56 protein-coding genes, 1 tRNA gene and 1 riboswitch (2 of these 58 cut by a window edge) are annotated in these 56951 nt (G+C 65.9%); of the genes, 53 read left to right on the top strand and 4 right to left on the bottom strand.

Annotated features, from left to right (window positions below; all coding sequences use genetic code 11):
* The 9 genes from pilQ to ugpQ all read left to right on the top strand — a co-directional run.
* A protein-coding gene (gene pilQ / locus HWX22_RS18895) for a type IV pilus secretin PilQ (protein WP_175916205.1) crosses the window boundary here: on the top strand, positions 1-612 show its end. 1041 nt of this gene lie to the left of the window's left edge; 612 of the gene's 1653 nt are visible here — the last part of the coding sequence; the start codon falls outside the window, past its left edge; it ends in the stop codon at positions 610-612.
* 40 nt (positions 613-652) lie between these two features.
* Positions 653-1207 (top strand): shikimate kinase, encoded by a 555-nt coding sequence (locus HWX22_RS18900; protein ID WP_082750778.1) that lies wholly within the window; start codon positions 653-655, stop codon positions 1205-1207.
* Complete coding sequence (gene aroB, locus HWX22_RS18905) at positions 1204-2283, top strand: 3-dehydroquinate synthase (RefSeq protein ID WP_059820877.1); 1080 nt, start codon at positions 1204-1206, stop codon at positions 2281-2283. The genes HWX22_RS18900 and aroB overlap by 4 nt, the downstream gene beginning before the upstream one ends.
* A 41-nt stretch (positions 2284-2324) precedes the next feature.
* On the top strand, positions 2325-3533 hold the full coding sequence (locus tag HWX22_RS18910; RefSeq protein WP_175908460.1) for a deoxyguanosinetriphosphate triphosphohydrolase: 1209 nt from the start codon (positions 2325-2327) through the stop codon (positions 3531-3533).
* 90 nt (positions 3534-3623) lie between these two features.
* Positions 3624-4958 (top strand): sn-glycerol-3-phosphate ABC transporter substrate-binding protein UgpB, encoded by a 1335-nt coding sequence (gene ugpB, locus HWX22_RS18915; protein ID WP_059820879.1) that lies wholly within the window; start codon positions 3624-3626, stop codon positions 4956-4958.
* Between the two features lie 99 nt (positions 4959-5057).
* Complete coding sequence (ugpA, locus tag HWX22_RS18920) at positions 5058-5942, top strand: sn-glycerol-3-phosphate ABC transporter permease UgpA (RefSeq protein ID WP_057924841.1); 885 nt, start codon at positions 5058-5060, stop codon at positions 5940-5942.
* Positions 5939-6784: a sn-glycerol-3-phosphate ABC transporter permease UgpE gene (gene ugpE / locus HWX22_RS18925; protein ID WP_175916206.1), complete on the top strand. Its 846-nt coding sequence runs from the start codon at positions 5939-5941 to the stop codon at positions 6782-6784. The genes ugpA and ugpE overlap by 4 nt, the downstream gene beginning before the upstream one ends.
* A 32-nt stretch (positions 6785-6816) precedes the next feature.
* Positions 6817-7902, top strand: a complete 1086-nt coding sequence (locus HWX22_RS18930; RefSeq protein ID WP_059702559.1) for a sn-glycerol-3-phosphate import ATP-binding protein UgpC — start codon at positions 6817-6819, stop codon at positions 7900-7902.
* Between the two features lie 28 nt (positions 7903-7930).
* Positions 7931-8695, top strand: coding sequence for a glycerophosphodiester phosphodiesterase (ugpQ, locus tag HWX22_RS18935; protein WP_175916207.1), 765 nt, complete (start codon positions 7931-7933; stop codon positions 8693-8695).
* Positions 8696-8859: 164 nt separating this feature from the next.
* On the opposite strand, the gene HWX22_RS18940 is transcribed toward ugpQ, so the two are convergent.
* Entirely contained in the window at positions 8860-9591 is a 732-nt protein-coding gene (locus HWX22_RS18940) for an OmpW family outer membrane protein (RefSeq protein ID WP_175916208.1), read from the bottom strand.
* Between the two features lie 193 nt (positions 9592-9784).
* On the opposite strand from HWX22_RS18940, the gene HWX22_RS18945 reads away from it, so the two are divergent.
* The 5 genes from HWX22_RS18945 to thpR all read left to right on the top strand — a co-directional run bounded on the left by HWX22_RS18945 (position 9785) and on the right by thpR (position 19384).
* The gene (locus tag HWX22_RS18945; RefSeq protein WP_175916209.1) at positions 9785-10498 is read left to right on the top strand and encodes a transposase; all 714 of its coding nucleotides are present in this window, start codon (positions 9785-9787) and stop codon (positions 10496-10498) included.
* A gap of 288 nt (positions 10499-10786) precedes the next feature.
* The gene (locus HWX22_RS18950) at positions 10787-15490 is read left to right on the top strand and encodes a glutamate synthase-related protein (protein WP_059820882.1); all 4704 of its coding nucleotides are present in this window, start codon (positions 10787-10789) and stop codon (positions 15488-15490) included.
* An 85-nt stretch (positions 15491-15575) separates the two neighbouring features.
* On the top strand, positions 15576-17042 hold the full coding sequence (locus HWX22_RS18955) for a glutamate synthase subunit beta (RefSeq protein WP_059820883.1): 1467 nt from the start codon (positions 15576-15578) through the stop codon (positions 17040-17042).
* Between the two features lie 306 nt (positions 17043-17348).
* Positions 17349-18839: an alanine/glycine:cation symporter family protein gene (locus tag HWX22_RS18960; protein ID WP_175908456.1), complete on the top strand. Its 1491-nt coding sequence runs from the start codon at positions 17349-17351 to the stop codon at positions 18837-18839.
* A complete protein-coding gene (gene thpR, locus HWX22_RS18965; protein ID WP_175916210.1) occupies positions 18836-19384 on the top strand; it encodes an RNA 2',3'-cyclic phosphodiesterase in 549 nt (182 codons plus the stop codon). Before HWX22_RS18960 ends, thpR begins: the two co-directional genes overlap by 4 nt.
* A 67-nt stretch (positions 19385-19451) precedes the next feature.
* Here the strand turns inward: thpR and HWX22_RS18970 are convergent, their stop codons facing one another.
* Complete coding sequence (locus HWX22_RS18970; RefSeq protein WP_175916211.1) at positions 19452-21221, bottom strand: ABC transporter ATP-binding protein/permease; 1770 nt, start codon at positions 21219-21221, stop codon at positions 19452-19454.
* 269 nt (positions 21222-21490) lie between these two features.
* Positions 21491-21614: riboswitch (TPP riboswitch) on the top strand.
* A 234-nt stretch (positions 21615-21848) separates the two neighbouring features.
* Here HWX22_RS18970 and HWX22_RS18975 point away from each other — a divergent pair.
* From HWX22_RS18975 to tatC, 29 genes are all read left to right on the top strand, one after another.
* On the top strand, positions 21849-22985 hold the full coding sequence (locus tag HWX22_RS18975; RefSeq protein WP_175916212.1) for an FAD-dependent oxidoreductase: 1137 nt from the start codon (positions 21849-21851) through the stop codon (positions 22983-22985).
* Between the two features lie 32 nt (positions 22986-23017).
* The gene (gene thiS, locus HWX22_RS18980) at positions 23018-23215 is read left to right on the top strand and encodes a sulfur carrier protein ThiS (protein ID WP_014898319.1); all 198 of its coding nucleotides are present in this window, start codon (positions 23018-23020) and stop codon (positions 23213-23215) included.
* 39 nt (positions 23216-23254) lie between these two features.
* Complete coding sequence (locus HWX22_RS18985; protein WP_039322226.1) at positions 23255-24070, top strand: thiazole synthase; 816 nt, start codon at positions 23255-23257, stop codon at positions 24068-24070.
* Positions 24067-25191: a thiamine phosphate synthase gene (gene thiE, locus HWX22_RS18990; protein ID WP_175916213.1), complete on the top strand. Its 1125-nt coding sequence runs from the start codon at positions 24067-24069 to the stop codon at positions 25189-25191. The genes HWX22_RS18985 and thiE overlap by 4 nt, the downstream gene beginning before the upstream one ends.
* Positions 25192-25275: 84 nt before the next feature.
* Complete coding sequence (locus HWX22_RS18995; RefSeq protein ID WP_059535623.1) at positions 25276-26097, top strand: ABC transporter ATP-binding protein; 822 nt, start codon at positions 25276-25278, stop codon at positions 26095-26097.
* Positions 26094-26861, top strand: a complete 768-nt coding sequence (gene mlaE / locus HWX22_RS19000; RefSeq protein ID WP_059535625.1) for a lipid asymmetry maintenance ABC transporter permease subunit MlaE — start codon at positions 26094-26096, stop codon at positions 26859-26861. Before HWX22_RS18995 ends, mlaE begins: the two co-directional genes overlap by 4 nt.
* A gap of 24 nt (positions 26862-26885) precedes the next feature.
* Complete coding sequence (gene mlaD / locus HWX22_RS19005) at positions 26886-27446, top strand: outer membrane lipid asymmetry maintenance protein MlaD (RefSeq protein WP_059820887.1); 561 nt, start codon at positions 26886-26888, stop codon at positions 27444-27446.
* 32 nt (positions 27447-27478) lie between these two features.
* Complete coding sequence (locus HWX22_RS19010; protein ID WP_175916223.1) at positions 27479-28444, top strand: VacJ family lipoprotein; 966 nt, start codon at positions 27479-27481, stop codon at positions 28442-28444.
* Between the two features lie 110 nt (positions 28445-28554).
* Positions 28555-29184, top strand: a complete 630-nt coding sequence (locus HWX22_RS19015; protein ID WP_059535680.1) for an ABC transporter substrate-binding protein — start codon at positions 28555-28557, stop codon at positions 29182-29184.
* Positions 29181-29456: an STAS domain-containing protein gene (locus HWX22_RS19020; protein ID WP_175916214.1), complete on the top strand. Its 276-nt coding sequence runs from the start codon at positions 29181-29183 to the stop codon at positions 29454-29456. The genes HWX22_RS19015 and HWX22_RS19020 overlap by 4 nt, the downstream gene beginning before the upstream one ends.
* A 192-nt stretch (positions 29457-29648) precedes the next feature.
* A complete protein-coding gene (locus tag HWX22_RS19025; protein ID WP_175916215.1) occupies positions 29649-30575 on the top strand; it encodes an ABC transporter ATP-binding protein in 927 nt (308 codons plus the stop codon).
* On the top strand, positions 30572-31327 hold the full coding sequence (locus HWX22_RS19030; RefSeq protein ID WP_175908449.1) for an ABC transporter permease: 756 nt from the start codon (positions 30572-30574) through the stop codon (positions 31325-31327). The genes HWX22_RS19025 and HWX22_RS19030 overlap by 4 nt, the downstream gene beginning before the upstream one ends.
* 50 nt (positions 31328-31377) lie before the next feature.
* Positions 31378-31617, top strand: coding sequence for a BolA family protein (locus HWX22_RS19035; protein ID WP_006477131.1), 240 nt, complete (start codon positions 31378-31380; stop codon positions 31615-31617).
* A gap of 13 nt (positions 31618-31630) precedes the next feature.
* Positions 31631-32980 carry a UDP-N-acetylglucosamine 1-carboxyvinyltransferase gene (murA, locus tag HWX22_RS19040; protein WP_059535635.1) on the top strand — a complete coding sequence of 450 codons (1350 nt, stop codon included), beginning with the start codon at positions 31631-31633 and terminating at the stop codon, positions 32978-32980.
* Positions 32977-33630, top strand: coding sequence for an ATP phosphoribosyltransferase (gene hisG, locus HWX22_RS19045; RefSeq protein WP_006751807.1), 654 nt, complete (start codon positions 32977-32979; stop codon positions 33628-33630). The genes murA and hisG overlap by 4 nt, the downstream gene beginning before the upstream one ends.
* A 24-nt stretch (positions 33631-33654) precedes the next feature.
* On the top strand, positions 33655-34971 hold the full coding sequence (gene hisD / locus HWX22_RS19050) for a histidinol dehydrogenase (RefSeq protein WP_175908448.1): 1317 nt from the start codon (positions 33655-33657) through the stop codon (positions 34969-34971).
* Positions 34972-35090: 119 nt separating this feature from the next.
* Positions 35091-36164: a histidinol-phosphate transaminase gene (gene hisC / locus HWX22_RS19055; RefSeq protein ID WP_175908447.1), complete on the top strand. Its 1074-nt coding sequence runs from the start codon at positions 35091-35093 to the stop codon at positions 36162-36164.
* 65 nt (positions 36165-36229) lie between these two features.
* Positions 36230-36817, top strand: coding sequence for an imidazoleglycerol-phosphate dehydratase HisB (hisB, locus tag HWX22_RS19060; protein ID WP_006751804.1), 588 nt, complete (start codon positions 36230-36232; stop codon positions 36815-36817).
* A gap of 62 nt (positions 36818-36879) precedes the next feature.
* Complete coding sequence (locus HWX22_RS19065; protein WP_059535640.1) at positions 36880-37500, top strand: MarC family protein; 621 nt, start codon at positions 36880-36882, stop codon at positions 37498-37500.
* Positions 37497-38138 carry an imidazole glycerol phosphate synthase subunit HisH gene (gene hisH / locus HWX22_RS19070; RefSeq protein ID WP_059535642.1) on the top strand — a complete coding sequence of 214 codons (642 nt, stop codon included), beginning with the start codon at positions 37497-37499 and terminating at the stop codon, positions 38136-38138. The genes HWX22_RS19065 and hisH overlap by 4 nt, the downstream gene beginning before the upstream one ends.
* Before the next feature lie 266 nt (positions 38139-38404).
* A complete protein-coding gene (gene hisA / locus HWX22_RS19075) occupies positions 38405-39160 on the top strand; it encodes a 1-(5-phosphoribosyl)-5-[(5-phosphoribosylamino)methylideneamino]imidazole-4-carboxamide isomerase (RefSeq protein WP_059535644.1) in 756 nt (251 codons plus the stop codon).
* A gap of 106 nt (positions 39161-39266) precedes the next feature.
* Positions 39267-40040: an imidazole glycerol phosphate synthase subunit HisF gene (hisF, locus tag HWX22_RS19080; RefSeq protein ID WP_175908446.1), complete on the top strand. Its 774-nt coding sequence runs from the start codon at positions 39267-39269 to the stop codon at positions 40038-40040.
* Entirely contained in the window at positions 40040-40456 is a 417-nt protein-coding gene (hisI, locus tag HWX22_RS19085; RefSeq protein WP_044845954.1) for a phosphoribosyl-AMP cyclohydrolase, read from the top strand. Before hisF ends, hisI begins: the two co-directional genes overlap by 1 nt.
* Positions 40453-40818, top strand: coding sequence for a phosphoribosyl-ATP diphosphatase (locus HWX22_RS19090; protein WP_044845953.1), 366 nt, complete (start codon positions 40453-40455; stop codon positions 40816-40818). Before hisI ends, HWX22_RS19090 begins: the two co-directional genes overlap by 4 nt.
* 71 nt (positions 40819-40889) lie before the next feature.
* Complete coding sequence (locus HWX22_RS19095; protein WP_059449807.1) at positions 40890-41282, top strand: hypothetical protein; 393 nt, start codon at positions 40890-40892, stop codon at positions 41280-41282.
* Between the two features lie 29 nt (positions 41283-41311).
* Positions 41312-41677 carry a histidine triad nucleotide-binding protein gene (locus HWX22_RS19100; protein ID WP_059820892.1) on the top strand — a complete coding sequence of 122 codons (366 nt, stop codon included), beginning with the start codon at positions 41312-41314 and terminating at the stop codon, positions 41675-41677.
* Between the two features lie 93 nt (positions 41678-41770).
* A complete protein-coding gene (gene tatA / locus HWX22_RS19105) occupies positions 41771-42001 on the top strand; it encodes a Sec-independent protein translocase subunit TatA (protein WP_034183658.1) in 231 nt (76 codons plus the stop codon).
* Positions 42002-42027: 26 nt separating this feature from the next.
* The gene (tatB, locus tag HWX22_RS19110) at positions 42028-42558 is read left to right on the top strand and encodes a Sec-independent protein translocase protein TatB (RefSeq protein ID WP_059535650.1); all 531 of its coding nucleotides are present in this window, start codon (positions 42028-42030) and stop codon (positions 42556-42558) included.
* Positions 42559-42599: 41 nt separating this feature from the next.
* Complete coding sequence (gene tatC / locus HWX22_RS19115; protein ID WP_044845948.1) at positions 42600-43382, top strand: twin-arginine translocase subunit TatC; 783 nt, start codon at positions 42600-42602, stop codon at positions 43380-43382.
* Between the two features lie 226 nt (positions 43383-43608).
* Here tatC and HWX22_RS19120 read toward each other — a convergent pair whose 3' ends face one another.
* Positions 43609-44814 (bottom strand): Do family serine endopeptidase, encoded by a 1206-nt coding sequence (locus HWX22_RS19120; RefSeq protein ID WP_059820893.1) that lies wholly within the window; start codon positions 44812-44814, stop codon positions 43609-43611.
* Positions 44815-44835: 21 nt separating this feature from the next.
* Here HWX22_RS19120 and HWX22_RS19125 point away from each other — a divergent pair, with 21 nt between their 5' ends.
* The 8 genes from HWX22_RS19125 (at position 44836) to HWX22_RS19160 (ending at position 50754) form a co-directional block, all read left to right on the top strand.
* A complete protein-coding gene (locus HWX22_RS19125; protein ID WP_059535656.1) occupies positions 44836-45582 on the top strand; it encodes a Nif3-like dinuclear metal center hexameric protein in 747 nt (248 codons plus the stop codon).
* 218 nt (positions 45583-45800) lie between these two features.
* Complete coding sequence (petA, locus tag HWX22_RS19130) at positions 45801-46421, top strand: ubiquinol-cytochrome c reductase iron-sulfur subunit (RefSeq protein ID WP_059820894.1); 621 nt, start codon at positions 45801-45803, stop codon at positions 46419-46421.
* A complete protein-coding gene (locus HWX22_RS19135; RefSeq protein WP_059820895.1) occupies positions 46421-47803 on the top strand; it encodes a cytochrome bc complex cytochrome b subunit in 1383 nt (460 codons plus the stop codon). The genes petA and HWX22_RS19135 overlap by 1 nt, the downstream gene beginning before the upstream one ends.
* 21 nt (positions 47804-47824) lie before the next feature.
* Positions 47825-48583, top strand: a complete 759-nt coding sequence (locus HWX22_RS19140; RefSeq protein ID WP_175908445.1) for a cytochrome c1 — start codon at positions 47825-47827, stop codon at positions 48581-48583.
* A 94-nt stretch (positions 48584-48677) separates the two neighbouring features.
* A complete protein-coding gene (locus HWX22_RS19145; protein ID WP_006400565.1) occupies positions 48678-49289 on the top strand; it encodes a glutathione S-transferase N-terminal domain-containing protein in 612 nt (203 codons plus the stop codon).
* A gap of 70 nt (positions 49290-49359) precedes the next feature.
* On the top strand, positions 49360-49881 hold the full coding sequence (locus HWX22_RS19150) for a ClpXP protease specificity-enhancing factor (protein ID WP_059449799.1): 522 nt from the start codon (positions 49360-49362) through the stop codon (positions 49879-49881).
* A gap of 19 nt (positions 49882-49900) precedes the next feature.
* Positions 49901-49976, top strand: a tRNA-Thr gene (locus HWX22_RS19155).
* A 574-nt stretch (positions 49977-50550) separates the two neighbouring features.
* On the top strand, positions 50551-50754 hold the full coding sequence (locus tag HWX22_RS19160; RefSeq protein WP_059535665.1) for a hypothetical protein: 204 nt from the start codon (positions 50551-50553) through the stop codon (positions 50752-50754).
* An 81-nt stretch (positions 50755-50835) separates the two neighbouring features.
* Here the strand turns inward: HWX22_RS19160 and HWX22_RS19165 are convergent, their stop codons facing one another.
* Entirely contained in the window at positions 50836-51636 is an 801-nt protein-coding gene (locus HWX22_RS19165; RefSeq protein ID WP_059599833.1) for a cystine ABC transporter substrate-binding protein, read from the bottom strand.
* 337 nt (positions 51637-51973) lie between these two features.
* On the opposite strand from HWX22_RS19165, the gene HWX22_RS19170 reads away from it, so the two are divergent.
* Both HWX22_RS19170 and HWX22_RS19175 read left to right on the top strand, forming a co-directional pair.
* Positions 51974-55153, top strand: a complete 3180-nt coding sequence (locus HWX22_RS19170) for a type VI secretion system Vgr family protein (RefSeq protein WP_175916216.1) — start codon at positions 51974-51976, stop codon at positions 55151-55153.
* 34 nt (positions 55154-55187) lie between these two features.
* A protein-coding gene (locus tag HWX22_RS19175) for an RHS repeat-associated core domain-containing protein (RefSeq protein ID WP_244135244.1) crosses the window boundary here: on the top strand, positions 55188-56951 show its 5' end (the start). It continues 2835 nt past the right edge of the window; only the first 1764 of its 4599 coding nucleotides appear in the window; its start codon is at positions 55188-55190; its stop codon lies off the right edge, out of view.

A 56951-nucleotide genomic window follows, 5' to 3' on the forward strand; every position in this document is an offset into this window, starting at 1 on the left:
TTGTTCGCCGCGCCGCTCAGCCGCGTGCTCGACGTCGAATTGAGCGCGCTCGAGGCGCAGGGCCGGGGCCAGATCGTTTCGAGCCCGCGCGTGGTGACGGCCGACCGCGTGAAGGCGATCGTCGAGCAGGGCTCGGAGCTGCCGTATCAGGCGAAAGTCGGCAACGGCGTGAGCGGCGTGCAGTTCCGCCGCGCGACGCTGAAGCTCGAGGTCGAGCCGCAGATCACGCCCGACGGGCGCGTCGTGCTCGATCTGGACGTGACGAAGGACAGCATCGGCGAGCCGACGGCGGCCGGCCCGGCGATTCATACGAAGCACGTCCAGACGCGCGTCGAGGTCGAGGACGGCGGAACGGTCGCCATCGGCGGGATTTACGAGCAGTTGAACCGGGACGATGTGACGCGGGTGCCGCTCTTGGGCAAAATACCGGTTCTGGGCGCGCTTTTCCGGCACCGCGCGCGGCGCGACCAGCGCAACGAACTGGTCGTCTTCATCACGCCGACGGTCGTCGGCGCGCGTTGCGAAACGGCCGGCGCGGGCGACACGGATGCGGGAGAAACGGGGCCGGAAGCCGGTGGCGCAGGCTCGACAAGGCAGCCGCTTTGCCAGTAAGCTGCGCCACACACCAGCAAGATTCAAGCAGAGGAAGCCGTTGCAAGCGCGGGACCCACACGCAAACGTATTTTTCGTCGGCCTTATGGGAGCGGGTAAGACCACCGTGGGCCGTGCGGTCGCGCGCCGGCTCGACAGGACGTTCTTCGACTCCGACCACGAAATCGAGGCCCGCACGGGTGCGCGCATTCCGGTGATCTTCGAGATGGAGGGCGAGGCCGGGTTTCGCGATCGCGAATCGCAGGTGATCGCCGATCTAACGCAGCGCGAGAACATCGTGCTCGCGACCGGCGGCGGCGCGGTGCTGCGCCCCGAAAATCGCGATTGCCTGAAAGGCAACGGCATCGTCATCTATCTGCGCGCCAATCCGCACGATCTGTGGCTGCGCACGCGCAAGGACAAGAACCGCCCGCTGTTGCAGACCGACGATCCGAAGGCGCGTCTCGAAGCGCTCTACGAAGTCCGCGACCCGCTGTACCGCGAATGCGCGGACTTCATCATCGAGACCGGCCGTCCGTCGGTCAACGGCCTCGTCAACATGGTGCTGATGCAACTCGAACTGGCAGGCGTCGTCGCCAAGCCGCTACAAGCATGATTACCGTCAACGTCGATCTGGGCGACCGCGCCTACCCGATTCATATTGGTGCCGGCCTGATCGGCCGCACCGAGCTGTTCGCTCCTCACATCACCGGTTCGTCGGTCACGATCGTCACGAACACGACGGTCGATCCGCTCTACGGCGATGCGCTGCGCGCGGCGCTCGCGCCGCTCGGCAAGCGCGTCTCGACGGTCGTGCTGCCGGACGGCGAGGCCTACAAGAACTGGGAAACGCTGAACCTGATCTTCGACGGCCTGCTGACCGAGCGCGCCGACCGCAAGACGACGCTCGTCGCACTCGGCGGCGGCGTGATCGGTGACATGACCGGCTTCGCCGCCGCGTGCTATATGCGCGGCGTGCCGTTCATCCAGGTGCCGACGACGCTGCTGTCGCAGGTCGATTCGTCGGTCGGCGGCAAGACGGGCATCAACCACCCGCTCGGCAAGAACATGATCGGCGCGTTCTACCAGCCGCAGGCCGTGATCGCCGATATCGGCGCGCTGACCACGCTGCCCGATCGCGAGCTGGCGGCCGGTGTGGCCGAGGTCATCAAGACGGGCGCGATCGCCGATGCGGCATTCTTCGACTGGATCGAGGCGAACGTCGATGCGCTGAACCGCCGCGAGCCCGCCGCGCTCGCGCATGCGGTGAAGCGCTCGTGCGAGATCAAGGCGAGCGTGGTCGCGGCCGACGAACGCGAAGGCGGGCTGCGCGCGATCCTGAATTTCGGCCATACGTTCGGCCATGCGATCGAGGCCGGGCTCGGCTACGGCGAGTGGCTGCACGGTGAAGCGGTCGGCTGCGGGATGGTGATGGCGGGCGACCTGTCGGTGCGGCTCGGCCTCCTCGACGAAGCGTCGCGGCAGCGGCTCGATGCGGTGATCGCCGCCGCGCACCTGCCGGTCCGCGGGCCGGCGCTCGGCAATGCGCGCTACATGGATCTGATGCGCGTCGACAAGAAGGCCGAAGCCGGTGCGATCAAGTTCATCCTGCTGAAGCGATTCGGCGATACGCTGATCACCCAGGCACCCGACGAAGCCGTGTTCGCCACGCTGGCGCAGACGACCCGGTAACGGCGCCCCGGATGCCCCGGCGCCCCTGACATGGAGGAGACGTGAGCGAGACATCCAGCAGCAAACCGTCCAAAGCCGGCCGCGCATCCGTCGCGGCGCCGGCCGAGCCGCCGACGCTGGCGGCGCTGGAAGCCCATCTCGCTCCGTATGCCGCCCACGCGTCGCAGTCGCGCGGCCGCCGCCATCACGAAACCCCGCCGGCGGCGCGCACCGAATTCCAGCGCGACCGCGACCGCATCGTTCATTCCACCGCGTTCCGCCGGCTCGAATACAAGACGCAGGTCTTCGTCAATCACGAAGGTGACCTGTTCCGTACCCGCCTCACGCACAGCCTCGAAGTCGCGCAGATCGCGCGTTCGGTCGCGCGCAACCTGCGGCTCAACGAGGATCTCGTCGAAGCGATCTCGCTCGCGCACGATCTCGGCCATACGCCGTTCGGCCATGCCGGGCAGGATGCGCTGAACGCGTGCATGCGCGAGCACGGCGGCTTCGAGCACAACCTGCAGAGCCTGGCCGTGGTCGATGAACTCGAGGAGCATTACGGCGCGTTCAACGGCCTGAACCTGTGCTTCGAGACGCGCGAAGGCATCCTCAAGCACTGCTCGCGCGAGAACGCGCGCAAGCTCGGTGCGCTCGGCGAGCGCTTTCTGCAAGGCCGCCAGCCGTCGCTGGAAGCGCAGCTCGCGAACATCGCGGACGAAATCGCGTACAACAACCACGACGTCGACGACGGCCTGCGCTCCGGCCTGATCACGATCGAGCAGCTCGCCGAAGTCGAGCTGTGGCAACGCCACTACGACGCCGCGCTCGCCGAATTCCCGCATCTGGAAGGCCGCCGCCTCGTCCACGAGACGGTGCGCCGCATCATCAACACGCTGATCGTCGACCTGATCGACGAGACCACGCGCAATCTCGCGCGCGTCGCGCCCGCGTCGCTCGACGACGTGCGCGCCGCGCCGCAGCTCGTCGCGCACAGCGAGGCGATCGCCGCGCAGGCGGCCGCCCTCAAGCGTTTCCTGTTCAAGAACCTGTATCGCCACTACAAGGTGATGCGCATGGCGAACAAGGCGCAGCGCGTCGTCACCGGGCTGTTCGACGCGTTCATCGACGATCCGCGCCTGCTGCCGCCGCCTTACCAGTCGGACGACGACGCGCACCAGCCGCGCCTCGTCGCGCACTACATCGCCGGCATGACCGACCGCTTCGCACTGAAGGAATATCAGCGCCTGTTCGTCATCAACGACAACTGACTGTCACAAACGATCACTAGACTTCGCCGGTTCAATGGCGACGGGAATGTTGCACACGCTGTTGGTAACGTTTTCATAGGAGAGAGGTCGATGAAGAAGAAGCCCGCGGGGACCATGATTCGCTCGATCGCGCTGGGCGGCGCGTTGATGTTCGGTGTGCAGCATGCGGCGTTCGCCGTGACGGAGATTCAGTTCTGGCATGCGATGGAGTCGGCGCTGGGCGAGCGCGTGAATGAACTCGCCACGCAGTTCAACGCATCGCAGAGCGACTACAAGATCGTGCCGGTCTTCAAGGGCACTTACGACCAGGCACTCGCGGCGGGCATCGCCGCCTATCGCAGCGGCAACGCGCCGGCGATCCTCCAGGTCTACGAAGTCGGCACCGCGACGATGATGCAGGCGAAGAAGGCTGTCGTGCCGGTGTACGACGTGTTCAAGCAGGCCGGCGTGCCGCTCGACGAAAAGGCGTTCGTGCCGACCATCGCGAGCTACTACAGCGATGCGAAGACGGGCCATCTCGTGTCGATGCCGTTCAACAGCTCGACGCCGGTGCTGTACTACAACAAGGATGCGTTCAAGAAGGCCGGGCTCGATCCGAACCAGCCGCCGAAGACGTGGGCCGACGTGCAGGCCGCCGCGGAGAAGCTGCGCAAGTCCGGGATGACGTGCGGCTTCACGACCGGCTGGCAAGGCTGGATCCAGCTCGAGAACTACAGCGCGTGGCATGCGCTGCCGTTCGCGAGCCGCAACAATGGCTTCGACGGCACCGATGCGGCGCTCGAATTCAACAAGCCGCAGCAGATCGCGCACATCGCGTTCCTGCAGCAGATGCAGAAAGACGGCACGTTCACGTACGCGGGCCGCAAGGACGAAGCGTCCGCGAAGTTCTACAGCGGCGACTGCGGGATCCTGACGACGTCGTCGGGCGCGCTCGCGAACGTGCAGAAGTTCGCGAAGTTCAGCTACGGCACCGGCATGATGCCGTACGACGCGAACGTGAAGGGCGCGCCGCAGAACGCGATCATCGGCGGCGCGAGCCTGTGGGTGCTGGGCGGCAAGGATCCGGCGACCTACAAGGGCGTCGCGAAATTCCTCGCGTTCCTGGCCTCGCCGCCGATCGCCGCGAAGTGGCACCAGGAAACGGGCTACCTGCCGGTCACGACGGCCGCGTACGACCTCACGCGCCAGCAGGGCTTCTATGCGAAGAACCCGAGCGCGGAAACCGCGATCAAGCAGATGATGAACAAGCCGCCGCTGCCTTACACGAAGGGGCTGCGTCTCGGCAACATGCCGCAGATTCGCACGGTCGTCGACGAGGAGCTGGAGCAGGTCTGGGCGCAGAAGAAGTCGCCGAAGGACGCGCTCGATTCGGCGGCCTCGCGCGGCGACGAGCTGCTGCGCCGCTTCGAGAAGTCGGGCGGCTGATCCCGCGTCGCGTTCGTGCCGCCGGCCTCCGCGTCGCATATGCGAGCGGGCGGCCGGCGGCGCGGTTCCTTTCCCGTTTCGCCTGACCGGATGCCCGCGATGCAATCCCGTTCCCGTTTCGGCGCGAGCCTGCTGCCGTACCTGCTCATCGCGCCGCAGCTCGCGATCACCGCCGTATTCTTCCTGTGGCCGGCCGGCGTCGCGCTGTGGCAGTCGACGCAGATGCAGGATGCATTCGGCACGTCGAGTGAATTCGTCGGCTTCGCGAACTTCACGCACCTGTTCGCCGATCCGCTGTACCTCGACTCGTTCCGCACGACGCTGGTGTTCAGCTCGCTCGTCACGGTGAGCGGGCTCGTCGTGTCGCTGCTGCTCGCCGCGTGCGCCGACCGCGTGATCCGCGGCGCGCGCGTGTACCGCACGCTGCTGATCTGGCCGTACGCGGTCGCGCCGACGATCGCGGCCGTGCTGTGGGCGTTCCTGTTCAACCCGAGCATCGGGCTCGTCACCTATGCGCTCGCGAAGGGCGGCATCGTGTGGAATCACGCGCTGAACGGCGGCCAGGCGATGTTCCTCGTCGTGCTCGCGTCGGTGTGGAAGCAGGTGAGCTACAACTTCCTGTTCTTCTACGCGGGGCTGCAGGCGATCCCGCGCTCGCTGATCGAGGCGGCGGCGATCGACGGTGCCGGGCCGGTGCGGCGCTTCTTCAACATCGTGCTGCCGCTGCTGTCGCCGACGAGCTTCTTCCTGCTGGTCGTGAACCTCGTCTACGCGTTCTTCGACACGTTCCCGGTGATCGACGCGGCCACCGCCGGCGGCCCCGCGCAAAGCACGAAAACGCTGATCTACAAGATCTTCACGGAGGGCTTCCAGGGCCTCGACATCGGCAGTTCGGGCGCGCAGTCGGTCGTGCTGATGATCATCGTCGTCGGCCTGACGGTGATCCAGTTCCGCTTCGTCGAACGCAGGGTGCAATACGCATGATCGAAAATCGCAAGGGCTTCGACCTGTTCTGCCACGCGGTGTTGATCGCGGGCGTCGTGCTGATCGTGTTTCCGGTGTACGTCGCGTTCTGCGCGGCGACGATGAACGCGCAGGAAGTGTTCACGATCCCGCTGTCGCTGGTGCCGAGCACGCACCTGCTGGAGAACATCGCTTACATCTGGGGGCACGGCAGCGGCGGCACGACGGCGCCGTTCGGCCGGCTGCTCGTCAACAGCTTCGTGATGGCGCTCGGGATCGCGGTCGGCAAGATCGCGGTGTCGATCCTGTCCGCGTACGCGATCGTTTATTTCCGCTTTCCGTTCCGCAACACCGCGTTCTGGCTGATCTTCATCACGCTGATGCTGCCGGTCGAGGTGCGGATCTTCCCGACCGTGCAGGTCGTGTCGACGCTGCACCTGACGAACACATACGCGGGGCTTTCGCTGCCGCTGATCGCGTCGGCGACCGCGACGTTCCTGTTCCGCCAGTTCTTCATGACGCTGCCCGACGAGCTGATGGACGCCGCGCGCATCGACGGCGCGGGGCCGCTGCGCTTTTTCTGGGACGTGGTGCTGCCGCTGTCGAAGACGAGCATCGCGGCGCTGTTCGTGATCACGTTCATCTACGGCTGGAACCAGTATCTGTGGCCGATCCTGATCACGACGGAGGCGTCGCTGTCGACGGCGGTGGTGGGCATCAAGACGATGATCGCGAGCGGCGACGCCGCGACCGAGTGGCAATACGTAATGGCGGCGACGCTGCTGGCGATGATTCCGCCGCTCGTCGTCGTGCTGGCGATGCAGCGCTGGTTCGTGCGCGGCCTCGTCGATTCCGAGAAATGAACCACGGACGGTAACCGGGAGAAGGACCAGGTATGGCTGCGCTGAGCTTGAAGGGCGTCAGGAAATCCTACGACGGCAAGCAGCATGTGCTGCATGGCATCGACGTGGAGATCGCCGACGGCGAATTCATCGTGCTGGTCGGCCCGTCGGGCTGCGGCAAGTCGACGCTGCTGCGGATGATCGCGGGGCTCGAGACGGTGACGGACGGCGAGATCGCGATCGGCGAGCGCGTGGTCAACGCGCTGGAGCCGAAGGATCGCGACATCGCGATGGTGTTCCAGAATTACGCGCTGTATCCGCACATGACGGTCGCGCAGAACATGGGCTACGGGTTGAAGATCCGCGGCATCGAGCGCGCGACGATCGACGCGCGGGTGGCCGCGGCCGCGAAGATCCTCGAACTCGAGCCGCTGCTCGCGCGGCGGCCGCGCGAGCTGTCGGGCGGCCAGCGGCAGCGCGTCGCGATGGGGCGCGCGATCGTGCGCGAGCCGTCCGTGTTCCTGTTCGACGAGCCGCTGTCGAACCTCGACGCGAAGCTGCGCGTGCAGATGCGGCTGGAGATCCAGCGGCTCCATGCGCGGCTCGCGACGACGAGCGTGTACGTGACGCACGACCAGATCGAGGCGATGACGCTTGCACAGCGCGTGATCGTGATGAACCGCGGCTATGCGGAGCAGATCGGCGCGCCGGTCGACGTGTACGAGAAGCCGGCGACGGTGTTCGTCGCGGGCTTCATCGGCTCGCCGGCGATGAACCTGATGCACGGCCGGCTGTCCGAGGATGGCGCGACGTTCACGGTCGCGGGCGGCGGCCCGGCGCTGCCGGTTGCCGGCGCGCCCGGCATCGGCACCGCGATCGCCCCGGGGCGCGACTGGGTGCTCGGCGTGCGGCCGGAGCACATGACGCCGCAGCCGGGTGTCGCGCAGGCGACGCTGCCGGTCGACTCGTGCGAGCTGCTCGGCGCGGACAACCTCGCGCACGGCCGCTGGGGCAACCACGACGTCGCGGTGCGCCTGCCGCACGCGGATCGTCCCGCGCGCGGCACGGCGCTGGCCGCCGCGTTGCCCGCGCATCGGCTGCACTTCTTCGATCCCGAGACCGGCAAGCGTGCCGGCTGACCCTGACGCACCCGCTGAGAGGCGCACGATGACTTTCCGTTCCGACTGGCCTTATCCGCGCGTCGTCGCCCATCGCGGCGGCGGCACGCTCGCGCCGGAGAACACGCTTGCCGCGTTCGACGAAGGCGCGCGGCGCGGTCACCGGATGGTCGAGTTCGACGCGAAGCTGTCCGCCGACGACGTGAGCTTCCTGCTGCACGACGACACGGTCGACCGCACGTCGAACGGCAGCGGGCCGGCAGCGGGCATGCGCTACGCGGCGCTGGCCGCGCTCGATGCCGGCACCTGGTTCGACGCGCGTTTCGCGGGCGAGCGGATGCCGACGCTCGAGGCGGCGGCGGCGCGCTGCATCGCGCACGGGCTGGCGGCGAACGTCGAGATCAAGCCGTGCCCGGGCCGCGAGCGCGACACGGGGCAGCGGGTGGCGGCCGATGCGGCCGCTTACTGGCACGGCGCGGCCGTGCCGCCGCTGCTGTCGTCGTTCTCGTTCGACGCGCTGCAACAGGCGCGCGAAAGCGCACCGGCGCTGCCGCGCGGGATGCTGTACGAAGCGGTGCCGGACGACTGGCACGCGCAGGTCGTCGGCGCGCTCGGCTGCGTATCGTTGCATGCGAGCCACAAGACGCTCGACGAACCGCTCGTGCGCGCGATCAAGGCGGCTGGGCTGCGCATCCTGGTCTACACGGTCAACGACCTCGCCCGGGCGCGCGAACTCGTGCGCTGGGGCGTCGATGCGGTCTGCACGGACCGGATCGACCTGATCGGCCCCGATGCACTGGACGACATCACGTAGCGACCGGTCCCGCGCGATGGTGGATGCGGGAAAACCCTGAGACAAAAAAACGACGCCCCGGCGGGATTTCCGCCGGGGCGTTTTGCGTCGAGGAGACGTTACGTCACGAAAAATCCGCTACAAATTGCAGCAGGATTAACCATTCCCCAAATATTCGACTACGCTTAGAAGCGGTAGCCGACGTTCAGGTACGTGACGATCGGGTTGAGCGAGATCTTCGCTTTCGACGTTTCGGTCAGGGTGCCGACCGGTGTCCGGCGGGCGGTCGTGAAGGTCGCGGTCACGCTGACCGGGATGTACGAGATCGACAGGCCCCCGAACCAGTGCTTCGTGAAGTTGTACGTGAAGCCGGCGTTGAGCACGGGCGCCCACTGGTTGCTGGTCGTGGCGCCGGTCGGGCCGCCGAGCACGCCGTTCTCGAAGCTGCTGTTCGTGATCTTTGCGCCGGTGAACCAGACATACGTCGCGCCGACGCCGACATACGGACGGAACTTCGCGTTGGCGTCGTTGAAGTGATAGCGAAGCAAGACGGCGGGGCTCCACTGGTACGCACGGCCGAGTACGCCGAACTTTTCGAACTGACCCTTGCCGGTAATGTCGAACTTCGGCGGTATCCCCATGACGAGCTCGGTGGAGATGTGGTCGGTGACGAAGTAGCCAGCGGCGAGCCCAAGCGTATCGGCGTCGTTGATGCCGGCGCCGGTGTTGGGAATCGATTGGTTGATGGGCGTGCCGCCGACGCGGTACAGGAACAGCGGATCGCTGCTGTCCTGCGGCGACAGGTGGAACCAGCCGGTGCTGACGTAGAAATCACCTGCGGATTGTGCTTGTGCCGCACCGCTCGCAAACGTGAATGCGAGCGCTGCAGCCCCCGTAATGGCCAGTTTTCGTTTCATTGTGTCTCCTCCGATCTAAGGCGTGCTCATTATGACGACTGCGTTTAAAACCAAACAAGCTCGTAAGTTAGAGTTTTCACCCTAGGATTAGTACGACCGTACGCTTCCGCGCCCCGCCGGGATTGGCATTCTACGCAGGTGCGCAATTTCGGACCTTCGGGTATTTCCTAACGCGTTCAAACGGACATTCAGCATGGCACGGTTAGCACGACTCTACGTTCCCGACCAGCCGCAGCACGTGATACTGCGCGGCCTGGATCAGCAACCCGCGTTCGTCGACGACCAGGACTACGAACTCTTCATCGATTGCGTGAAGGCCGCGGCACGCGATCATCATCTTTCGGTGCATGCCTACGTGCTGCTTCCGCGTCAGGTGCAGCTCCTCGTGACGCCGAGCGACGAGGCAAGCCTGCCGAAGGCGATGCAGGCGGTCGGTCGCCGCTACGTCGCGCATTTCAACCGACGTTATTCGCGTCGCGGCACTTTGTGGGAAGGCCGCTATCGCGCGACCGTGATCGAAGGCGAGCGCTATTTCCTGCTCGCGAGCCGCGTGGTCGAGATGAGCCCGGTGCGCTCGCAGCTGGTCGCGACGGCCGACGCTTATCGCTGGTCGAGCTATCGGCACCATGTCGGGCTCACCGTCGACAGCCTGATCACCGACCATCCGCTCTACTGGGCACTCGGCAACACGCCATTCGATCGTCAGCGCGCGTACAAGGAGCTCTGCGAGCAGCCGCTCGACGAGCGGCAGGCCGACCAGCTCCAGCAAGCGACGCTGAAGGGCTGGGTGCTCGGCGGCGAGAACTACCGCGAGTGGGCGGCGCGCACCGCGAACCGCCGCGTGTCGCCGCTGCCGCGCGGACGCCCCAGAAAGGTGCGTGAAAATACCCCGCCGATCCAGCAGTAACGCGGGAAAGGCGGATCACGAGGCGGCGCTGCGGGCGCCGCTTCTTTTTGCACCAAAATGATACGGCCCCAATAAAACAGCACCAGATCAGAGCATGTGTTTAATTGGGGTTCGATCATGCGGTTTTTGTTGCTATTCCTTTGATTCGTCGCGTATATTCCGAATTCCGGTGGCCCGGGTGAAGCTCGCCCAACCACTGTCGGCCGTGCCGTCTCCCGTCGGGAGCGGGATCGACGGCAACAAAAAATGGTTCAACGGCCCTCGCGGCCCCTTTACGACGGTGTCCCCATGAACGACCACCAGCAGCCGCTCGCCGCGGTGCCCGCCGCACAAGGTCTGTACGACCCGCAAAACGAACACGACGCCTGCGGCGTCGGCTTCGTCGCTCACATCAAGGGCAAGAAGAGCCACGAGATCATTCAGCAGGGTCTGAAGATCCTGGAGAACCTCGATCACCGCGGCGCGGTCGGTGCCGATCCGCTGATGGGCGACGGCGCCGGCATCCTGATCCAGATTCCGGACGCGTTCTATCGCGAGGAAATGTCGAAGCAGGGCGTGACGCTGCCGCCGGCCGGCGAATATGGGGTCGGGATGATCTTCCTGCCGAAGGAAAACGCGTCGCGTCTCGCGTGCGAGCAGGAGCTCGAGCGGACGGTGCGGGCAGAAGGTCAGGTCGTGCTCGGCTGGCGCGACGTGCCGGTCGACCATGCGATGCCGATCTCGCCGACCGTGAAGGCGAGCGAGCCGCTGATCCGCCAGATCTTCATCGGCCGCGGCAAGGACATCATGGTGACGGACGCGCTCGAGCGGAAGCTGTACGTGATCCGCAAGACCGCAAGCCACCGCATCCAGGCGCTGAAGCTCAAGCACGGCAAGGAATACTTCGTGCCGTCGATGTCGGCGCGCACGATCGTCTACAAGGGGCTGCTGCTGGCGGGCCAGGTCGGCGTGTACTACCGCGACCTGCAGGACGAGCGCGTCGTGTCGGCGCTCGCGCTCGTGCACCAGCGCTTCTCGACCAACACGTTCCCGGCATGGGAACTGGCTCACCCGTACCGGATGATCGCGCACAACGGCGAGATCAACACCGTGAAGGGCAACGTGAACTGGCTGAACGCGCGTACCGGCGCGATCGCGTCGCACGTGCTCGCCGACGACCTGCCGAAGCTGTGGCCGCTGATCTACCCGGGCCAGTCGGACACCGCGTCGTTCGACAACTGTCTCGAACTGCTGGTGATGGCCGGCTACCCGCTCGTGCACGCGGTGATGATGATGATCCCGGAAGCCTGGGAACAGCACACGCTGATGGACGAGAACCGCCGCGCGTTCTACGAATACCACGCCGCGATGATGGAGCCGTGGGACGGCCCCGCCGCGATCGCGTTCACGGACGGCCGCCAGATCGGCGCGACGCTCGACCGTAACGGCCTGCGCCCGGCGCGCTACATCGTGACCGACGACGACCTCGTCATCATGGCGTCGGAAGCCGGCACGCTGCCGATCCCCGAATCGAAGATCGTCAAGAAGTGGCGCCTGCAGCCGGGCAAGATGTTCCTGATCGACATGGAACACGGCCGCATCATCGACGACAAGGAACTCAAGGACAACCTCGCGAACGCGAAGCCGTACAAGAGCTGGATCGACGCCGTGCGCATCAAGCTCGACGAGATCGAGCCGAAGGCCGAGGACGTCGCGGCCGGCCGCACGCAGGGCGCGGCGCTGCTCGATCGCCAGCAGGCGTTCGGCTACACGCAGGAAGACCTCAAGTTCCTGATGGCGCCGATGGCGCAGCAGGGCGAGGAGGCCGTCGGCTCGATGGGCAACGACTCGCCGCTCGCGGTGATGTCGAACAAGAACAAGACGCTCTATCACTACTTCAAGCAGCTGTTCGCGCAGGTCACGAACCCGCCGATCGACCCGATCCGCGAGAACATGGTCATGTCGCTCGTGTCGTTCATCGGCCCGAAGCCGAACCTGCTCGACACGAACAACATCAACCCGCCGATGCGTCTCGAAGTGTCGCAGCCGGTGCTCGACTTCAAGGACATCGCGAAGATCCGCGCGATCGACCAGTACACGGGCGGCAAGTTCAGCGCATACGAACTGAACATCTGCTATCCGGTCGCATGGGGCAAGGAAGGCATCGAGGCACGCCTCGCGTCGCTGTGCGCGGAAGCCGTCGACGCGGTCAAGTCGGGCTACAACATGCTGATCGTGTCGGACCGCAAGACGGACGCCGAGCACGTCGCGATTCCGGCGCTGCTCGCCACGTCGGCGATCCACACGCACCTCGTCCAGCAAGGGCTGCGTACGAGCACGGGCCTCGTCGTCGAGACGGGCTCGGCGCGTGAGACGCACCACTTCGCGCTGCTCGCGGGCTATGGCGCGGAAGCCGTGCACCCGTACCTCGCGATGGAAACGCTCGCGAAGATGGCGGAAGGCCTGCCGGGCGACCTGTCGCCGGAGAAGGCGGTCTACAACTTCACGAAGGCGGTCGGCAAGGGCCTGCAGAAGGTGATGTCGAAGATGGGCATCTCGACGTACATGTCGTACACGGGCGCGCAGATCTTCGAAGCACTCGGCCTGTCGAGCGACCTCGTCGAGAAGTACTTCAAGGGCACGGCCTCGAAGGTCGGCGGCATCGGCCTGTTCGAAGTCGCGGAAGAAGCGATCCGCCTGCACCGCGATGCGTTCGGCGACAACCCGGTCCTGCGCGACATGCTCGACGCGGGTGGCGAGTACGCCTATCGTGTGCGCGGCGAAGACCACATGTGGACGCCGGACTCGATCGCGAAGCTCCAGCACGCGACGCGCAGCAACTCGTACCAGACGTACAAGGAATACGCGCACCTGATCAACGACCAGACCAAGCGTCACATGACGTTCCGCGGCCTGTTCGAGTTCAAGGTCGAGCCGACCAAGGCCATCCCGATCGACGACGTCGAGCCGGCGAAGGACATCGTCAAGCGCTTTGCGACGGGCGCGATGTCGCTCGGTTCGATCAGCACCGAAGCGCACGCGACGCTCGCGATCGCGATGAACCGGATCGGCGGCAAGTCGAACACCGGCGAAGGCGGCGAGGACGAGAAGCGCTACCGCAACGAACTGCGCGGCATTCCGATCAAGTCGGGCGAGACGCTGAAGTCGGTGATCGGCGACGAGATCGTGAGCGACATTCCGCTGAAGGACGGCGATTCGCTGCGCTCGAAGATCAAGCAGGTCGCGTCGGGCCGCTTCGGCGTCACCGCCGAGTACCTGGCATCGGCCGACCAGATCCAGATCAAGATGGCGCAGGGCGCGAAGCCGGGCGAAGGCGGCCAGTTGCCGGGCCACAAGGTGTCGGAATACATCGGCAAGCTGCGTTACTCGGTGCCGGGCGTCGGCCTGATCTCGCCGCCGCCGCATCACGACATCTACTCGATCGAGGATCTGGCGCAGCTGATCCACGACCTGAAGAACGTGAACCCGAGCTCGAGCATCTCGGTGAAGCTGGTGTCGGAAGTCGGCGTCGGCACGGTCGCGGCTGGTGTCGCGAAGGCGAAGGCCGATCACGTCGTGATCGCCGGCCATGACGGCGGCACGGGCGCATCGCCGCTGTCGTCGGTCAAGCATGCGGGCACGCCGTGGGAACTCGGCCTCGCCGAAACGCAGCAGACGCTGGTGCTGAACCGCCTGCGCGGCCGCATCCGCGTTCAGGCCGACGGCCAGATGAAGACGGGTCGCGACGTCGTGATCGGTGCGCTGCTCGGCGCGGACGAATTCGGCTTCGCGACGGCACCGCTCGTCGTCGAGGGCTGCATCATGATGCGCAAGTGCCACCTGAACACGTGCCCGGTCGGCGTCGCGACGCAGGATCCGGTGCTGCGTGCGAAGTTCAAGGGCCAGCCCGAGCACGTCGTGAACTACTTCTTCTTCGTCGCCGAGGAAGTGCGCGAGATCATGGCGCAGCTCGGCATCGCGAAGTTCGACGACCTGATCGGCCGCGCCGACCTGCTCGACACCCGCAAGGGCATCGAGCACTGGAAGGCGAAGGGCCTCGACTTCTCGCGCGTGTTCTACCAGCCGGAAGAATGCGAGGACGTCGCGCCGCGTCACGTCGATGTGCAGGATCACGGCCTCGAGCGTGCGCTCGACCACGTGCTGATCGAGAAGGCGAAGGCCGCGATCGAGAATGGCGAGCACGTGTCGTTCATCCAGCCGGTGCGCAACGTGAACCGCACGGTCGGCGCGATGCTGTCGGGCGTGATCGCGAAGAAGCACGGCCACGACGGCCTGGCCGACGACGCGGTGCACATCCAGCTGAAGGGCACGGCCGGCCAGAGCTTCGGCGCGTTCCTCGCGAAGGGCGTGACGCTCGACCTCGTCGGCGACGGCAACGACTACGTCGGCAAGGGCCTGTCGGGCGGCCGGATCATCATCCGTCCGACCAACGACTTCCGCGGCAAGTCCGAGGAAAACATCATCTGCGGCAACACGGTGATGTACGGCGCGATCGAAGGCGAATCGTTCTTCCGCGGCGTCGCGGGCGAGCGCTTCTGCGTGCGTAACTCGGGCGCGACGGCGGTCGTCGAAGGCACGGGCGACCACGGTTGCGAATACATGACGGGCGGCACGGTCGTCGTGCTCGGCGAAACCGGGCGCAACTTCGCGGCCGGCATGTCGGGCGGTCTCGCGTACATCTACGATCCGGAAGGCACGTTCGCGGCGAAGTGCAACAAGTCGATGGTCGCGCTTGAGCCGGTGCTGCAGCAGGCCGAGCAGGAGCGCACGGTCGACCGCGCGCTCTGGCATGAGGGCACGACGGACGAAGCGTTGCTCAAGGGGCTCGTCGAGCGTCATTTCCAGTTCACGGGTTCGCCGCGCGCGAAGTCGCTGCTGGAAAACTGGGACGCGGCGCGCCGCCAGTTCGTGAAGGTGTTCCCGCACGAATACAAGCGCGCGCTGGGCGAGATCGGTGCGAAGAAGGCGGCGAAGGAAGTGCTGGCCGCCTGAGCGACGAACGACATAGCGAATGCCGCGCGCGCATGATTGCCGCGCGCGGCTCCCCCACCCGATACACCGAACAGAAGAGCACCTTATGGGCAAGGCAACCGGTTTTCTGGAGTTCGAACGCCGCCACGAGGCGTACGAAGCACCGCTCACGCGCGTGAAGCACTACAAGGAATTCGTCGCGGCGCTGACCGACGCGGACGCGAAGGTCCAGGGCGCGCGCTGCATGGACTGCGGCATCCCGTTCTGCAACAACGGCTGCCCGGTCAACAACATCATCCCGGACTTCAACGATCTCGTTTACCGCCAGGACTGGCAGCAGGCGATCGAAGTCCTGCATTCGACCAACAACTTCCCCGAGTTCACGGGGCGCATTTGCCCGGCACCGTGCGAGGCAGCCTGCACGCTCGGGATCAACGAGGATCCGGTCGGCATCAAGTCGATCGAGCACGCGATCATCGACAAGGCTTGGGCGGAAGGCTGGGTGAAGCCGCTGCCGGCCGAGCACAAGACGGGCAAGAAGGTCGCGGTCGTCGGTTCCGGCCCCGCGGGTCTCGCGGCCGCGCAGCAGCTCGCGCGCGCCGGCCACGACGTGACGGTGTTCGAGAAGAACGACCGCATCGGCGGCCTGCTGCGTTACGGGATCCCCGACTTCAAGCTCGAGAAGTGGCTGATCGATCGCCGCATGCGCCAGATGGAAGCGGAAGGCGTGACGTTCCGCACCAGCGTGTTCATCGGCAAGGACGCGTTGCCGGACTCGATCGGCAACATGGCGAAGGAAACCATTTCGCCGGAGAAGCTGAAGGAAGAATTCGACGCGGTCGTGATCGCGGGCGGTTCGGAAACGCCGCGCGATTTGCCGGTGCCGGGCCGCGAGCTCGCCGGCGTGCATTTCGCGATGGACTTCCTGCCGCAGCAGAACCGCGTGAACGCGGGCGACAAGCTCGTCGACCAGCTGCTCGCGAAGGGCAAGCACGTGATCGTGATCGGCGGCGGCGATACGGGTTCGGACTGCGTCGGCACGTCGAACCGTCACGGCGCGAAGCAGGTCACGCAGTTCGAACTGCTGCCGCAGCCGCCGGAAGAGGAAAACAAGCCGCTCGTGTGGCCGTACTGGCCGATCAAGCTGCGCACGTCGTCGTCGCACGAGGAAGGCTGCGAGCGTGACTGGGCGGTCGCGACGAAGCGTCTCGAAGGCAAGAACGGCAAGGTCGAGAAGCTGATCGCGGTGCGCGTCGAGTGGAAGGACGGCAAGATGCAGGAAGTGCCGGGCTCCGAGTTCGAGATGAAGGCCGACCTGGTGCTGCTCGCGATGGGCTTCACGCAGCCGGCAGCCACCGTGCTCGAGGCGTTCGGCGTCGCGAAGGACGCACGCGGCAACGCGCGCGCGGCGACCGAAGGCGATCGCTCGTACTACACGTCGGTCGACAAGGTGTTCGCGGCAGGCGACATGCGCCGCGGCCAGTCGCTCGTCGTCTGGGCGATCCGCGAAGGCCGCCAGTGCGCGCGTTCGGTCGATGCGTACCTGATGGGGCATTCGGAACTGCCGCGCTAAGCTGAAGCGCGCGAGCGGGTTTCGAGGAAAACCGGGCGTCCGAAAGGGCGCCCGGTTTTTTTATTGTGCGGCGTTCCGCCGATATTCAATTGTCCGCAGGCAGGCATCCGTCGTCCGCTGTCGCCGACCGCGCGCCCCGCATCTTTCCGAAGCGTCGCCTAACCTGATCACATCAGGTATCGATGTTCCGCGATCCGGAAACCTTTCGTTTTGTAATAATCATTGGAAATTGTCATATCATGTCGCCCGACCGGCCGCGTTCGCGCGGCCGCCGCATTTGACTGACCCCATTTACAAGGACTCTGAATGGAAGCATTCGTGCATGGGCTGATCGACGCCGTCAACGGCGTGCTGTGGAATTACGTGCTGATCGCGCTGCTGCTCGGCGCCGGCGCGTGGTTCACGTTGCGGTTCCGGATGATCCAGCTGAAGGCGCTGCTCCTCAGCATCAAGCTGGTCGGCAGCAAGGGCGAGCCGGGCAGCATCTCGTCGTTCCAGGCGTTCGCGACCGGCCTCGCGAGCCGCGTGGGCACCGGCAACATCGCCGGTGTCGCGGTCGCGCTGACGGTCGGCGGGCCGGGCGCGATCTTCTGGATGTGGATGACGGCGCTCGTCGGGATGTCGTCGGCGTTCGTCGAGGCGACGCTCGCGCAGATCTTCAAGGTGTCGCATCCGGACGGCAGCTATCGCGGCGGCCCCGCGTACTACATCCAGACGGGCCTGCGCTCGCGCGGCTTCGGCGTGCTGTTCTCGCTGTCGCTGATCCTCGCGTTCGGCTTCGTGTTCAACGCGGTGCAAGCCAACGCGATCGCCGATGCGTTCCATACGTCGTTCGGCTGGAGCCGCGAGACGGTCGGCCTCGGCCTCGTGCTGCTCACCGCGCCGCTCATCTTCGGCGGGATTCGCCGCATCGCGTCGGTCGCGCAGGTGATCGTGCCGGTGATGGCGATCGGCTACCTCGCGCTGGCCGTCTACGCGGTCGCGACGCACGTCGCGCTGGTGCCGGGCGTGATCGCGCTGATCGTAAAGAGCGCGTTCGGGCTCGAGCAGGCGGCGGGCGGCCTGACCGGCTACGCGGTCAGCCAGGCGGTCGCGATGGGCGTGAAGCGCGGCTTGTTCTCGAACGAGGCCGGCATGGGCAGCGCGCCGAACGCGGCCGCGACCGCGAGCGTGCGGCATCCGGTCGTGCAGGGGCTGATCCAGATGCTCGGCGTGTTCGTCGACACGATCGTGATCTGCAGCGCGACCGCGTTCGTGATCCTGCTGTCGGGCCAGTACGAACTCGGCACCGGCATGGAGGGCGCGGCGCTCACGCAGCGCGCGATCGCGAGCCACGTCGGCGACTGGGGCGGCATCTACATGGCCGTTGCGATCTTCTTCTTCGCGTACTCGTCGGTGATCGGCAATTACGCCTACGCGGAAGGCAACGTCGACTTCATCACGAAGCGGCGCGGCGTGCTGCCGCTGTTCCGCATCGCGGTGCTCGGCATGGTGATGTTCGGCAGCGTCGGGCAACTGCCGCTCGTATGGGCGATGGCCGATACGAGCATGGGGCTGATGGCGATCATCAACCTGGTCGCGATCCTCGCGCTCGGCAAGTATGCGCATGCCGCGTGGCGCGACTATCGCCGCCAGCGCGCGGAGGGCATTGCCGATCCGGTGTTCACGCGCAACACGATTCCCGAGCTCGCGCGCGTGCTGCCGGCCGACGTGTGGGGCGAGCACGGCCCGCTGCCGCAGCGTCCGGTGTCGGCCGATGCGGTGGCCGAGGCGCGCGTGGCGGTGCGCGAGTCATGAACGGCGACCGGCTCCGTGCGTTCGTCGCGCTGATGCCCGATGCGGCATCGCGCGACGCGCTGCACGCGCTGCCGGTCACCCGAGGCGCGCGGCGCACGCTGCCCGCGCAACTGCACGTGACGCTCGCGTTCATCGGCGCGATCGAACGCGCGCGTTGCGACGCGCTGGCCGCACGCCTGCCGGCGCTCGCGGCCGCGCATGCGCTGCCGTTGCAGCCGGTCGAGCGGATTGCGTGGTGGCCGAGCCTGCCGCGCGCGAGGCTGATCGTCGCGGAACTCGCGCCCGATCCCGCCTGTGCGGCGCTGAATGCCGACTTGTCCGCGCTGCTGCTCGAACTGGGCGTGCCGGCCGACCGCCGGCCGTTCAGGCCGCACGTCACGCTCGCGCGGCTGCCGCGCGACGCGAACGGGCAGCCCGCGCACGGCGGTGCGACCGGGCGGCCGGTCGCGCTGCGTTTCGTCGCGCTGACGTTATTTGAAAGCCGGCTGTCGCACGAGGGCGTGTCGCATGTGCCGATCGTGTCGGTGCCCGTCGGGCGGGCGTAGCGGGAAGGCGGGCGGGACGAGGAAGAGAACAAGGCCGGCGCGGTATGCGCCGGCCTTTTTGTTTCGGTTACGCGGCGACTTTGTCGCTGTCGTTCACGCGTTCGACGTTGATCGTGCCGACGTGGAACGCGGCCAGCGATTCGCGATGCGCGATGCTGACGATCGCGGCTTGCGGCAGCCGTTCGGCGAGCAGGTGATAGAGCCGCGCTTCGTTGTCGGCGTCGAGCGCGCTCGTCGCTTCGTCGAGGAACAGGAAGTCGGGCTTGTGCAGCAGCACGCGCGCGCCGGCCAAACGCTGCTGTTCGCCCGGCGACAGCACGCGCGTCCAGTGGCCGGTCTCGTCGAGGCGGCCGACGTAGTCTTCCAGGCGGCACGCGCGCAGCGCGTCGCGGCACGCGTCGTCGGTGAATGCGTCGGGCGCGGCCGGATAGGTGAGCGCGGCCTTCAGCGTGCCGATCGGCAAGTAGCTGGTTTGCGGCACGAACATCATCCGCGCGCCGACCGGCGCGTCGATCGCCCCGTCGCCGAACGGCCACAGGCCCGCGAGCGCGCGCATGAACGTGCTCTTGCCGGAACCCGACTTGCCGACCACGAGCCAGCGCGAGCCGGGCTCGATCGTCACGTTGCCGATGTTCGCGAGCGCGTTGCCGTTCGGCAGCGCGAGCTTCAGCGACGACGTCGACAGCTTCGCGGCATCGACGTAGTGCAGGTTGATGCCGCCGTGCTCGGTCGCGGGCGACAGGCTTTCCTTCAGGTGCGACGTGCCCATCACACGCTTGAATTCACGCAGACGGTTGACGGTCGCGCGCCATTCGACGAGGGTCGAGTAACTGTTGATGAACCACGAGAACGAATCGCTGACGGTGCCGAACGCGGACGCAATCTGCATCAGCACGCCGAACGAGAACGCGCCCGCGAAATAGCGCGGCGCCGCGACGACGAGCGGAAAGATGATCGCGATCTGACTATAGAAGGCCGTGACGAACGTGAGGCGCTTCGTGTACTTCATCACGCGCCACCAGTTGTCGCGAATGCGCATGAACAGCGTCTGCGCGGTGCCGATCTCGGTTTTCTCGCCGTCGTAGAACGCGATCTGCTCGGCGTTCTCGCGCACGCGGATCAAGCCGAAGCGGAAGTCGGCCTCGACGCGCTGTTGCTGGTAGTTGATCGACACGAGCGGGTGGCCGACCTTCTGGATGATCAGCGAGCCGACCACCGCATACAGTGCGGCCGCCCAAACCATGTACCCGGGAATCGCGACAGGCGTCGCGCCGAGCGTGATCGTCAGCGCGCCCGCGAGCGACCACAGGATCGTGATGAACGACACGAGCGTGACGACCGTCGACAGCAGGTCGAGCGACAACGTGAGCGTGGCCGTCGCGAACGACTGGAGATCGTCGGTGATCCGCTGGTCGGGGTTGTCGGCGAGGCGGTCGCGCTCGATCCGATAGAACGCGCGATCGCCGAGCCATTGGCCGAGGAAGCGATCGGTGAGCCACTGGCGCCAGCGGAACCCGAGCATCTGGCGCAGATAGCGGCCGTAGACGGCGAGGATGATGAATGCGAACGCGAATGCCGAGAACTGCATCAGCAGACCGGGGAAGTCTTGAACGTTCTTCGACTGCAGCGCGTTGTAGAACCCCACGTTCCACTTGTTCAGCTTGACGTTGATCCAGACCACGCAGAGATTGATCGCGATGATCGTGACCAGCAGCCCCCACGCGATTTTCCATTCGGACGACACCCAGTAGGGCTTGATGAGGCTCCACGCGGATACCGGGCGCTCGTCCTGCGGCGCGTCGGAGGCGGAGCGGACGGGATCGATCGATTGGGTCATGTGCTTCCTGATGAGTAGCCGGCGCGCGTGCCGGGCGGAGCCGGACGCGCGCCGCGATACGGTATGCCGGGACGGAGTGCCGACTGACGGCGGGCGTCCGGATGGTGACCCGCGCGTCTTAAGCGGCACTTAAGGCCGGCGGTGACGCGGCAACCGGCCGCTCGCGCGGCCAGCCTGCGGGCATTGTGCCAGAGCGGCGCGACGCGACGGCGAATTTGCCGCAAGGGGGACAGTTTGCGGCGCTTTCCGCTTTTATGGTCTAATGGCCGACGACGAAACAGGGGTGCTTCGAGCGCGGCCGACGGACAGTTCCGGGCGACGCGGCGAGGCTGAGAAAGACCCTTCGCACCCGATCCGGGTAATACCGGCGAGGGAAGTTTCTGATCCCGCCGGGCCGCGCTGGCTGCCATCCCACATGGTCAGCGCCCGAGTCCCGCCCGGCCGGCCTTTGCTGCCGGTTTCGTCCTTTTGGGTACGCGCGTTGCGCGTTACGGAAGGAATGATGACCGCTCAATCTTCAGTCTTTTGCGCTGTTCCCGATCCGCTGTCGCGTGCGTCCGCACGGGACGGTGCGCGCGCGTCGACGCTCGTCGCACGCGCCCGCGCGGTTCGCGAGGAGGACGCGCGATGAACCTCCACGCTTCCCGACCCGATTTCGCGGTACTCGGCGGCGGCCTCGTCGGCCGTCTGATCGCATGGCGGCTTGCGGGCGACGGGCATCGCGTCGCGCTGTACGAGCGCGGCGGCCCGGACGGCGAGCAGTCGGCCGCGTGGGTCGCGGCCGCGATGCTCGCGCCGCTCGCCGAGGCGGCGAGCGCCGAGCTGCTGATCACCGAGCTCGGCGCGGCATCGCTCGCGCGCTGGCCGCAATGGCTCCCGGAACTGCCCGAACCTGTGTTCTTCCAGCAGCACGGCACGCTCGTCGTCTGGCATCACGCGGATCGCGCCGAGGCGCCGCTGTTCGAGCGGCGCGTGCGCGCAAACGCGCCGGCCGAGCTGTTCGACGGTGGCTTCGTCGCGCTGGCCGGCGCGCAGGTCGACGCGGCCGAGCCCGCGCTCGCGGGGCGCTTCGCGCGCGGCCTGATGCTGCCGCGCGAGGGGCAGCTCGACAACCGGCAGGCGCTGCGCGCACTCGCGGCGGGCCTCGCGCAACGCGGCGTCGAGCTGCACTGGCACGCGACGATCGACGACGCGAACCGGCCCGACGCGCATTTCACGATCGATTGCCGCGGGCTCGGCGCGAAATCCGCGCTGCCCGCGCTGCGCGGCATCCGCGGCGAAGTCGCGCGCGTGCGCGCGCCGGGCATCGGGCTCACGCGGCCCGTGCGGCTGCTGCATCCACGCTATCCCCTTTACATCGCGCCGAAACAGGACGACCTGTACGTGATCGGCGCGACCGAGGTGGAGGGCGAGGACATGTCGCCCGTCAGCGTGCGCTCGGCGCTCGAACTGCTGAGCGCGGCGTTTTCCGTGCACCCGGCGTTCGGCGAGGCGCGCATCCTCGAACTGAACGCGCAATGCCGCCCGACGTTGCCCGATCACCGCCCGGCGGTGATCTGGGACGGCGCGACGACGCTGGCCGTCAACGGCCTGTACCGGCACGGCTTCATGATCGCGCCGGAAGTCGCGCACGCGGCGGTTGCCTTCGCGCAAGCCGCACTCGGCGGCGCATTCGCCGATGCCGACGCGTTCGCCTCGTGGCGCGACGCCGCGCGCTGGCCGACGCTCCTTCATCACCGCGACGACGCGCGCCAGCCGGCCTGACGCGCGCCGCCGACCGAATTCGATCAAGCCTCATGGATATCCAGATCAACCAACAGACGCTGACGCTGCCCGACGGCGCGACGGTTGCCGACGCGCTCGCCGCGTACGGCGCGCGTCCGCCGTACGCGGTCGCGCTGAACGGCAATTTCGTCGCGCGCACGCAGCATGCGGCGCGCGCGCTCGCGACGGGCGACAAGCTCGACGTCGTGCACCCCGTCGCGGGCGGCTGAGCGCCGCCGGTTCGCCCTCCGCTCTTCCAGGAAAACGACATGACGTCCCTCACTTCCGCCGACGCGCTGACGCTGTACGGTGAAACCTTCGCAAGCCGCGTGCTGCTCGGCACGTCGCGCTACCCGTCGCTGCAGTCGCTGTCCGATTCGATTGCCGCGTCGCGCCCCGGGATGGTGACGGTCGCGCTGCGCCGCCAGATGACCGGCGGCACCGCCGAGGCCGGCTTCTTCGATCTGCTCAAGCGTCACGCGGTGCCGCTGTTGCCGAACACGGCCGGCTGCCAGACCGTCGCCGAAGCGGTGACGACCGCGCACATGGCGCGCGAGGTCTTCGATACCGACTGGATCAAGCTCGAGCTGATCGGCGACGACTACACGCTGCAGCCCGACCCGGTCGGGCTGATCGAGGCGGCCGCGCAACTGGTCAAGGACGGCTTCAAGGTGCTGCCGTACTGCACCGAGGATCTCGTGATCGGCCGGCGTCTGCTCGACGTCGGTTGCGAGGCGCTGATGCCGTGGGGCGCGCCGATCGGCACGGGCAAGGGCGTCGTGAATCCGTACGGGCTGCGCGTGCTGCGCGAGCGGCTGCCGGACGTGCCGCTGATCGTCGACGCCGGGCTCGGCGTGCCGTCGCACGCGTGCCAGGTGATGGAGTGGGGCTTCGACGGCGTGCTGCTGAACACGGCCGTGTCGCAGGCCACGCATCCGGAAATCATGGCGCGTGCGTTCGCGCAAGGCGTCGAGGCCGGCCGTGCGGCCTATCTCGCCGGGCCGATGGATGCGCGCGAGACTGCGCACGCGAGCACGCCGGTCGTCGGGATGCCGTTCTGGCACCAGGACGGGGGCGGCGCATGAGCGTGCGCTTCGCCGATGCATTCTGGCCGCCGGCCGACGAGCTGGCCGAAGCGGCCGAGCGGATTCGCGCCCGCCTGGGCGACTGGCCGACCGGCACGACGCCGTGGCGGCTGTGCGTCGCGGCGCCCGACGTGCCGGCCGACGGCGACGTGCTGATCGTGTCGGCCGGCGATCGAGCCGCGCAGGCGCGCGCGTCGGCTGCGTCGCGCCCCGCGTCGCCGGACGCGGTCGCGATCGAGTTCGACGAACACGGCGCGGCGCTGCACGCCGCGGGCGTGCGCCACGCGCTGGAAGCCGCGCATCCGCTCGCCGACGACTGGATCGCGGCGCTCGCGGCGTTCCTCGATTGCGGCTTCGCGCCGATCGACGCGCTGGTGCTCGCGCTCGCGTGGCGCGACGGCGACGAAGCGCGCGGGGCCGATGCGTGGCCGGTCGATGCCGCGCGGTTCCCGCGCGTCGCCGGCCTGGCCTCGGCACCCGAGCCCGCATTCCCGCCGTGCCCCGCGCAACTTGGCCTTTATCCGGTCGTCCCCGACGCCGAATGGGTCGAACGCGTGCTCGAGTGCGGCGTGCGAACCGTGCAGCTGCGCGTGAAAGGCGCGGATCCGGATGCGTTGCGCCGGGAAGTCGCACGGGCGGTCGCGGCGGGGCGCCGTTATCCCGATGCGCGCGTGTTCATCAACGATCACTGGCAGATCGCGATAGAAGAGGGTGCGTACGGCGTACATCTGGGTCAGGAGGACCTGGAAACGGCTGATTTGGCCGCGATCGCGCGCGCCGGCCTGCGGCTCGGGCTGTCGAGTCACGGTTATTACGAGATGTTGCGCGCGTTGCACGAGCGCCCGAGCTATCTGGCGCTCGGCCCCGTGTACGCGACCGCGACCAAGGCGGTCGCGGCGCCGCCGCAAGGCCTTGCGCGGATTGCCCGCTATGCGCGCTTCGCGGGCGCGCGGGCGCCGCTCGTCGCGATCGGCGGCGTGGGGCTCGACGCGTTGCCGGACGTGCTGGCGACGGGCGTCGGCAGCGTCGCGGTGGTCAGCGCGGTCACGGGCGCAGACGATTATCGGGCGGCAATTGTTGCGTTGCAGCAATGTTTTGCCCGACAATTTGACAATCATTGACCGCAGGGCCCGGAACGGCGTCACGACATCATTCCAATGCAGGCCCTATAATTCGGCGTTCTGCGTAAAAGGACTGTCAGCTCCGTGAGCCCCACTCCTACCGAGACACTGCTGGAACTTCGCGACGTCGACTTTGGCTACGGCGACCGCCTCGTCCTGTCGAACCTGAACATGCGCTTCGGGCGCGGCCAGGTCGTCGCCGTCATGGGCGGGTCGGGTTGCGGCAAGACGACCGTGCTGCGCCTGATCGGCGGCCTGGTGCGCGCACGCCGCGGCCAGGTGCTGTTCGACGGCGCCGACGTCGGCGCGCAGACGCGCGACGGCCTGTACGCGCTGCGCCGCAAGATGGGCATGCTGTTCCAGTTCGGCGCGCTGTTCACCGACATGTCGGTGTTCGAGAACGTCGCGTTCGCGCTGCGCGAACACACCGACCTGCCCGAAGACCTGATCCGCGACCTGGTGCTGATGAAGCTCAACGCGGTCGGCCTGCGCGGCGCGCGCGACCTGATGCCGTCCGAGGTGTCGGGCGGGATGGCGCGCCGCATCGCGCTCGCGCGCGCGATCGCGCTCGACCCGCAGCTCATCATGTACGACGAACCGTTCGCGGGCCTCGATCCGATCTCGCTCGGCATCACGGCGAACCTGATCCGCACGCTGAACGAGGCGCTCGGCGCAACGTCGATCCTCGTCACGCACGACGTGCCGGAATCGTTCGCGATCGCCGACTACGTGTATTTTCTGGCCAATGGCGGCGTGCTCGCGCAGGGCACGCCCGACGAGCTGCGCGCGTCGACCGACCCGAGCGTGCGCCAGTTCATCGACGGCGCGCCGGACGGCCCGTTCAAATTTCATTACACGAGCCCGCCGCTGGCTGCGGATTTCGGGCTCGGCGGAGGGCGCGCATGATCAGCGCGATCGGACGTTACGTCATCGGCGGCCTCGAGCGCGCGGGCTACGGCACGCGGCTGTTCGTGCGCCTCGTGCTGGAATTCTTTCCGCTGCTGCGCCGGCCGCGGCTGGTCACGAAGCAGATCCACTTCCTCGGCAACTATTCGTTCGTGATCATTGCCGTGTCGGGCCTGTTCGTCGGCTTCGTGCTCGGCCTGCAGGGCTATTACACGCTGAATCGCTACGGGTCCGAGCAGGCGCTCGGCCTGCTGGTCGCGCTGTCGCTGGTGCGCGAGCTCGGCCCGGTCGTGACCGCGCTGCTGTTCGCGGGCCGCGCGGGCACGTCGCTCACGGCCGAGATCGGCCTGATGAAGGCCGGCGAGCAGCTCACCGCGCTTGAGATGATGGCCGTCGATCCGCTCAAGACGGTGATCGCGCCGCGCCTGTGGGCCGGCATCATCGCGATGCCGCTGCTCACCGCGATCTTCAACGCGGTCGGCGTGCTCGGCGGTTATTTCGTCGGGGTCGTGCTGATCGGCGTCGATCCGGGCGCGTTCTGGTCACAGATGCAGGGCGGGGTCGAGGTGTGGGCCGACGTCGGCAACGGCGTGATCAAGAGCATCGTGTTCGGGTTCGCCGTGACCTTCATTGCACTGTTTCAGGGGTATGAAGCGAAGCCCACGCCCGAGGGCGTGTCGCGCGCGACGACCAAGACGGTCGTGTTCGCGTCGCTCGCCGTACTCGGCCTCGATTTCCTGCTGACCGCGCTGATGTTCAGCTAAGCCTCAGCCAAGCCAAATTTTGGGATGACGATGAAAAAGACTGCTCTCGACTTCTGGGTCGGCCTGTTCGTGGTGGTGGGCTTCCTTGCGGTGCTGTTCCTGGCGCTCAAGGTCGGCAACATGAGCTCGCTGTCGTTTCAGCCGACCTACTCGGTGAGGATGAAATTCGACAACATCGGCGGGCTGAAGCCGCGCGCCGCCGTGAAGAGCTCGGGCGTCGTGGTCGGCCGCGTGAAGTCGATCGCCTTCGACACCAACACCTACCAGGCGCTGGTGACGATCGATATCGACGGCCAGTATCCGTTCCCGAAGGATTCGTCGGCGAAGATCCTGACGTCGGGCCTGCTCGGCGAGCAGTACATCGGCCTCGATCCGGGCGGCGACACCGAAATGCTGAAGGCGGGCGATACGATCACGATGACGCAATCGGCGATCGTGCTCGAGAACCTGATCGGCCAGTTCCTGTACAGCAAGGCAGCCGACGCGGGTGGCGCGAAGCCGGCATCGGGGGCCTCGGCCGCGCCGGCCGCGCCCGCGCCGGTCGCGGTGCCGGCCTCTGCGGTGTCCGGTTCGACCGCCCAATAACCACACGAGAGAAAGACAAGAGGGTAATGACCATGCAGACGATCCGCATCAGGCACGCCGCGCTCGCGGTGGCGGCAGTCGCCGCGTTGAGCGGTTGCGCGACCGTGCAGACGCCGACCAAGGGCGATCCGCTCGAAGGCTTCAACCGGTCGATGTACAAGTTCAACGACACGGTCGACACGTACGCGCTGAAACCGGTCGCGAAGGGCTACCAGTACGTGGTGCCGCAGCCGGTGCGCGACAGCGTGACGAACTTCTTCTCGAACATCGGCGACGTCTACATCGCCGCGAACAACATCGTGCAGCTGCGAATCGCGGACGGCGTCGGCGACATCATGCGCGTCGTGATCAACACGGTGTTCGGCGTCGGCGGCCTGTTCGACGTCGCGACGATCGCGAAACTGCCGAAGCACACGGCCGACTTCGGGATCACGATGGGCCGCTACGGCATGCCGTCGGGCCCGTATCTCGTGCTGCCGCTGCTCGGTCCGAGCACGCTGCGCGACACGGCAGGCCTCGGCGTCGACTACGTGGGCAATCCGCTCACCTACGTGAAGCCGGACAGCCTGAGCTGGGGCCTGTTCGGCGTGAACCTCGTCAACACGCGTGCGAACCTGCTCGGCGCGGGCGACGTGCTGGATGCCGCGGCGCTCGACAAGTATTCGTTCGTGCGCAACGCGTACCTGCAGCGCCGCCAGATGCTGATCGACAACGCGCGCGGCGAGGCCTCGACGGCGTCGAGCAACGACGCGCTGCCGAAGTACGACCTGCCGGACGACGGCGCGGCACCGGCGGCAGCCGGCGCGGCGGGAACGGCGGGTGCGGCCGCGATCGGCGGCGCGACGGCGCCGGCCGGCGCATCGGGCGCGGCCGTTGCCGCACCGGCGTCGGGCAGTGCCGACGCACCGAACCCGGCCAGCGCGACGAACGTGCCGGCAATGCAGATGACGCCGCCCGCTCCGGGCGGGATTCGTTTCCCGAGCATCAAGCTGCACTGACCCATTTACATTCGTTACAGCCGGAAACGATTGAGTCGGTGGCGCACGCGAACTTGCGCGTAAGCTACCGGCTCCAACCTACGCATCGACTCTTCATGCAGGTCACTATGATGAAAAAACTGTTCCTGATCCCCGTTTTCGCGGCGCTGTTCTCGTTCGGCAGCGCAGCTCACGCGCAAGTCGACCAGTCGAACCCGCAGGCGCTGATCAAGACGGCGACGCAGCAGGTCCTCGACGAGGTGAAGCAGCAGACGATCAAGCAGGGCGACACCAACCGCATCATTACGATCGTCAACAAGGACATCCTGCCGTACACCGATTTCCGCCGCACCACGCAGCTCGCGATGGGTCGCAACTGGCGTACGGCATCGGCCGAGCAGCAGCAACAGGTTCAGGAGCAGTTCAAGCTGCTGCTGATCCGCACGTATTCGGGCGCGCTTGCGCAGCTGAAGCCGGACCAGCAGATCCAGTACCCGCCGTTCCGCGCCGATCCGGCCGACACCGACGTGGTCGTGAAGACGGTCGCGATGAACAACGGCCAGCCGGTCCAGATCGACTATCGCCTCTACAAGTCGGCGAATGGCTGGAAGGTATATGACCTGAACGTGCTCGGCGCGTGGCTGATCCAGACCTACCAGCAGCAGTTCAACGAGAAGATCCAGCAAAGCGGCGTCGACGGCTTGATCCAGTTCCTGACGCAGCGCAACCAGCAACTTGCCGCCGGCAAGCAGGCGTCGTGAGCGGCTTCGAAGCAGGCTCTTCGCTGACCGTCGCGAGCGCGAAGTCCGCGCTCGCGGACGGTCTTGCGCGCATCGGCGCCGGCGCGACCGCCGTCGATTGCTCGGCGCTGACGCAGTTCGACTCGTCCGCGCTCGCCGTGCTGCTCGCATGGCAACGTGCCGCCAAAGCGCGCGGCGCGACCCTCGACCTCCTCAATCTCCCGCAGAAGCTCGCCAGCCTCGCGCGCGCCTACGGCGTCGACGCGCTCATCGACGGCACCGGGCGACATTGACCCTGTCCGACCGAAGCCTGCCGCGCCAGCCGGCGCGCGCACGCTTCAGGCCGCGCGCCTCCTGCGCCGGCCCCACCAGCCGGTTTGCCCTATAATCAAGCGTTTTGCGGGGCAGCCAATCGGCGTCCGGCCCCCATTTTCTTTCGCAGCAAGCACAGAATAGGCGTCGCGGCCCTTGCGCCGCGCACAGTCATGTCAGCCATAGAAATCCGTCACGTCAAGAAGCGCTACAAATCGCTTCAGGCGCTCAAGGGCGTCAGCCTGTCGGTCGAGGAAGGCGAGTTTTTCGGTCTGCTCGGCCCGAACGGCGCAGGCAAGACCACGCTCATCAGTATCCTCGCCGGGCTTGCCCGGGCCGATGAAGGCAGTATCTCGGTGCGCGGCCACGACGTCGTCAAGGACTTCCGCGATGCGCGCCGCGCGCTCGGCGTCGTGCCGCAGGAACTCGTGTTCGACCCGTTCTTCACCGTCCGCGAGACGCTGCGGATCCAGTCCGGCTATTTCGGGCTGCGCCACAACGACGACTGGATCGACGAAGTGATGGCCAATCTCGACCTCACCGAGAAGGCCGACGCGAACATGCGCGCGCTGTCGGGCGGGATGAAGCGCCGCGTGCTGGTCGCGCAGGCGCTCGTGCACCGGCCGCCCGTGATCGTGCTCGACGAGCCGACTGCCGGCGTCGACGTCGAACTGCGCCAGACGCTGTGGCAGTTCATCTCGCGGCTGAACCGCGAGGGCCACACGATCGTCCTGACCACCCATTACCTCGAGGAAGCCGAGTCGCTGTGCGACCGCATCGCGATGCTGCGTCGCGGCGAAGTCGTCGCGCTCGATCGCACCGACGCGCTGCTGCGTCGCTTCGCGGGCCTGCAGCTGTACCTGCGGCTCTCGACCGGCGCGCTGCCCGCCGAACTGCGCGGGCTGGAGACCGATCCGGCCGCGCGCGCGCCGGGCGAGCATCTGCTGCGCCTCACGAGCTACGACGATGTCGAGCGCATCCTCGCGCAGTGTCGCGCGGCCGGCTGCACGTTCGACGAGATCGAGGTCCGCAAGGCCGACCTCGAGGATGTGTTCGTCCAGGTGATGAACGGGGCCGAGGTCATCGAGGGTCTGGCATGAGCGGTTTTCAAACGCTGTTCTACAAGGAACTCCTGCGCTTCTGGAAAGTGTCGTTCCAGACGGTGTGCGCGCCGATCGTGACGGCGCTGCTGTACCTGACGATCTTCGGCCATGCGCTGTCGGGCCGCGTCGAGGTGTATCCGGGCGTCGAGTACGTGAGCTTTCTCGTGCCGGGCCTCGTGATGATGAGCGTGCTGCAGAACGCGTTCGCGAACAGCTCGTCGTCGCTGATCCAGTCGAAGATCACCGGCAACCTCGTGTTCGTGCTGCTGCCGCCGTTGTCCTACAGGGACATCTTCGGCGCGTACGTCCTTGCGTCCGTCGTGCGCGGGCTCGCGGTCGGCACGGGCGTGTTCGTCGTGACGATCTGGTTTATCCCGATGCATTTCGCGGCGCCGTTGTTCATCATCGCGTTCGCGCTGCTCGGCTCGGCGATCCTCGGCACGCTCGGGCTGATCGCCGGCATCTGGGCCGAGAAGTTCGATCAGCTCGCCGCGTTCCAGAACTTCCTGATCATGCCGCTGACGTTCCTGTCCGGCGTGTTCTATTCGACGCACTCGCTGCCGCCCATGTGGCGCGAGATCTCGCGTCTCAACCCGTTTTTCTACATGATCGACGGCTTCCGTTACGGGTTCTTCGGCGCGTCCGACATCAACCCGCTCACGAGCCTCGCGATCGTCACCGGTTTCTTCGTGCTGCTCGCGATGTTCGCGATGCGGCTGCTCGCGACCGGCTACAAACTGCGTCATTGATATCGACGGCGGCGGCCGCCACAGGCGGCGCGCGCCGACAGGAGCCCCTCATGTTGCCGACTCCCGAACAGGTCAAGCAATACATCGCCGGCGGTCTCGCCTGCACTCATCTGGAAGTCGAAGGCGACGGCCAGCATTTCTTCGCGACGATCGTGTCGGCGGCCTTCGAAGGCAAGCGGCCGATCCAGCGGCACCAGCTCGTTTATGCGGCGCTCGGCGATCGCATGAAGCAGGAAATTCACGCGCTCAGCATGAAGACGCTGACGCCCGCCGAATGGCAGAACGCATAACCGGAACCACTGAGTGCAAGTCACCGTCAACGAGCGCGACGCCGTCCAGAGCGTCGCCACGGCACACCCGGCCGCCAACGGGGAATCGCAGGGACATGGGATGGACAAGCTGGTGATCGAAGGCGGTCGCCGGTTGTCGGGCGAGATCGTCGTGTCGGGCGCGAAGAACGCCGCGCTGCCGATCCTGTGCGCGGGGCTGCTCAGCGCCGAGCCGGTCGAACTCGACAACGTGCCGAACCTGAAGGACGTGCGCACCACGCTGAAGGTGCTGAACCAGATGGGCGTGAAGAGCGAAACGGACGGCTGCCGCGTGCAGCTCGACGCGTCGCGCGTCGACAACCTCGTCGCGCCGTACGAGCTCGTCAAGACGATGCGCGCGTCGATCCTCGTGCTCGGGCCGCTGCTCGCGCGCTTCGGCGAGGCGAAGGTGTCGCTGCCGGGCGGCTGCGCGATCGGCGCGCGGCCGGTCGACCAGCACATCAAGGGCCTGCAGGCGATGGGTGCCGAGATCAGCATCGAGCACGGCTTCATCGAGGCACGCGCGAAGCGCCTGAAGGGCGCGCGCATCGTGACCGACATGATTACGGTGACGGGCACGGAAAACCTGCTGATGGCCGCGACGCTGGCCGATGGCGAGACGGTGATCGAGAACGCGGCGCGCGAGCCGGAAGTGAGCGATCTCGCGCACCTGCTGGTCGCGATGGGCGCGAAAATCGACGGCATCGGCACCGACCGCCTCGTGATCCAGGGCGTCGAGCGGCTGCATGGCGCACGCCATTCGGTGATTCCCGACCGCATCGAGGCCGGCACGTTCCTGTGCGCGGTCGCGGCGGCGGGCGGCGACGTGATGCTGACGGGCGTGCGCCCGCACATCCTCGACGCGGTGATCGACAAGCTGCGCGAGGCCGGCGTGTCGATCGAGGAAGGCGACAGCTGGCTGCGCGTGAAGATGGACCGCCGCCCGTCGGCGGTGACGATTCGCACGTCGGAATACCCGGCGTTTCCGACCGACATGCAGGCGCAGTTCATGGCCCTCAATTCGGTCGCGACGGGCACCGCGCAGGTCGTCGAGACCATTTTCGAGAACCGCTTCATGCACGTGCAGGAGCTGAACCGGCTCGGCGCGAACATCACGATCGACGGCAACACGGCGCTCGTGACCGGCGTCGACAAGCTGTCCGGCGCGAACGTGATGGCGACCGACCTGCGCGCGTCGGCGAGCCTCGTGATCGCCGGGCTGCGCGCCGAAGGCGAAACGCTCGTCGACCGCATCTATCACCTGGACCGCGGCTACGACCGCATGGAAACCAAACTGACCGCCGTCGGCGCGAACGTGCGCCGCCTCTCCGGGAGCCAAGCATGACCGCGCCGCTGACCCTCGCCCTGTCGAAGGGCCGGATTTTCGAGGAAACCCTGCCGCTGCTGGCGGCCGCCGGCGTGCAGGTGGCCGAGGATCCGGAAACGTCGCGCAAGCTGATCCTGCCGACGACCGATCCGAACCTGCGCGTGATCATCGTGCGCGCGAGCGACGTGCCGACCTACGTCGAATACGGCGCGGCCGATTTCGGCGTGGCCGGCAAGGACGTGCTGGTCGAGCACGGTGGCTCGGGCCTGTACCAGCCGATCGACCTGAACATTGCGCGCTGCCGGATGTCGGTGGCGGTGCCGGCCGGTTTCGACTATGCGAACGCGGTGCGCCAGGGCGCGCGCCTGCGGGTCGCGACCAAATACGTCGAAACGGCACGCGAGCACTTCGCCGCGAAAGGCGTGCACGTCGACCTGATCAAGCTGTACGGCTCGATGGAGCTGGCGCCGCTGGTCGGGCTGGCCGACGCGATCGTCGACCTCGTCAGCTCGGGCGGCACGCTGAAGGCGAACAATCTGGTCGAGGTCGAGGAGATCATGGCGATCTCGTCGCGCCTCGTCGTGAACCAGGCTGCGCTGAAGTTGAAGCGCGCGGCGCTCAAGCCGATTCTCGACGCGTTCGAACGCGCGTCGCAGAATGGCAATTGAGCGCATCACCGTAACGGAATTCCCATGGCCATCACCATCCGCAAACTCGATTCGACGAGCGACGGCTTCGACGCCGCGCTGCGTGCGGTGCTCGCGTTCGAGGCGAGCGAGGACGAAGCGATCGAGCAGTCGGTCGCGAAAATTCTCGCCGACGTGAAGTCGCGCGGCGACGCCGCGGTGCTCGAGTACACGAACCGCTTCGACCGGCTGGACGCGAGCAGCGTCGCCGCGCTCGAGCTGCCGCAGGACGCGCTGCAGACGGCGCTCGACGGCCTCGCGCCGAAGGCGCGCGCGGCGCTGGAAGCCGCTGCCGCGCGCGTGCGTGCGTACCACGAGAAACAGAAGATCGAGTGCGGCACCCATAGCTGGCAGTACACGGAAAGCGACGGCACGGTGCTCGGCCAGAAGATCACGCCGCTCGACCGCGTCGGCCTGTACGTGCCGGGCGGCAAGGCCGCGTATCCGTCGTCGGTGCTGATGAACGCGATTCCCGCGCGCGTCGCGGGCGTCGGTGAGATCGTGATGGTCGTGCCGACCCCGGACGGCGTGAAGAACGACCTCGTGCTCGCCGCGGCGCTGCTCGGCGGCGTCGATCGCGTGTTCACGATCGGCGGCGCGCAGGCGGTTGGCGCGCTCGCATACGGCACGGCCACGGTACCTGCGGTCGACAAGATCTGCGGGCCGGGCAATGCATACGTCGCGTCGGCGAAGCGCCGCGTGTTCGGCACGGTCGGCATCGACATGATCGCCGGCCCGTCGGAAATCCTCGTGCTGTGCGACGGCACGACCGATCCGAGCTGGGTCGCGATGGACCTGTTCTCGCAGGCCGAACACGACGAGCTCGCGCAGTCGATCCTGCTGTGCCCGGACGCCGCGTTCCTCGAGCGCGTCGAGAAGGCGATCGACGAGCTGCTGCCGACGATGCCGCGCCAGGACGTGATCCGCGCGTCGCTGGAAGGCCGCGGCGCGCTGATCAAGGTGCGCGACATGGCCGAAGCGTGCCGGATCGCGAACGATATCGCGCCGGAGCACCTCGAGATTTCCGCGCTGGAGCCGCAGCAATGGGGCCAGCAAATCCGCCACGCCGGTGCGATCTTCCTCGGCCGCTACACGAGCGAAAGCCTCGGCGACTACTGCGCGGGCCCGAATCACGTGCTGCCGACGTCGCGCACCGCGCGCTTCTCGTCGCCGCTCGGCGTGTACGACTTCATCAAGCGTTCGAGCCTGATCCAAGTCAGCGCCGAAGGCGCGCAGACGCTGGGCGAGATCGCCTCGGAGCTTGCATACGGCGAAGGGCTGCAGGCGCACGCGCGCAGCGCCGAGCTCCGGATGAAGGGGTGACGCGCGCCGGAGCCGCTGCCGACGCAGCGGTTCCGGTCGATGAGGAGGCCCGGCGCAGGGCGGCAGCCGCCGCCTTGCCGACCATTTGACGCCGGCGCGACGCACGCCGGCTTGAGACCATGACGACGCCACAAGACATCATCCGCCGCGACGTGCTCGCGATGACGAGCTACCCGGTGCCCGACGCGAGCGGCTTCGTGAAGCTCGACGCGATGGAGAACCCGTATTCGCTGCCGGCACCGCTCGCGGCGGCGCTCGGCGAACGCCTCGCGCAGGTCGCGCTGAACCGCTACCCGGCGCCGCGCCCGGGCGCGCTGCTCGACAAGCTGCGCCGTGCGATGGGCGTGCCGGCCGCATGCGACGTGCTGCTCGGCAACGGCTCGGACGAAATCATCAGCATGATGTCGGTGGCGTGTGCGAAACCGGGCGCGAAGGTGCTCGCACCGGTGCCGGGTTTCGTGATGTACGAGTTGTCGGCGAAGTTCGCGCAGCTCGAATTCGTCGGCGTGCCGCTCAAGGCCGACCTGACGCTCGACGCCGACGCGATGATCGCGGCGATCGCCGAGCACCGGCCCGCGCTCGTCTATCTCGCTTACCCGAACAACCCGACCGGCACGCTGTACGACGAAGCCGACGTCGAGCGGATCATCGCGGCCGCGCAGCACAGCCTGATCGTGATCGACGAGGCGTACCAGCCGTTCGCGGAGCGCTCGTGGCTGCCGCGCGCCGCCGAGTTCGATAACGTCGTCGTGATGCGCACGGTGTCGAAGCTCGGCCTCGCGGGGATCCGCCTTGGTTATCTCGCCGGGCTGCCGGCGTGGCTGACCGAGTTCGACAAGGTGCGCCCGCCGTACAACATCAACGTGCTGACCCAGGCAACCGCCGATTTCCTGCTCGACCACCTCGACGTGCTCGATGCGCAGGCGGCCGAACTGCGTGCGGAACGCACGCGCCTCGCGCAGGCCGTGGCCGCGCTGCCGGGCACGACGGTGTTCCCGAGCGCCGGCAATTTCCTGCTGGTGCGCGTGCCGGACGCAGCCGCTGTGTTCGATGCACTGCTCACGGAGCGGGTGCTGGTCAAAAACGTGAGTAAAATGCATCCGTTGCTGTCCGAATGCGTGCGGCTGACCGTCGGTTCTCCCGACGAAAACGCGCGCCTGCTGGCTGCTTTGAAACTCGCACTGCCCGGTTGAGCCCAGGGCGCGGCGGCGCGCGACGATCAATCCCCATTTACATCAGACTCAATCAAGGAATTGCCATGCGTGTGGCGGAAGTCGTTCGCAATACCAGCGAAACGCAGATCCGTGTGAAGCTCGATCTCGACGGGACGGGCCGGCAGAAGCTGGCCACCGGCGTGCCGTTTCTCGACCATATGCTCGACCAGATCGCGCGACATGGTCTGATCGATCTCGAGGTCGAAGCGCATGGCGATACCCATATCGACGACCACCACACGGTCGAGGATGTCGGCATCACGCTCGGTCAGGCCGTCGCGAAGGCGATCGGCGACAAGAAGGGCATCCGCCGCTACGGCCACTCGTACGTGCCGCTCGACGAGGCGCTGTCGCGTGTCGTGATCGACTTCTCGGGCCGGCCCGGTCTTGAATTCCACGTGCCGTTCACGCGTGCGCGGATCGGCACGTTCGACGTCGACCTTTCCATCGAATTCTTCCGCGGGTTCGTGAACCACGCGGGCGTCACGCTGCACATCGACAACCTGCGCGGCATCAACGCGCATCACCAGCTCGAAACGGTGTTCAAGGCCTTCGGCCGGGCGCTGCGTGCGGCGGTGGAGCTCGACGAGCGCGCGGCGGGACAGATTCCGTCGACGAAGGGCAGCCTCTAACTTCCGAACGGACAGGACGCCAACGACAACCTCACGGCTTCGGCGCGGCGCGCCGGCTTGCGATGGATCTGCTCAAATCGTTCATTTCGCTGCTGGCGCTGATCAACCCGATCGGCGCGGTGCCGTTCTTCCTGAGCCTGACGGCGCAGCAGTCGGACATCGAGCGGCGCCGCACGATCCGGATCGCGTCGGTGTCGGTGTTCTGCGTGATGACGGTGACGACGCTGCTCGGGCAGCAGATCATCGACTTCTTCGGCATTTCGGTCGGCTCCCTTGAAGTGGGCGGCGGCATCATCATGTTGCTGATGGCGATCAACATGCTGAACGCGCAGATCGGCAACACGCGATCGACGCCGGAGGAGCGCCACGAGGCCGAGCTGAAGGACAACATCGCGGTCGTGCCGCTGGCGATTCCGCTGCTCACGGGCCCCGGCTCGATCAGCACGGTGATCATCTATGCGGCGAACTCGCATCACTGGTATGAGCGAGCCGGGCTCGTCGCGATCGGCGCGGTCCTGGCTCTGCTGTGTTTCTTCGCGATGCGGCTTGCCGAGCCGATCGCGAACTGGATCGGCCGCACTGGCATCAACATCGCCACGCGGCTGATGGGTTTGATGCTGTCGGCGCTGGCGGTGGAATTCATCGTCAATGGACTGAGGGCGCTACTGCCTGCACTGAGATGAAAACTTCGATTGCGATTGTGGATTATGGGATGGGCAACCTGCGCTCGGTCGCGCAGGCGCTCAAGAAGGCCGAACCGGCCGCCGACGTGGCGATCGTCGATACGCCGGCCGCGATTCGCGCGGCCGACCGCGTCGTGCTGCCCGGCCAGGGCGCGATGCCCGACTGCATGCGCTGCCTCGGCGAATCGGGGCTGCAGGAAGCGGTGATCGAGGCGTCGCGCACGAAGCCGCTGCTGGGCGTGTGCGTCGGCGAGCAGATGCTGTTCGACTGGAGCGCGGAAGGCGACACGAAGGGTCTGGGCCTGTTGCCCGGCAAGGTCGTGCGCTTCGAGCTCGACGGCCGGCTGCAGGACGACGGCTCGCGCTTCAAGGTGCCGCAAATGGGCTGGAACCGCGTGCACCAGTCGCAGCCGCACCCGCTGTGGGACGGCGTGCCCGACGACGCGTATTTCTACTTCGTGCACAGCTATTACGTGCGCCCGGACAACCCGGCGCACACGGTAGGCGAAACGGCATACGGCGCGCCGTTTACGTCCGCGGTCGCGCGGGACAACCTCTTCGCGACCCAATTCCACCCCGAGAAAAGCGCAGAGGTCGGGTTGCGTCTGTATCGCAACTTCGTACACTGGAAACCGTGAACGCCAGCCCCGCGAATGGTTTTTTAGATTGAGGGAATGTGCCTTTCCGGCCGCATTGCAGCGTCGATCGTCGCTTGTTTGGCTCGGCCAAACGGCGCTCCTCACTCCTTGCACTGCGACCGGAAAGGCGCGTTCGCAAGCCCGTTATTGGCGGGAACAGGCCCTATGCGCCGAAAGAGTTGTACTAAACTAGCGAGACGGCGCGGCACCGGTTTGGCCGGTACGCGCCGGATTCTTTTCATTTTCCACGACGACACCCGATTGCTATGTTGCTGATTCCGGCCATCGATCTCAAAGACGGTCAGTGTGTGCGCCTCAAACAGGGCGATATGGACCAGGCCACGATTTTCTCCGAGGACCCGGCGGCGATGGCCCGCAAGTGGGTCGATCTCGGCGCCCGGCGGCTGCATCTGGTCGACCTGAACGGCGCGTTCGCCGGCAAGCCGAAGAATCTCGAAGCGATCGAAGCGATCCTCGACGAAGTCGGCGACGAAATTCCCGTGCAGCTCGGCGGCGGCATCCGCAGCCTCGAGACGATCGAGAAGTATCTCGACGCCGGCCTCTCCTACGTGATCATCGGCACCGCGGCCGTGAAGGACCCGGGGTTCCTGCAGGACGCGTGCACCGCGTTCGCGGGCAACATCATCGTCGGGCTGGACGCGAAGGACGGCAAGGTCGCGACCGACGGCTGGAGCAAGCTGACGGGCCACGAGGTGATCGATCTCGCGCGCAAGTTCGAGGACTACGGCGTCGAATCGATCGTCTACACGGACATCGGCCGCGACGGGATGCTGCAGGGCATCAACATCGAAGCAACCGTGAAGCTCGCCCAGGCGGTCGGCATTCCGGTGATCGCAAGCGGCGGCCTGTCGAACCTCACCGACATCGAGAACCTCTGCGAAGTGGAGGAACACGGCGTCGAAGGCGTGATCTGCGGACGTGCGATCTACTCCGGCGATCTCGATTTCGCGGCCGCGCAAAAACGCGCGGACGAACTGAACGGCGAACTCGACGACGCCTGAGCGCGGTCGTTCCGTTCGCCGGGGTCGCCAGCAGGCGGCCCCGACCGGACGCCTCGCGCGAGGCGTCCGTAACCGGCCGTCCCATCGCGGCATTTGGCGCAACATCATGGCTCTAGCTAAACGCATCATCCCCTGCCTGGACGTGACTGCCGGGCGTGTCGTCAAAGGCGTCAACTTCGTCGAACTGCGCGATGCCGGCGACCCCGTCGAAATCGCCCGCCGCTACGACGACCAGGGCGCCGACGAACTGACGTTCCTCGACATCACCGCGACCTCCGACCAGCGCGACCTGATCCTGCCGATCATCGAGGCCGTCGCGTCGCAGGTCTTCATTCCGCTGACCGTCGGCGGTGGCGTGCGCGCCGTCGAGGACGTTCGGCGCCTGTTGAACGCCGGCGCGGACAAGGTCAGCATGAATTCGTCGGCGGTCGCGAACCCGCAGCTCGTGCGCGACGCGGCCGACAAGTACGGCTCGCAGTGCATCGTCGTCGCGATCGACGCGAAGCGCGTGTCGGCCGACGGCGAGGCGCCGCGCTGGGAAGTCTTCACGCACGGCGGCCGCAAGGGCACGGGCATCGACGCGATCGAATGGGCGCGCAAGATGGCCGAGCTCGGCGCGGGCGAAATCCTGCTCACAAGCATGGACCGCGACGGCACGAAGTCGGGCTTCGACCTCGCGCTCACGCGCGGCGTGTCGGACGCGGTGCCGGTGCCGGTGATCGCGTCGGGCGGCGTGGGTTCGCTGCAGGACCTCGCGGACGGCATCAAGGAAGGCCGCGCCGACGCCGTGCTGGCCGCGAGCATCTTCCACTACGGCGAGCACACGGTCGGCGAGGCGAAGCGCTTCATGGCCGACCAGGGCATTCCGGTGAGGCTGTGATGAATACGGAAACGAAATCCCTGCCCGCGTGGCTCGACAAGGTCCGCTGGGACGACAACGGCCTCGTGCCGGTGATCGCGCAGGAAGCGTCGACGAACGACGTGCTGATGTTCGCGTGGATGAACCGCGAGGCGCTGGCGAAGACGATCGAGACGCAGCGCGCGGTCTACTATTCGCGTTCGCGCAAGCGCCTGTGGTTCAAGGGCGAGGAGTCGGGCCACGTGCAGCACGTGCACGAGGTGCGGCTCGACTGCGACGAGGACGTCGTGCTGCTGAAGGTCGAGCAGGTGTCGGGCATCGCATGCCACACCGGCCGGCATTCGTGCTTCTTCCAGAAATTCGAAGGTACGGTGGACAGCGGCGACTGGGTCGCGGTCGATCCGGTGCTGAAAGACCCCGAACACATCTACAAATGACGCAATCGACCGAAGACACGCTGCTGCGCCTCGCGGCCGTGATCGATAGCCGCAAGGGCGGCGACCCCGAACAATCGTACGTATCGCGCCTGTTCCACAAGGGCGACGACGCGGTGCTGAAGAAGATCGGCGAAGAGGCGACCGAAGTCGTGCTGGCCGCGAAGGACGTGCGCCAGGGCGGCGCACCGACGGCGCTGGTCGGCGAGGTGGCCGACCTGTGGTTCCACTGCCTCGTGATGCTGTCGCATTTCGACCTGAGCCCGGCCGACGTGATCGCCGAACTCGAGCGCCGCGAAGGGCTGTCGGGCATCGAGGAAAAGGCGCTGCGCAAGCGTCGCGAGCGCGAGGAAAACGGCGGGTGACGACGCGCGGCCTGCCGCGCCGACGACAGTGCGGTAAGCTGTAAGAATTGTCATCTAACGGGGGTAGCATCATGACCGATACGCCGAGCCAGTTTCCGACACCGTCGGTGCCGGGCGCAGCGGACGCCGAGCGACTGAAAGGTCTGCGCACGCTGACGCACGTGCTGTACGGCCTCTACGCGATTCATTGGCTGACGGGCGGCGTCACCGGGATCATCGCGATCATCATCAACTACGTGAAGCGCGACGACGTGGCCGGCACGCCGTACGCCGACCATTTCGAGTGGCAGATCCGCACGTTCTGGCGCGCGCTGATCGCCTACGTGATCGGCTTCGCGCTGATGTTCGTGGTGGTGGGATTCGTCGTCATGTTTGTCACATGGATTTGGACGCTGTACCGTATCATCAAAGGTTGGCTGTATCTGAACGACAACAAGACGCTCGATCCGCAGGCCTGGTTCTGACCGGCGCGCGGGCGTTTCGCAGGAGCAACATGAGTCACGATCCGAATTGCCTGTTCTGCAAGATCGCGGCGGGCGAGATTCCGAGCACGAAGGTGCACGAGGACGACGAATTCGTCGCGTTCCGCGACATCCGCCCGGCGGCCGAGACGCATGTGCTCGTGATTCCGCGCCGGCACCTGCCGACGCTGTCGGCGGCGAGCGAGGCCGATGCGCCGATGCTCGGCCGGCTGATGCTGTTGGTCGCCCGCCTGGCCGACCAGCTCGGCGTTGCGTACACGGGGGGCGAAACCGGGTTTCGCACGGTGATCAACACGGGCCCCGGCGGCGGGCAGGAGGTCTACCACCTGCACGCGCATATCCTGGCCGGCCCGCGCCCGTGGTTGCGGATGGGTTGACGTGGCGGGGCGTTTCCCCGCATCGATAGTCGAAGCCGGCGTGCCGCCGGCGATTTGCGCCGCGACGCGGCGTGGTTGAGGAGAGGTTTCATCATGGGTGGATTGAGCATTTGGCACTGGCTGATCGTGCTGCTGATCGTCGCGCTGGTTTTCGGTACGAAGAAGCTGCGCAACATCGGCAACGACCTCGGCAGCGCCGTGAAGGGTTTCAAGGACGGCATGAAGGAAGGCGAGACACCGGCGGATGCGCAGCAACTGCCGCGCTCGGGTTCGGTCGACGTCAACGCGAAGGAAACGACGCGTTCCGACTCGAACAAGGCGTAACGCCGGCACGCTGACAGGCATTCGCGATGCTGGATCTCGGTCTTTCGAAGATGGCGCTGATCGGCGTCGTCGCGCTCGTGGTGCTCGGCCCCGAGCGCCTGCCGCGCGTCGCGCGTACGGCCGGCGCATTGTTCGGCCGCGCGCAGCGGTACATCAACGACGTGAAGGCCGAGGTCTCGCGCGAAATCGAACTCGACGCGCTGCGGACGATGAAGACCGATTTCGAGTCGGCCGCGCGCAATGTCGAGACGACGATTCACGACAACCTGCGCGAGCACGAGAAGGAACTGAACGACACGTGGAATTCCGCGGTCGGCGGCCTTAACGAAGGCTCGGTCGATGCCGGCACGTACGGCTCCGACACGCCCGCGGCGCCGTCGTGGCGCGGCAGCACGGCCGCGCTCGCGCCGAAGCGTCGCAACTGGCGTGTGAAACAGGCGGCGACGCCTGTCTGGTACAAGCGCGCGACGACCCGCCGCACGCACGTGCAGTCGGGCGCCGCGCGTGTCGCGCGCCATCAGCCGGCCAGCCTGCGCCGGCCGACGCGCTTCTTCTGAGTCGAGCGCATGCTCGCTCGTCAATCCTACCGAGGGCCGGTGTGAGCGACCCGCAGCAGAATCCGGGCGACGCCCCGGAAGAAACCTTCATTTCCCATCTCGTCGAGCTTCGCGATCGCATCATTCGCGCGGGGCTGGCCGTGATCGTCGTGTTCCTCGGGCTCGTGTATTGGGCGCCCGACATCTTCCGGCTGCTCGCGCGGCCGCTGATGGAAAACCTGCCGAAGGGCGGCAGGATGATCGTGACCGACGTCACCGGCTCGTTCTTCGTGCCGATGAAGGTCACGATGCTCGTCGCGCTCGTGATCGCGCTGCCGATCGTGCTGTACCAGATCTGGGCGTTCGTCGCGCCGGGGCTGTACCAGCACGAGAAGAAGCTCGTCGCGCCGCTCGTCGGCAGCAGCTACGTCCTGTTTCTGTGCGGGATGGCGTTCGCATACTTCCTCGTGTTCCCGACGATCTTCCGCGTGATGGCGCACTACAACGCGCCGCTCGGCGCGGAGATGTCGACCGACATCGACAACTACCTGAGCTTCGTGCTCGGGATGTTCATCGCGTTCGGGGTCACGTTCGAGGTGCCGATCGTCGTCGTGCTGCTCGTCCGGATGGGCGTGCTGACGCTGAAGAAGCTGAAGGAGATGCGGCCGTACGTGATCGTCGGCGCGTTCGTCGTCGCGGCGGTCGTCACGCCGCCGGACGTGTTCTCGCAGCTGATGCTCGCGCTGCCGCTCGTCGTGCTGTTCGAGATCGGGCTGCTGGCCGCGCGCTTCTTCGTGCCGAAGCCGACGGAAGAACCCGAGGCGGAGAACGGCGCCGCAAGTTGATGAGACGCGGCACGCGGCGGCCGGCATGAGGGGCGCCCTCGATGCGGCCCTTCGACGACGTTGAAGCCGGACGGGTGATCGGGCGGTGCAGGTGACGGGGGCGAACGCGGCTCCGTCACCGCGACGAAGGATCGTCGAAGCAAAGCAAAAGGGCAGCCGATCAGGCTGCCCTTTTGCATTTCCATCGTTGACCGGCAAGTGGCGCCGATACGCCGCCCGCCGGATGTCACTCGCTGTCGCTGTCCTGTTCGTCGAGCGTCTGCTTCGGCGGCGGCGGGCGCTTGCCGATCACCACGCTCACGTCGAACTCCTTGCCCTTGCGCACGACGTGCACCTTGGTCGGCGTGCCCGGCTTGATCTGCGCGACGGTGTTGAGCAACTTCGTCGTGTCGGTGATGTCGTCGCCGTTCACGCTCACGAGGATGTCGCCCGGCTTGATGCCGGCCTTGTCGGCCGGGCCGCCCTGCAGCACGCCCGCGACGATCGCGCCCGACTTCTGCTGGAGCCCGAACGACTCGGCGATTTCCGGCGTGACGTCCTGCGGCTCGACGCCGATCCAGCCGCGCGTGACCGAGCCCGTCGTGATGATGCTTTCGAGCACGGTGCGCGCGGTTGACACGGGGATCGCGAAGCCGATGCCGAGCGAGCCGCCCGAGCGCGAGTAGATCGCCGTGTTGATGCCGAGCAGGTTGCCGTTCACGTCGACCAGTGCGCCGCCCGAGTTGCCGGGGTTGATCGGTGCGTCGGTCTGGATGAAGTTCTCGAACGTGTTGATGCCGAGGTGATTGCGGCCGAGCGCGCTGATGATCCCCATCGTGACCGTCTGGCCGACGCCGAACGGGTTGCCGATCGCGAGCACGACGTCGCCGACCCGCGACTGGTCGGAACGGCCGAGCGTGATCGTCGGCAGGTTCGTCATGTTGATCTTCAGCACGGCGAGATCGGTTTCCGGGTCGCTGCCGATCACCTTCGCGGTGGCCGTGCGGCCGTCGGCGAGCGCGACTTCGATCTGGTCGGCGCCGTCCACGACGTGCTGGTTCGTTAGAATGTAACCTTCAGGGCTCACGATAACGCCGGAGCCGAGGTTGGCGGCAGGTTCGTCCTGCTGCTTGCGGGCGTTGCGGTCGCCGAAGAAGTAGCGGAACAGCGGATCCTTCGCGCGCGGATCGGGCGGCAGCGAGCCATCCTTGCTGGAGAAGACGTTGACGACGGCGGGCATCGCCTTTTGCGCGGCCTCCGCGTACGACGTGGTCGCCGGTGCACCGCCGATGCCCGGCGCGACTTCCCGCAGCGCGACGATCGGCGTGGCGAGCTGCTTGCCGAGCTGTCCTTGCCGTTGCAGCCATTGCGGCTTGAGCGTCACGACGATGAACATCAGCGCGAGCAGTACGGTCACCGCCTGCGCGAAGAACAGCCAGAAGCGTCTAAGCATCTGAATGGATTAGAGGTTTATATGGATCGGATCGAACTTGAATTGTACTTGAACAATACCCTTGAAACCGCGCGCTTCAAGGACTATTGCCCGAATGGCCTTCAGGTCGAGGGGCGTCGCAAGATCGAGAAGATCGCCACCGGCGTGACGGCGTCGGTCGCGTTCCTCGAGGCCGCGCTCGAATGGGGGGCGGATGCGGTGCTCGTCCATCACGGCTATTTCTGGCGCAACGAGGCGCCGCAGATCACGGGCCGCAAGTACCGGCGCCTGAAGCTGCTGCTCGCGAACGACCTGAACCTGTTCGCGTTCCACCTGCCGCTCGACGCGCATCCCGAGTTCGGCAACAACGCGCAGCTCGGCGAGAAGCTCGGGCTGATCGGCGAGCAGCGTTTCGGCGACGGCGATCTTGGCTGGATGGCCACGCTGCCGATGCCCGTCACGCTCGAGCACTTCGTCGCGAAGGTCGAGCGCACGCTCGGCCGCACGCCGCTCGTGCTCGGCGATCCGGAGATGCAGCTGCGCCGCATCGCGTGGTGCACGGGCGCCGCGCAGAGCTATTTCGATGCCGCGATCGACGCCGGCGCCGACGTGTTCCTGACCGGCGAAGTGTCGGAATCCGTCACGCATGCATCGGCCGAGAGCGGCGTCGCGTTCGTTGCGGCAGGGCACCATGCGACGGAGCGCTACGGAATCCAGGCGCTTGGCGCCCACTTGTCCGAAGAATTCGATATCGAACACCTTTTTATCGATATTCATAATCCGGTCTGAACGACGGATTTGCGGCGGCGCATCGAAATTTCGCAATGTAGCGTACGCTTAAAAGTGAAATGATTTAATCGCTCCGATAGTGGGGGAAAACCCTTAACTATCAACTACTTCGAAGGGATTTTCATCTCCGGGCCTTGTAAATGGCGACTCCATTCGCGCAAACTAGCGGCGGAATGAAAAGTCGTGACGGAAAATCCAACTCAGAAGTGGGGCGTGTGATGCGAGACAAGGAAGAAAAACGCGTCGACAGCGGCCGCCGTACCTGGCTGATTGCGACATCCGTAGCAGGTGGCGTGGGAGGCGTAGCCACCGTCATACCTTTCGCGGCGTCGCTTGCGCCGTCCGCGAAAGCGAAAGCGGCCGGCGCTCCGGTCGAGGTCGACATCAGCGGCCTGAAGCCCGGCGAGATGGTCACCGTGCCGTGGCGCGGCAAGCCGGTCTGGATCCTGAACCGTACCGACGCCATGCTGGCCGACGTCGTCAAGGCCGACAAGGAAGTGGCCGATCCGACCTCCGAAAAACCCTATACGATGCCCCTGCCCGCGTATTGCGCGAACGAATATCGCTCGCGGGCCGATCGCAAGAACATTCTCGTCGTGATGGCCGTGTGTACGCACCTCGGCTGCACGCCTAGCCAACGCTTCACGCCGGGTCCGCAGCCGAACCTGCCGGACGACTGGCCGGGCGGCTTCCTGTGCCCGTGCCACGGTTCGACCTACGACCTCGCCGGCCGCGTGTTCAAGAACAAGCCGGCGCCTCAGAATCTCGACATCCCGCCCTACATGTTCACGTCGGCGACGACCCTCGTGATCGGCAAGGACGAGAAAGGAGAAGCGTGATGGCTGCCGACAACAAAGAAGTCTCCACGACAGGTGTCACCGGGTGGATCGACCAGCGCTTCCCGCTCACGTCCACCTGGAAGAAGCACGTTTCCGAGTACTACGCGCCGAAGAACTTCAACTTCTGGTACTTCTTCGGCTCCCTCGCGCTGCTCGTGCTCGTCAACCAGATCGTCACGGGCATCTTCCTGACGATGAACTACAAGCCCGACTCGATGCTCGCGTTCGCGTCGGTCGAGTACATCATGCGCGAGGTGCCGTGGGGCTGGCTGATCCGCTACATGCACTCGACCGGTGCATCGATGTTCTTCGTCGTCGTGTACCTGCACATGTTCCGCGGGCTGATGTACGGGTCGTACCGCAAGCCGCGCGAGCTGGTGTGGATCTTCGGTTGTGCGATCTTCCTGTGCCTGATGGCCGAGGCGTTCTTCGGCTACCTGCTGCCGTGGGGCCAGATGTCGTTCTGGGGCGCGCAGGTGATCGTGAACCTGTTCTCGGCGATCCCGTTCGTCGGCCCGGACCTGTCGTTGTGGATCCGCGGCGACTACGTCGTGTCCGACGTCACGCTGAACCGATTCTTCGCGTTCCACGTGATCGCGATTCCGCTCGTGCTGGTCGGCCTCGTGATCGCGCACCTCGTCGCGCTGCACGAAGTCGGGTCGAATAACCCGGACGGCATCGAGATCAAGGCGAAGAAGGACGCGAACGGCATTCCGCTCGACGGCATCCCGTTCCATCCGTACTACTCGGTGCACGATTTCTTCGGTGTCTGCGTGTTCCTGATGGTGTTCGCGCTGATCGTGTTCTTCTCGCCGGAGATGGGCGGGTACTTCCTCGAGTCGAACAACTTCGTCCCGGCGAACCCGCTGCAGACGCCGCCGGAGATCGCGCCGGTCTGGTACTTCACCGCGTTCTACGCGATGCTGCGCGCGACCACCGACCCGTTCAAGATCGTGCTGATGATCGTGATCGCGCTGCTCGGCGTGCTCGCGCTGATCCGCGCGCGCGGCAAGTGGAAGGTCGGCCTGCCGGTGCTGGCCGCCGCGATCGTCGTGTTCATGTTCCTGACGGAATCGAAGTTCTGGGGCGTCGTCGTGATGGGTTCCGCGGTGATCACGCTATTCTTCCTGCCGTGGCTCGACCGCAGCCCGGTGAAGTCGATCCGCTACCGGCCGCTGTTCCACAAGGTGTTCCTCGGGATCTTCGTCGCGGCGTTCCTGATCCTCGCGTTCCTCGGCACACGGCCGCCATCGCCGGTCGCGACGCTGATTGCGCAGGGTTGCGCGCTGATCTACTTCGCGTTCTTCCTCGGCATGCCCGTCTGGACGCCGCTTGGCACGTTCAAGCAGCCGCCGGAACGGGTGCGCTTCAAGCCCCATTAACGTGAGCGAGGAGAGAACGACATGAAGAAACTGCTTTCGACGCTCGCGCTGATCGGGGCGACGGCCATGGCGCTGCTGGCGGCGCCGGCCGTGCGCGCGGAAGGTAATTTTCCGCTCGACCGGGCGCCCGATAACACGGAAAATCTCGTTTCGCTTCAGCACGGCGCGCAATTGTTTGTAAACTATTGCCTGAACTGCCACAGCGCGAACCTGATGCGCTACAACCGTCTGACGGATCTGGGCATATCCCAGAAGGAGATCGAAACGAATCTCCTGTTCACGACCGACAAGGTCGGGAACACGATGTCCGTCGCGATGCGGCCCGAAGACGCGAAGAACTGGCTCGGCACCTCGCCGCCCGACCTGTCGGTCGAGGAGCGGGCGCGCGGCCGCGACTGGCTCTACACGTACCTGCGGAGTTTCTACCGCGACGATACGCGGCCGAGCGGCTGGAACAACGCGGTGTTCGAGAACGTCGGCATGCCCCATGTATTGTGGCAACTGCAGGGGCAGCGCACTGCCAAATTCGAAGACAAGACGGACGAGGAGACGGGCGAGAAGGTCCACACGCTCGTCGGCTTCCAGCAGGTCACGCCGGGGACGTTGTCGTCGCCGGACTATGATGCTGCGGTGGCCGACCTGGTGGCCTATATGACATGGATGTCCGAGCCGGCCCAGCAGACCCGCAAGCGCCTCGGCGTGTGGGTGCTGGTCTTTCTCGGTGTCCTGACTTTCCTGGCCTGGCGGCTCAATGCCGCGTACTGGAAAGATATCAAGTAAACACGCCTGACCGGCGTGGGGCCGGCGCAAGGCGGAACCCGTGAAAGGGGTTGCGCCGCGTGCCGGCCCTCGGCTTTTTTGAGGAAACGCAAATATGATGGTTCTGTATTCCGGCACAACTTGCCCGTTCTCCCAGCGTTGCCGGCTGGTGCTGTTCGAGAAGGGCATGGATTTCGAGATCCGTGACGTCGACCTGTTCAACAAGCCGGAAGACATCTCGGTGATGAACCCGTACGGTCAGGTGCCGATTCTGGTCGAGCGCGACCTGATTCTGTACGAATCGAACATCATCAACGAATACATCGACGAGCGCTTCCCGCACCCGCAACTGATGCCGGCCGACCCGGTGCAGCGCGCACGCGCGCGCCTGTTCCTGCTCAACTTCGAGAAGGAGCTGTTCGTTCACGTCAGCACGCTCGAGAACGAAAAGGGCAAGGCAGCGGAGAAGAACCACGAGAAGGCACGCCTCGCGATCCGCGATCGCCTGACGCAGCTCGCGCCGATCTTCGTGAAGAACAAGTACATGCTCGGCGAGGAGTTCTCGATGCTCGACGTCGCGATCGCGCCGCTCCTGTGGCGTCTGGATCACTACGGCATCGAGCTGTCGAAGAATGCCGCGCCGCTGATGAAGTACGCCGAGCGGATCTTCAGCCGTCCGGCCTATATCGAAGCACTGACGCCGTCCGAAAAGGTCATGCGTCGTTGATGGTGCAATGAGTGCATGACGGAGCGGGCGCGCGGCGTGCCGCGTGCCTGCTCCGGGTTCGAGGATTGTGATGCAAGAGATTTCAACGAAACCTTATCTGCTGCGCGCGCTGTACGAGTGGTGCACCGATAACGGTTACACGCCGCATATCGCGGTGAGGGTCGACAACTCGACGCGCGTGCCGCGTCAGTTCGTGCGTGACGGCGAGATCGTGCTCAACATCAGCTTCGAGGCCACGAGCCAGCTGCAGATGGGTAACGAGTGGATCGAGTTCACCGCCCGGTTCTCCGGGAAGGCGCACAAGATCGAGATTCCGGTGGCCAACGTGCTCGCGATTTACGCACGGGAGAACGGGCAGGGGATGGCGTTCCAGGTCGATGCGGTAGCGGGCGAAGGCGAGGATTCGGGCGCGTTCGAGGACGATGCCGAGCAGGCCGACGATGCGCGACGCGACGAGTCGCCTGCGGTGCTGACGCCAGTTGCCGATCACGGCGCGAACGAAGAGCCGTCCGAAGGTGCCGATGAACCGCCGAAAACCGACGGCGATGGTTCGAAAGGCGGCAGCAGACCTCGCCTCAAGATCGTGAAATGAGGTAGAATCTCGCGCTTACGCCGGCTTAGCTCATCTGGTAGAGCAGTTGATTTGTAATCATCAGGTGGCGGGTTCGAGTCCTGCAGCCGGCACCAAATTGAACGAAGGGCCGGGAGATTTTTTCTCCCGGCCCTTCGTCGTTTCAGCACCGCGAACCGACAAACCCGACGCGGGGCGCGCGGCAAAGTCGCTTCAGCGTATTGCATGTGCGGACGCGAGCACGCGGGCTTTCCTTCTCGATTCGGTGCCGAACATTTCCCGGCCGGCCCGCGACGCCTCGTGTCAGGAGCGACGCATTCCCTCGGTTGCAATGCCTCTTCAAGCGATGCCGTTGCGCCGCAGTCAATCTTTCAGGCACTGCCTGCAAACGAACAACCTGCCGTCGACGACGAGCGCGGTCATCGGCATCGGTCGGCCAGATGCCCCCTCCTTTACTGTCACGGCCGCGTCACGATGCCCCAATAACGTTGCACGTCCCAGCCGTGGCGTACGCATCCAGCGAATCCGATGACATCGCCCCGCTCAGGGAGCGCCTGGCTTCTCGCGACGACGTGCCCTCGTCGCAAACGGCCGCGCATTTCCGCATCCCTATGCCTTCGGGCCATTTCATCAAAAGACAGGATCGACGCCGGTTCAAACCGGATCGCGGACGATCAGGAGACAAGGACCATGCTGAGTCCGCACGAATTCTCGATGCTGCTGCGCATTGCCCGCGCACCGGACAGTGTCGACCCGTCCAACCCGGCGTTCGCCGTGCTCGTCGAAAAGCGGCTGGTCGACGATACGCAGGTGCGTGTGAATGCGGTGGCGGCGCGTCCGGCGCTCACGCCGATCGGCCAGATGCTGCTTGCGCGCTTCGACGAAGCGGCTTGAGAGAAGGGAAGCGTCATGCAGACGGGCGTCACGCCTTCGCCGCAGCGAAGGACGTGACGCAACGCAAGTGCGGCGAACCGCTTACTGCGCGACCGGCACCGTCACGTCGCTGCCGAACCAGTGCATCGAGATCTTCTTCAACGAGCCGTCCTTGCGCAGCGACTCCAGCGCATCGTTGATCGCCTTCTCGAACTTCGGATTGCCCTTGCGGAACGGGATCGCCATCTCCTGCTTGCCGCCGTTCAGCACCGCGCCCGAGCGCAGCGGCAGGTTCGACGTCTTGATCATGTACGGCAGCATCAGGCGGTCGTCGAGCGTCGCCTCGATCCGGCCCGCGGCGAGGTCACGCAGCTTTTCCGGCGCGCCGGGATACGTCTGCACCTCGATGCCCGGCACGCTGCGCGCCATCTGGTCGTAGTTGGTGCCGAGCGTCACGCCGAGCTTCTTGCCCTTGAAATCCTCGAGCGACTTGAAGTTGCGCGTGTCGTCCTTGCGCTGAATCAGCTGCGCGGCCGAATACGTGTACGGCTCGCTGAAGTCGAGCGCTTCCTTGCGCTGCGGCGTGATCGTGACCTGATTGACGATCACGTCGAACTTGCCGGCTTGCAGCCCCGCGATGATCCCGCTCCATTCGGTCGGGACAAATTGCGTCTTCACGCCGAGCTTGCCGGCGACGGCATTGGCGACATCGACGTCGAAGCCCTCGAGCTGTCCCGACGTGCCGCGCGAGTTGAACGGCGGATACGTGCCTTCGAGGCCGACGCGCAGCACGCCGGCTTTCTTCACCGAGTCGAGCAGGTCTTCCGCGTGCGCGGCGACGGCCGTGAAACCGAGGGCCGACGCGAGCAGCAGGCCCGACAGCAGGAACTTCGAACGTTTCATCGCAGATCTCCAGTGTTCAGTGTGGTAATCGAGCGCCGGGCATCGGTCGTGCCCGGACTGGGCCGGAATACGGGCACGTAGACACTACTCGCAACCGGGCCGCGCCGGAAGTCGAATTGGCCCTGATTGCAATCGATTTCAGCGGGCCGTGGGCGAGCCGTACCGCGTCGAACAAGCGTTCGAACGGTTCGCTCGGGCCGTTCGGAAGATGCTTGAAAAACTCTTTTAAATCAGTTCTGTTTTTGGAGATTCGCAGTAATTTGTCTGTAAAATCGCGCGAGCGAAATCGCATAACGCGCCATCCGAGGGCGCGTCAAAAGAAAAAAAGGCCGTTGCCATGAACATGCAGAACACTGTTGCCGCATTGCGCGGCGGGTTGCTTCAGCAGGACCGGCTGCTGAAGCTCGATACGCCATTGGGCGCCAACGTGCTGACCGTGCAGCGGGCCGTCGGCCGTTCGCGCATCGGGCGTGCGTACGAATTCACGCTCGACGTGCTGTCGACCGATAGCGATCTGGAACTTAAAAAGCTGATCGCGCAACCCGTCACGTTGTGGATCCAGCAGGGCGATCGTAGCTACCGGCCGCTCCACGGATACGTCCATACCGCGCGCCGCCTGGGCGCCGACGGCGGGCTCACGACCTATCAGCTCACGTTCGCCGATTTCACGCATTTCCTGAAGTTTCGCCGCGATCAGCGGCTCTGGAACGATACGACCGTCGACCAGATCATCAGCGATGTGCTGAACCAGCATCCGCAGGCGCGAGGGCATTTCCGCTTCGCGCTGTCGCAACCGCTGCCGAGCCGTTCATACACGCGCCAGCACGACACCGACTGGCATTTCGTGCATCGGCTGATGGAGAGCGAAGGCCTTTACAGCACGTGGCAGCAGGCCGACGACGGCAAGTCGCATACGCTCGTGATCACCGACAACCTGCAGGCCTTCGCGCCGCTGTCGCCGGAAACCGTGCGCTTCTATCGCGGCGGCGCGGCGAGCGAAGCCGATGCGTTCACACAATGGTCGGGCTCGCGCACGCTGCAGAGCGTGACCCGAACGACGCGCACCTTCGACTACAAGAATCCGTCGCAACCGTCGAACCCGAAGGGCACGACGCTGCCGACGATGAGTGGCCAGGGCGAATTGCCCGACCAGCTCGAAGTGTACGAGTACACGGGTGCGTACACGTATCTGGACCAGACGCGCGGCGACCATCTGACGAAGGTGCGGATGGAGGAATGGGAGTCGCACGCGAAGCGCTTCCATGGCGCGGGCGGCGTGCGCGCGATCGACGCGGGCCGGCGCTTCACGCTGTCGGACCATCCCGAACACGATCGCGACCCGGCCGACCAGCGCGAATTCGCGGCGATCGGCGTCGAATGGTGGATCGAGAACAACCTGCCCGTGGCGAGCAGCAGCGCGGACTTTCCGTACAGCCTGCGCGACGCGTTGATGCAAGCGCAGGAGGGCTACGGTGCCGATCCGGCGTTTCGCGTGCCGCACGACGACGGTTCGGTCGGCTTCTATCTCGTCGAGGTGGAGGCGCAGCGCGTGAGCGTGCCGTATCGCAGCCCGTTCGAACATGAGAAGCCGAAGATGCATCTCGAGACGGCGCTCGTCGTCGGGCCGCAGGGCGAGGAAGTCTATACCGACGAGTTGAACCGGATCCGCGTGCAGTTCGTGTGGGATCGCCTCAACCCGGGCAACGAGAACGCGTCGTGCTGGGTGCGCGTCGTGCAGTCGGATACCGGCGGTGGCTACGGCGGTGTGCACGTGCCGCGGATCGGCGAGGAAGTGCTGATCGATTATGTCGGCGGCGATTGCGATCGGCCGCTGGCGGTCGGGCGTGTGTACAACGGCGCGAATCAGCCGCAGTGGCACAGCGACGGGATTCTCTCCGGCTATCGGTCAAAAGAATATTCGGGCAGCGGCTACAACCATCTCGTGATGGATGACGCGACCGGACAGAACCGCGTGCAGCTGATGAGCAGCAGCGCGAACAGCCTGCTGCATCTGGGCTACCTCATCGATCAGAACGGCAATTCGCGCGGATCGTATCTGGGCAGGGGCTTCGACCTGCGTTCGGATGCGTATGGCGCGGTGCGGGCGAGCCAGGGGCTGTACGTCACGACTCATCCGAAAGCGCCGAACAGCCAGCCGCTCGACGTGAAGGAAGCGCAGCAGCAGCTCGTGACGGGCGAGAGTCTCGTCGAGGCGATGTCGGGCGTGAGCGAGCAGCATCAGGCGGAAAGCCTGAAGGATGCGCACGAGACGATGCGCGCATTCACCGACGCGACGCAGGACAGCGCGTCGGGCAGCGCGTCCGGCGGCCGCACGGCGGGTGGCGGCACGGGTAGTGCGAATGCGTTCAAGGAACCGGTGATGCTGTTCGGCAGCCCGTCGGGGATCGGGATGTCGACGCAGCAGTCGCTGCACCTGGTCGCGAACGATCACGTGAACGTCGCGAGCGGACAGAGCGTGCACGTCGCGACGGGCAAGTCGCTGATCGGCAGCATCGGGCAGAAGCTGAGCCTGTTCGCGCAGAACGCGGGGATGAAGCTGTTCGCGGGCAAGGGCAAGGTCGAGATCCAGGCGCAGTCGGACAACGTCGAAGTGACTGCTCAGAAGGCGGTGAAGGTTGTGTCCGCAACCGATCGGATCGAGATCGCGGCTGATCAAGGGATCCTGCTGACGAGCGGCGGCGGGTATATCCGCATCCAAGGCGGGAATATCGAGATCCATACGCCTGGCGCGGTGGATGTGAAGGGTGCGTCGCATACGTTCGCCGGGCCGGCAAGCATGGGGTATCCGTTGCCGAGCCCGCGGCCGGATCAGCCGGGGCAGTTGGAGTTGCTGCATACGTACGGGAATGGCCAGCCGGTGAAGGGCGGCTTGTTCTCGGTATTCGATGCAAATGGTGGGTTGTTGAGGAAAGGGGCGCTCGACGGCAACGGGCACATGATCGTGAGCGGCCTGCCACCTGGAGCGGTGCAGGTGAAGTTCGGAGAGGATCCGCGTTCGCAGGACCAGCAATCGAGCCGGTTCGATGTGGCGCCGTGGCCGGCTAATCCGGCGCCGGCGACAGGTGCTGCTGAAACGGCACAGGCGCAGCTGGGTTCGTTCTTGCCGGCGGCCGGTGGCGCGGCGGGTGCGTTGACGGGATTGGCGGGCGCGGCGTCGCAAGGCGGCGCCGCGCTGGCGAAGGCTGCTGTCGGTCAAGGCATGGGCATGGCTCGGCAGGCACTGGGCGGGATGTTGCCCGCGGGCGCGTCGAATGCGCTTGGCGCGGCGAATACGTTCGCAGACTTGGCTAGTTCGGCGTCGCAGGGCGGCGCTGCCCTCGCGAAGGCAGTGGCCGGTCAAGGCCTCGGCATCGCGCAGCAGGCGGCGGGCAGTGTGCTGCCGGCAGGCGCGCAGGCGGCCCTGTCGCAAGCAGGACAGTTGAGCACCGCAGCGCAGCAGGTCAGCGGTCTCGCGCAAACGGCACGTAGTACCGCTGCCGCGCTGAAGATGAGTTGAGCGTCGCCCTTTCAATTTTCCCGGAATAAAAATCATGTCCGCTGCGGGCGTCATTCAACCCAAACCTACCGATGTGTTCGTGTCTCCGATCATGAAGATCACGGAGGCCGATGTACAAGCCGGCATCGATGTTTTCGACAAGTGGCTGATCAAGGTCAGCGGTGGCGCCGTCAACGTCAGCCGGCTGAAGATGGTCGCGGAGAACGTGCCGGTTCTGGCCAATATCTTTGCTGCAGTCGACGCGGTGCTCGATATCAAGGAGATGATCGAGCGCGGCAGCAACGCGATCGGCATGTTCGATTGGGTCAATCTCGGTCTCGACCTCATCGGGGTCGTGCCGTTGCCGCTGGGCACTGCCGAGCTTCGTCTGGGTGCCCGCCCGGTGTTGAAGCTAATTCGACAAGAGATCGTCAAGAGCGGAAAGGCGGTGGGCGAGGCGGCGTTGCAGGTGCTGCGCGACTCGGTCATCGCGGCAATCGTCGCGAATGTGCAGGAACGCTACGCGGGCGAAATCGAGCAATTCCTGAAAGTGATGCGCGATGGACTGAAGGAGGTGCTCGATCAATGCGCCAAATTCATCGGCGATCTGATGAGGGCGATTGCCGATCTGTTCGCGCATGCGGCAGGGAAGAAGTACGAAGTTGGGCACAACGTGACGTCGGCCGGGTCGCATTTGAAGGATGTCGGGCAGGCGCTCGTTGCGTACGACGGCAGGAAAGTTCTCAGCAGCGGGCTTGGGTTTCTCACGGATTTCGTGAAAATTGAAGCGAAGGCTGCCATCAATACGGTCACCACCGTCGCCAATATGGTGGACGACGAAGCGCCGAAGAAGCTGCAGCTTTTCGCCGACGATATCTACAAGCGAATTCCGACGGTCCAGAAGTGCATCCGGGAGTTGGATGGGAACGATGCGGGCAAGATCGGCTGGTTGATCATGATCGGCGAAGACGGGATGCGGAGCTGGCGCAAGCGCAACCCGAAGCCGCATGCGACGGGGATTCAGGAGCACGGGACGACGAAGGTTGCCGAGCAGCGAGCAGAGCATCGGGTGGATGAGGTGCGAACGACCACGGAGGCAAAGCATCCGGGGCCGAATTGTTGCCTTACGCATTCCCCGGTGAAGACGCCACCTGCGGCCACCGAGCATTCAATCGGATTCGCGCTCGGCGATGAGCAGATCAACCACGAGGATTTCACGATCGAGGGGCCGTTGCCCATTGCCTGGCAGCGCACCTATCGGTCGTTCTTCGACGCGAACGACGAGCACGGCGAATTGGGCGCGCGCTGGATTACGCCGTACACGACGCGCTTTGATATTGACGAGAGCAAGTTCGTCTATCACGACGCAACGGGACGCAGTCTCGAATATCCGTTGCTCGACGCCGGGAGTGCTCACGACGACCTGTCCGAGGGCCACACGTTATTGCGCCTTGACGATCGGTGGCTGACGCTGACGCGTGGGCACGTGCTGCTCGAAGCGTATGAGCGACACGGCAATGTGTTTCGTCTCGCGTTCGTCAAGGATCGCGCCGGTAATCAGGTGACGCTTGAATACGATGCGCAAGGGCGGTTGCATCGGTTGATTGCGCCGCATGCACAGGTCGCATTCCGTCACGACGTGCGCGGTCGTATCGTCGAAGCGACGCATCATGACGCGCAGGGCGAATACATCGGCACGCTTGCCCGTTATGAGTTCAACGAAGAAAACGATCTGGTCGGCGCGACCGACCGCTACGGCAACCGTCGCGAATACCGTTACCGTCACCATCTTGTGACGCGATACACCGATCGTACCGGT

The organism is Burkholderia sp. BCC1638, from assembly GCF_902833195.1.
Classification (GTDB): Bacteria; Pseudomonadota; Gammaproteobacteria; order Burkholderiales; family Burkholderiaceae; genus Burkholderia; species Burkholderia diffusa.

Coding starts and splice junctions, on each gene's coding strand:
- aroB (WP_059820877.1), top strand. CDS start 1,204: ATGATTACCGTCAACGTCGATCTGGGCGACCGCGCCTACCCGATTCAT.
- ugpB (WP_059820879.1), top strand. CDS start 3,624: ATGAAGAAGAAGCCCGCGGGGACCATGATTCGCTCGATCGCGCTGGGC.
- ugpA (WP_057924841.1), top strand. CDS start 5,058: ATGCAATCCCGTTCCCGTTTCGGCGCGAGCCTGCTGCCGTACCTGCTC.
- ugpE (WP_175916206.1), top strand. CDS start 5,939: ATGATCGAAAATCGCAAGGGCTTCGACCTGTTCTGCCACGCGGTGTTG.
- HWX22_RS18930 (WP_059702559.1), top strand. CDS start 6,817: ATGGCTGCGCTGAGCTTGAAGGGCGTCAGGAAATCCTACGACGGCAAG.
- ugpQ (WP_175916207.1), top strand. CDS start 7,931: ATGACTTTCCGTTCCGACTGGCCTTATCCGCGCGTCGTCGCCCATCGC.
- HWX22_RS18940 (WP_175916208.1), bottom strand. CDS start 9,591: ATGAAACGAAAACTGGCCATTACGGGGGCTGCAGCGCTCGCATTCACG.
- HWX22_RS18945 (WP_175916209.1), top strand. CDS start 9,785: ATGGCACGGTTAGCACGACTCTACGTTCCCGACCAGCCGCAGCACGTG.
- HWX22_RS18950 (WP_059820882.1), top strand. CDS start 10,787: ATGAACGACCACCAGCAGCCGCTCGCCGCGGTGCCCGCCGCACAAGGT.
- HWX22_RS18955 (WP_059820883.1), top strand. CDS start 15,576: ATGGGCAAGGCAACCGGTTTTCTGGAGTTCGAACGCCGCCACGAGGCG.
- HWX22_RS18960 (WP_175908456.1), top strand. CDS start 17,349: ATGGAAGCATTCGTGCATGGGCTGATCGACGCCGTCAACGGCGTGCTG.
- thpR (WP_175916210.1), top strand. CDS start 18,836: ATGAACGGCGACCGGCTCCGTGCGTTCGTCGCGCTGATGCCCGATGCG.
- HWX22_RS18970 (WP_175916211.1), bottom strand. CDS start 21,221: ATGACCCAATCGATCGATCCCGTCCGCTCCGCCTCCGACGCGCCGCAG.
- HWX22_RS18975 (WP_175916212.1), top strand. CDS start 21,849: ATGAACCTCCACGCTTCCCGACCCGATTTCGCGGTACTCGGCGGCGGC.
- thiS (WP_014898319.1), top strand. CDS start 23,018: ATGGATATCCAGATCAACCAACAGACGCTGACGCTGCCCGACGGCGCG.
- HWX22_RS18985 (WP_039322226.1), top strand. CDS start 23,255: ATGACGTCCCTCACTTCCGCCGACGCGCTGACGCTGTACGGTGAAACC.
- thiE (WP_175916213.1), top strand. CDS start 24,067: ATGAGCGTGCGCTTCGCCGATGCATTCTGGCCGCCGGCCGACGAGCTG.
- mlaE (WP_059535625.1), top strand. CDS start 26,094: ATGATCAGCGCGATCGGACGTTACGTCATCGGCGGCCTCGAGCGCGCG.
- mlaD (WP_059820887.1), top strand. CDS start 26,886: ATGACGATGAAAAAGACTGCTCTCGACTTCTGGGTCGGCCTGTTCGTG.
- HWX22_RS19010 (WP_175916223.1), top strand. CDS start 27,479: ATGCAGACGATCCGCATCAGGCACGCCGCGCTCGCGGTGGCGGCAGTC.
- HWX22_RS19015 (WP_059535680.1), top strand. CDS start 28,555: ATGAAAAAACTGTTCCTGATCCCCGTTTTCGCGGCGCTGTTCTCGTTC.
- HWX22_RS19025 (WP_175916215.1), top strand. CDS start 29,649: ATGTCAGCCATAGAAATCCGTCACGTCAAGAAGCGCTACAAATCGCTT.
- HWX22_RS19030 (WP_175908449.1), top strand. CDS start 30,572: ATGAGCGGTTTTCAAACGCTGTTCTACAAGGAACTCCTGCGCTTCTGG.
- HWX22_RS19035 (WP_006477131.1), top strand. CDS start 31,378: ATGTTGCCGACTCCCGAACAGGTCAAGCAATACATCGCCGGCGGTCTC.
- hisG (WP_006751807.1), top strand. CDS start 32,977: ATGACCGCGCCGCTGACCCTCGCCCTGTCGAAGGGCCGGATTTTCGAG.
- hisD (WP_175908448.1), top strand. CDS start 33,655: ATGGCCATCACCATCCGCAAACTCGATTCGACGAGCGACGGCTTCGAC.
- hisC (WP_175908447.1), top strand. CDS start 35,091: ATGACGACGCCACAAGACATCATCCGCCGCGACGTGCTCGCGATGACG.
- hisB (WP_006751804.1), top strand. CDS start 36,230: ATGCGTGTGGCGGAAGTCGTTCGCAATACCAGCGAAACGCAGATCCGT.
- HWX22_RS19065 (WP_059535640.1), top strand. CDS start 36,880: ATGGATCTGCTCAAATCGTTCATTTCGCTGCTGGCGCTGATCAACCCG.
- hisH (WP_059535642.1), top strand. CDS start 37,497: ATGAAAACTTCGATTGCGATTGTGGATTATGGGATGGGCAACCTGCGC.
- hisA (WP_059535644.1), top strand. CDS start 38,405: ATGTTGCTGATTCCGGCCATCGATCTCAAAGACGGTCAGTGTGTGCGC.
- hisF (WP_175908446.1), top strand. CDS start 39,267: ATGGCTCTAGCTAAACGCATCATCCCCTGCCTGGACGTGACTGCCGGG.
- hisI (WP_044845954.1), top strand. CDS start 40,040: ATGAATACGGAAACGAAATCCCTGCCCGCGTGGCTCGACAAGGTCCGC.
- HWX22_RS19090 (WP_044845953.1), top strand. CDS start 40,453: ATGACGCAATCGACCGAAGACACGCTGCTGCGCCTCGCGGCCGTGATC.
- HWX22_RS19095 (WP_059449807.1), top strand. CDS start 40,890: ATGACCGATACGCCGAGCCAGTTTCCGACACCGTCGGTGCCGGGCGCA.
- HWX22_RS19100 (WP_059820892.1), top strand. CDS start 41,312: ATGAGTCACGATCCGAATTGCCTGTTCTGCAAGATCGCGGCGGGCGAG.
- tatA (WP_034183658.1), top strand. CDS start 41,771: ATGGGTGGATTGAGCATTTGGCACTGGCTGATCGTGCTGCTGATCGTC.
- tatB (WP_059535650.1), top strand. CDS start 42,028: ATGCTGGATCTCGGTCTTTCGAAGATGGCGCTGATCGGCGTCGTCGCG.
- HWX22_RS19120 (WP_059820893.1), bottom strand. CDS start 44,814: ATGCTTAGACGCTTCTGGCTGTTCTTCGCGCAGGCGGTGACCGTACTG.
- HWX22_RS19125 (WP_059535656.1), top strand. CDS start 44,836: ATGGATCGGATCGAACTTGAATTGTACTTGAACAATACCCTTGAAACC.
- petA (WP_059820894.1), top strand. CDS start 45,801: ATGCGAGACAAGGAAGAAAAACGCGTCGACAGCGGCCGCCGTACCTGG.
- HWX22_RS19135 (WP_059820895.1), top strand. CDS start 46,421: ATGGCTGCCGACAACAAAGAAGTCTCCACGACAGGTGTCACCGGGTGG.
- HWX22_RS19140 (WP_175908445.1), top strand. CDS start 47,825: ATGAAGAAACTGCTTTCGACGCTCGCGCTGATCGGGGCGACGGCCATG.
- HWX22_RS19145 (WP_006400565.1), top strand. CDS start 48,678: ATGATGGTTCTGTATTCCGGCACAACTTGCCCGTTCTCCCAGCGTTGC.
- HWX22_RS19150 (WP_059449799.1), top strand. CDS start 49,360: ATGCAAGAGATTTCAACGAAACCTTATCTGCTGCGCGCGCTGTACGAG.
- HWX22_RS19160 (WP_059535665.1), top strand. CDS start 50,551: ATGCTGAGTCCGCACGAATTCTCGATGCTGCTGCGCATTGCCCGCGCA.
- HWX22_RS19165 (WP_059599833.1), bottom strand. CDS start 51,636: ATGAAACGTTCGAAGTTCCTGCTGTCGGGCCTGCTGCTCGCGTCGGCC.
- HWX22_RS19170 (WP_175916216.1), top strand. CDS start 51,974: ATGAACATGCAGAACACTGTTGCCGCATTGCGCGGCGGGTTGCTTCAG.